The 54,064-nt window shown below is 71.9% G+C and carries 47 protein-coding genes (1 of these 47 cut by a window edge); 21 read left to right on the top strand and 26 right to left on the bottom strand.

Annotated features, from left to right (window positions below):
- Positions 1 to 830: 830 nt before the first annotated feature.
- The 4 genes from DJ010_RS21830 to DJ010_RS13360 form a co-directional block, all read right to left on the bottom strand.
- Positions 831 to 1,406, bottom strand: coding sequence for a hypothetical protein (locus DJ010_RS21830; RefSeq protein WP_146207346.1), 576 nt, complete (start codon positions 1,404 to 1,406; stop codon positions 831 to 833).
- A gap of 141 nt (positions 1,407 to 1,547) precedes the next feature.
- Positions 1,548 to 2,825 (bottom strand): anthranilate synthase component I family protein, encoded by a 1,278-nt coding sequence (locus DJ010_RS13370; protein WP_109694461.1) that lies wholly within the window; start codon positions 2,823 to 2,825, stop codon positions 1,548 to 1,550.
- The gene (locus tag DJ010_RS13365) at positions 2,822 to 3,379 is read right to left on the bottom strand and encodes an anthranilate synthase component II (protein WP_245927533.1); all 558 of its coding nucleotides are present in this window, start codon (positions 3,377 to 3,379) and stop codon (positions 2,822 to 2,824) included. Before DJ010_RS13365 ends, DJ010_RS13370 begins: the two co-directional genes overlap by 4 nt.
- A gap of 2 nt (positions 3,380 to 3,381) precedes the next feature.
- Positions 3,382 to 5,319 (bottom strand): anthranilate synthase family protein, encoded by a 1,938-nt coding sequence (locus DJ010_RS13360; RefSeq protein ID WP_109694456.1) that lies wholly within the window; start codon positions 5,317 to 5,319, stop codon positions 3,382 to 3,384.
- A 195-nt stretch (positions 5,320 to 5,514) separates the two neighbouring features.
- Here DJ010_RS13360 and DJ010_RS13355 point away from each other — a divergent pair, with 195 nt between their 5' ends.
- Genes DJ010_RS13355 through DJ010_RS13345 form a run of 3 tightly spaced genes read left to right on the top strand, consistent with a single transcriptional unit; the run spans position 5,515 to position 9,893 of the window.
- Entirely contained in the window at positions 5,515 to 8,283 is a 2,769-nt protein-coding gene (locus tag DJ010_RS13355) for a PA14 domain-containing protein (protein ID WP_109694453.1), read from the top strand.
- Between the two features lie 42 nt (positions 8,284 to 8,325).
- Positions 8,326 to 9,447 (top strand): carboxylate-amine ligase, encoded by a 1,122-nt coding sequence (locus DJ010_RS13350; RefSeq protein WP_109694451.1) that lies wholly within the window; start codon positions 8,326 to 8,328, stop codon positions 9,445 to 9,447.
- Positions 9,448 to 9,461: 14 nt separating this feature from the next.
- Positions 9,462 to 9,893 carry a hypothetical protein gene (locus DJ010_RS13345; RefSeq protein ID WP_109694449.1) on the top strand — a complete coding sequence of 144 codons (432 nt, stop codon included), beginning with the start codon at positions 9,462 to 9,464 and terminating at the stop codon, positions 9,891 to 9,893.
- Here the strand turns inward: DJ010_RS13345 and DJ010_RS13340 are convergent.
- On the bottom strand, positions 9,890 to 12,424 hold the full coding sequence (locus DJ010_RS13340; RefSeq protein ID WP_109694447.1) for a CHAT domain-containing protein: 2,535 nt from the start codon (positions 12,422 to 12,424) through the stop codon (positions 9,890 to 9,892). The genes DJ010_RS13345 and DJ010_RS13340 overlap by 4 nt on opposite strands.
- Before the next feature lie 120 nt (positions 12,425 to 12,544).
- On the opposite strand from DJ010_RS13340, the gene DJ010_RS13335 reads away from it, so the two are divergent.
- Positions 12,545 to 13,978, top strand: a complete 1,434-nt coding sequence (locus tag DJ010_RS13335; RefSeq protein ID WP_109694445.1) for a S8 family peptidase — start codon at positions 12,545 to 12,547, stop codon at positions 13,976 to 13,978.
- A 75-nt stretch (positions 13,979 to 14,053) separates the two neighbouring features.
- Here the strand turns inward: DJ010_RS13335 and DJ010_RS13330 are convergent, their stop codons facing one another.
- Together DJ010_RS13330 and DJ010_RS13325 are read right to left on the bottom strand one after the other, a co-directional pair.
- Positions 14,054 to 14,521: a carboxypeptidase-like regulatory domain-containing protein gene (locus DJ010_RS13330; protein ID WP_109694443.1), complete on the bottom strand. Its 468-nt coding sequence runs from the start codon at positions 14,519 to 14,521 to the stop codon at positions 14,054 to 14,056.
- Entirely contained in the window at positions 14,518 to 15,111 is a 594-nt protein-coding gene (locus DJ010_RS13325; RefSeq protein ID WP_109694441.1) for an RNA polymerase sigma factor, read from the bottom strand. The genes DJ010_RS13330 and DJ010_RS13325 overlap by 4 nt, the downstream gene beginning before the upstream one ends.
- Positions 15,112 to 15,260: 149 nt before the next feature.
- Between DJ010_RS13325 and DJ010_RS13320 the strand changes: the two genes are divergently transcribed.
- A complete protein-coding gene (locus DJ010_RS13320) occupies positions 15,261 to 15,656 on the top strand; it encodes a hypothetical protein (RefSeq protein ID WP_109694440.1) in 396 nt (131 codons plus the stop codon).
- A complete protein-coding gene (locus DJ010_RS13315) occupies positions 15,653 to 15,913 on the top strand; it encodes a response regulator transcription factor (protein ID WP_245927531.1) in 261 nt (86 codons plus the stop codon). The genes DJ010_RS13320 and DJ010_RS13315 overlap by 4 nt, the downstream gene beginning before the upstream one ends.
- A gap of 7 nt (positions 15,914 to 15,920) precedes the next feature.
- Here DJ010_RS13315 and DJ010_RS13310 read toward each other — a convergent pair whose 3' ends face one another.
- Together DJ010_RS13310 and DJ010_RS13305 are read right to left on the bottom strand one after the other, a co-directional pair.
- A complete protein-coding gene (locus DJ010_RS13310; protein WP_109694438.1) occupies positions 15,921 to 18,146 on the bottom strand; it encodes a HelD family protein in 2,226 nt (741 codons plus the stop codon).
- Between the two features lie 82 nt (positions 18,147 to 18,228).
- Positions 18,229 to 18,813, bottom strand: a complete 585-nt coding sequence (locus DJ010_RS13305; RefSeq protein ID WP_211318779.1) for a TetR/AcrR family transcriptional regulator — start codon at positions 18,811 to 18,813, stop codon at positions 18,229 to 18,231.
- Positions 18,814 to 18,878: 65 nt separating this feature from the next.
- Here DJ010_RS13305 and DJ010_RS13300 point away from each other — a divergent pair, with 65 nt between their 5' ends.
- On the top strand, positions 18,879 to 20,423 hold the full coding sequence (locus DJ010_RS13300; RefSeq protein WP_211318778.1) for an MFS transporter: 1,545 nt from the start codon (positions 18,879 to 18,881) through the stop codon (positions 20,421 to 20,423).
- 61 nt (positions 20,424 to 20,484) lie between these two features.
- On the opposite strand, the gene DJ010_RS13295 is transcribed toward DJ010_RS13300, so the two are convergent.
- A complete protein-coding gene (locus DJ010_RS13295) occupies positions 20,485 to 21,255 on the bottom strand; it encodes an enoyl-CoA hydratase-related protein (protein WP_109694433.1) in 771 nt (256 codons plus the stop codon).
- Positions 21,256 to 21,305: 50 nt separating this feature from the next.
- Between DJ010_RS13295 and DJ010_RS13290 the strand changes: the two genes are divergently transcribed.
- From DJ010_RS13290 to DJ010_RS13250, 9 genes are all read left to right on the top strand, one after another.
- Positions 21,306 to 22,814 (top strand): molybdopterin-dependent oxidoreductase, encoded by a 1,509-nt coding sequence (locus DJ010_RS13290; RefSeq protein WP_109694431.1) that lies wholly within the window; start codon positions 21,306 to 21,308, stop codon positions 22,812 to 22,814.
- Positions 22,815 to 22,911: 97 nt separating this feature from the next.
- Positions 22,912 to 23,625 (top strand): fasciclin domain-containing protein, encoded by a 714-nt coding sequence (locus DJ010_RS13285; protein ID WP_109694429.1) that lies wholly within the window; start codon positions 22,912 to 22,914, stop codon positions 23,623 to 23,625.
- Between the two features lie 38 nt (positions 23,626 to 23,663).
- Entirely contained in the window at positions 23,664 to 24,269 is a 606-nt protein-coding gene (gene sigK / locus DJ010_RS13280; protein WP_109694427.1) for an ECF RNA polymerase sigma factor SigK, read from the top strand.
- The gene (locus DJ010_RS13275) at positions 24,266 to 25,015 is read left to right on the top strand and encodes an anti-sigma factor (protein ID WP_109694425.1); all 750 of its coding nucleotides are present in this window, start codon (positions 24,266 to 24,268) and stop codon (positions 25,013 to 25,015) included. Before sigK ends, DJ010_RS13275 begins: the two co-directional genes overlap by 4 nt.
- 9 nt (positions 25,016 to 25,024) lie before the next feature.
- Positions 25,025 to 27,046, top strand: coding sequence for an FAD-dependent oxidoreductase (locus DJ010_RS13270; RefSeq protein ID WP_109694423.1), 2,022 nt, complete (start codon positions 25,025 to 25,027; stop codon positions 27,044 to 27,046).
- Positions 27,043 to 28,341: an SAM-dependent methyltransferase gene (locus DJ010_RS13265; protein ID WP_109694421.1), complete on the top strand. Its 1,299-nt coding sequence runs from the start codon at positions 27,043 to 27,045 to the stop codon at positions 28,339 to 28,341. The genes DJ010_RS13270 and DJ010_RS13265 overlap by 4 nt, the downstream gene beginning before the upstream one ends.
- Entirely contained in the window at positions 28,338 to 29,600 is a 1,263-nt protein-coding gene (locus DJ010_RS13260) for a class I SAM-dependent methyltransferase (protein ID WP_109694419.1), read from the top strand. The genes DJ010_RS13265 and DJ010_RS13260 overlap by 4 nt, the downstream gene beginning before the upstream one ends.
- Complete coding sequence (locus DJ010_RS13255; RefSeq protein ID WP_245927528.1) at positions 29,594 to 30,403, top strand: DUF1295 domain-containing protein; 810 nt, start codon at positions 29,594 to 29,596, stop codon at positions 30,401 to 30,403. Before DJ010_RS13260 ends, DJ010_RS13255 begins: the two co-directional genes overlap by 7 nt.
- Before the next feature lie 18 nt (positions 30,404 to 30,421).
- On the top strand, positions 30,422 to 31,237 hold the full coding sequence (locus DJ010_RS13250) for a tyrosine-protein phosphatase (protein WP_109694417.1): 816 nt from the start codon (positions 30,422 to 30,424) through the stop codon (positions 31,235 to 31,237).
- 19 nt (positions 31,238 to 31,256) lie between these two features.
- On the opposite strand, the gene DJ010_RS13245 is transcribed toward DJ010_RS13250, so the two are convergent.
- The 3 genes from DJ010_RS13245 to DJ010_RS13235 form a co-directional block, all read right to left on the bottom strand.
- Complete coding sequence (locus DJ010_RS13245) at positions 31,257 to 32,867, bottom strand: GMC oxidoreductase (protein WP_109694415.1); 1,611 nt, start codon at positions 32,865 to 32,867, stop codon at positions 31,257 to 31,259.
- 71 nt (positions 32,868 to 32,938) lie between these two features.
- Positions 32,939 to 34,042, bottom strand: coding sequence for a YihY/virulence factor BrkB family protein (locus tag DJ010_RS13240; RefSeq protein WP_109694413.1), 1,104 nt, complete (start codon positions 34,040 to 34,042; stop codon positions 32,939 to 32,941).
- Between the two features lie 49 nt (positions 34,043 to 34,091).
- Entirely contained in the window at positions 34,092 to 34,766 is a 675-nt protein-coding gene (locus DJ010_RS13235; protein ID WP_109694411.1) for a TetR/AcrR family transcriptional regulator, read from the bottom strand.
- A gap of 41 nt (positions 34,767 to 34,807) precedes the next feature.
- On the opposite strand from DJ010_RS13235, the gene DJ010_RS13230 reads away from it, so the two are divergent.
- Positions 34,808 to 35,983, top strand: coding sequence for an acyl-CoA dehydrogenase family protein (locus DJ010_RS13230; RefSeq protein WP_109694409.1), 1,176 nt, complete (start codon positions 34,808 to 34,810; stop codon positions 35,981 to 35,983).
- A gap of 5 nt (positions 35,984 to 35,988) precedes the next feature.
- On the opposite strand, the gene DJ010_RS13225 is transcribed toward DJ010_RS13230, so the two are convergent.
- Entirely contained in the window at positions 35,989 to 38,763 is a 2,775-nt protein-coding gene (locus DJ010_RS13225; protein WP_158283016.1) for an AfsR/SARP family transcriptional regulator, read from the bottom strand.
- Between the two features lie 110 nt (positions 38,764 to 38,873).
- Between DJ010_RS13225 and DJ010_RS23065 the strand changes: the two genes are divergently transcribed.
- Positions 38,874 to 39,254: a response regulator transcription factor gene (locus tag DJ010_RS23065; RefSeq protein ID WP_170124644.1), complete on the top strand. Its 381-nt coding sequence runs from the start codon at positions 38,874 to 38,876 to the stop codon at positions 39,252 to 39,254.
- Between the two features lie 40 nt (positions 39,255 to 39,294).
- On the opposite strand, the gene DJ010_RS13215 is transcribed toward DJ010_RS23065, so the two are convergent.
- Positions 39,295 to 39,717, bottom strand: a complete 423-nt coding sequence (locus DJ010_RS13215; RefSeq protein ID WP_109694558.1) for a pyridoxamine 5'-phosphate oxidase family protein — start codon at positions 39,715 to 39,717, stop codon at positions 39,295 to 39,297.
- A gap of 135 nt (positions 39,718 to 39,852) precedes the next feature.
- Here DJ010_RS13215 and DJ010_RS13210 point away from each other — a divergent pair, with 135 nt between their 5' ends.
- Together DJ010_RS13210 and DJ010_RS13205 are read left to right on the top strand one after the other, a co-directional pair.
- Positions 39,853 to 40,215, top strand: coding sequence for a hypothetical protein (locus DJ010_RS13210; RefSeq protein WP_109694405.1), 363 nt, complete (start codon positions 39,853 to 39,855; stop codon positions 40,213 to 40,215).
- A 13-nt stretch (positions 40,216 to 40,228) separates the two neighbouring features.
- On the top strand, positions 40,229 to 41,215 hold the full coding sequence (locus DJ010_RS13205; RefSeq protein WP_109694403.1) for an NAD-dependent epimerase/dehydratase family protein: 987 nt from the start codon (positions 40,229 to 40,231) through the stop codon (positions 41,213 to 41,215).
- Between the two features lie 98 nt (positions 41,216 to 41,313).
- Here DJ010_RS13205 and DJ010_RS13200 read toward each other — a convergent pair whose 3' ends face one another.
- The 9 genes from DJ010_RS13200 to DJ010_RS21825 form a co-directional block, all read right to left on the bottom strand.
- Positions 41,314 to 42,480, bottom strand: coding sequence for an acyl-CoA dehydrogenase family protein (locus DJ010_RS13200; protein WP_109694401.1), 1,167 nt, complete (start codon positions 42,478 to 42,480; stop codon positions 41,314 to 41,316).
- Complete coding sequence (locus DJ010_RS13195) at positions 42,480 to 44,423, bottom strand: acetyl/propionyl/methylcrotonyl-CoA carboxylase subunit alpha (RefSeq protein ID WP_109694399.1); 1,944 nt, start codon at positions 44,421 to 44,423, stop codon at positions 42,480 to 42,482. Before DJ010_RS13195 ends, DJ010_RS13200 begins: the two co-directional genes overlap by 1 nt.
- Before the next feature lie 124 nt (positions 44,424 to 44,547).
- Complete coding sequence (locus tag DJ010_RS13190) at positions 44,548 to 46,140, bottom strand: acyl-CoA carboxylase subunit beta (RefSeq protein ID WP_109694397.1); 1,593 nt, start codon at positions 46,138 to 46,140, stop codon at positions 44,548 to 44,550.
- Positions 46,137 to 46,619 carry an SRPBCC family protein gene (locus DJ010_RS13185; RefSeq protein WP_109694395.1) on the bottom strand — a complete coding sequence of 161 codons (483 nt, stop codon included), beginning with the start codon at positions 46,617 to 46,619 and terminating at the stop codon, positions 46,137 to 46,139. Before DJ010_RS13185 ends, DJ010_RS13190 begins: the two co-directional genes overlap by 4 nt.
- Positions 46,616 to 47,770, bottom strand: coding sequence for an acyl-CoA dehydrogenase family protein (locus DJ010_RS13180; protein WP_109694393.1), 1,155 nt, complete (start codon positions 47,768 to 47,770; stop codon positions 46,616 to 46,618). Before DJ010_RS13180 ends, DJ010_RS13185 begins: the two co-directional genes overlap by 4 nt.
- Complete coding sequence (locus DJ010_RS13175; protein WP_109694391.1) at positions 47,770 to 49,533, bottom strand: acyclic terpene utilization AtuA family protein; 1,764 nt, start codon at positions 49,531 to 49,533, stop codon at positions 47,770 to 47,772. The genes DJ010_RS13180 and DJ010_RS13175 overlap by 1 nt, the downstream gene beginning before the upstream one ends.
- A complete protein-coding gene (locus DJ010_RS22715; protein WP_109694390.1) occupies positions 49,530 to 50,438 on the bottom strand; it encodes a maleylpyruvate isomerase family mycothiol-dependent enzyme in 909 nt (302 codons plus the stop codon). Before DJ010_RS22715 ends, DJ010_RS13175 begins: the two co-directional genes overlap by 4 nt.
- Positions 50,435 to 51,055 carry a TetR/AcrR family transcriptional regulator gene (locus tag DJ010_RS13165; RefSeq protein WP_342769496.1) on the bottom strand — a complete coding sequence of 207 codons (621 nt, stop codon included), beginning with the start codon at positions 51,053 to 51,055 and terminating at the stop codon, positions 50,435 to 50,437. Before DJ010_RS13165 ends, DJ010_RS22715 begins: the two co-directional genes overlap by 4 nt.
- Before the next feature lie 48 nt (positions 51,056 to 51,103).
- A complete protein-coding gene (locus DJ010_RS21825; RefSeq protein WP_146207345.1) occupies positions 51,104 to 51,316 on the bottom strand; it encodes a hypothetical protein in 213 nt (70 codons plus the stop codon).
- Positions 51,317 to 51,452: 136 nt separating this feature from the next.
- On the opposite strand from DJ010_RS21825, the gene DJ010_RS13155 reads away from it, so the two are divergent.
- Positions 51,453 to 52,373, top strand: a complete 921-nt coding sequence (locus DJ010_RS13155; protein WP_146207344.1) for a COG1470 family protein — start codon at positions 51,453 to 51,455, stop codon at positions 52,371 to 52,373.
- A 2-nt stretch (positions 52,374 to 52,375) separates the two neighbouring features.
- On the opposite strand, the gene DJ010_RS13150 is transcribed toward DJ010_RS13155, so the two are convergent.
- The gene (locus tag DJ010_RS13150; RefSeq protein ID WP_109694382.1) at positions 52,376 to 53,869 is read right to left on the bottom strand and encodes a CoA-acylating methylmalonate-semialdehyde dehydrogenase; all 1,494 of its coding nucleotides are present in this window, start codon (positions 53,867 to 53,869) and stop codon (positions 52,376 to 52,378) included.
- Positions 53,870 to 53,923: 54 nt separating this feature from the next.
- Positions 53,924 to 54,064, bottom strand: partial view of an aspartate aminotransferase family protein gene (locus tag DJ010_RS13145; protein WP_109694380.1) — the 3' end only. Its footprint extends 1,188 nt past the window's final position; only the last 141 of its 1,329 coding nucleotides appear in the window; its start codon lies beyond the right edge, outside the window — the gene reads right to left on this strand; the stop codon is at positions 53,924 to 53,926.

Here is a 54,064-nt window from a genome sequence, read left to right as displayed (position 1 = left end):
CGACTCTGAATCCAGCGCGACCGGCTCACAACCCCATACCGGCTCTTCGGACAAGCCACTTCCCGGACCCGCCAGACCCGAGCCTAAGCCAGTTCTTCCAGCCGCGTCTTGACACAGAGGGGCGCCATTAGCGTGCTGCTCCGCGAGCACGCCGTGCGGCATTAGCGTGCTGCTCCGCGAGCACGCCGTGCGGCATTAGCGTGCTGCTCCGCGAGCACACCGTGCGGCATTAGCGTGCTGCTCCGCGAGCACACCGTGCGGCATTAGCGTGCTGCTCCGCGAGCACACCGTGCGGCATTAGCGTGCTGCTCCGCGAGCACGCCGTGCGGCATTAGCGTGCTGCTCCGCGAGCACGCCGTGCGGCATTAGCGTGCTGCTCCGCGAGCACGCCGTGCGGCATTAGCGTGCTGCTCCGACCGTGCGGCATTAGCGTGCTGCTCCGCGAGCACGCCGTGCGGCATTAGCGTGCTGCTCCGCGAGCACGCCGTGCGGCATTAGCGTGCTGCTCCGCGAGCACGCCGTGCGGCATTAGCGTGCTGCTCCGCGAGCACGCCGTGCGGCATTAGCGTGCTGCTCCGCGAGCACGCCGTGCGGCATTAGCGGGCGCTTAGGTCAGCCTCGGCCAGTCGTGCCAGCACCGGTCGCAACCGGTTGCTTGGCAGTGCATCCAGCCATCGCCGGTCGAATCCGGTGGCCACAGGGTGTGCTCGGAGATCGGATGCGGACACTGATCGCACTCGGTGGGCGGAACCCATGCAGAGGCGATGTCGGTCATGTGCTCACGCTATCCACGAACCGACCACGCATGGCGGCAGTAACGGGCGGTTCGCTTAGGGCTCGTCAGGTCGCCACACGAGCCCGGCTTCAGCCTCAATGTCGTCTTCGCCCATCCATTCGTGGCCGCGCCGTTCGACGATCGCGTAGCCAAAGACCTGGACAGGATTCGTCCAGCCGCATCCCACTGGAACTCGGACTGTCAGCGTCCGGCCGCGGTTTGACAAGCGAGTTCGTACCGGACCGCCGCAGTAGATGGCTGAGCCGTCGGGCTGGTACACCAGCGGAAGCGACCGTTTGCGGCCGATATCGACTCGCAGGCCCCAGAAGTCGTCAGCGTCCTCGATGAGCGTGACTGCCCCCGTCCACTTCTCAACACGCGCAGCATCGGGACGTCCCCGGAGCGTGAGCGCCACCCAAGGAACCTGTCCGTCCTGCCAAACCCGGACGCGCTGAACATCTGCAGCACGACGTTCCGCACGGGATGCAATGCGAGCGGTGACCTGGTCACCGAGGTCGTCTCGGACCTTGAGCAGCACATCGGTCGATGTGACCACGGTTCCTTGGCCTCCAGCGTGTACCGGGGCCGCCGCCGCGACGGTCGCAAGAAGCCCTGCCAGGAGCAGCCTCACGTTCCGAGTACGAATCACGGACACATTGTCACCGCGAGAGGAAGTCCCCGTGACTAAAGGGTCACAATCGCCCGCTACTCGGCAATTTCGGGCGGCCGACGGCACCACCAGCGGGCACCGGGCCCCGTCACCGCCGCAGGGCTAGGAGTCCCGACCGAGTGCCCGTAGCAGCCGCTCGGCCTTCCACCGCGTCTCGGCGTACTCCTCGCTCACCTCGGAGTCGACGGTGATGCCGCCGCCGGTGCCGAGCAGGTAGCCGTGGCCGGCGGTGAGGAGGGTGCGGATGACGACCCCGAGGTCGGCGCGACCGTCGCCGGAGACCCAGCCGAACGCGCCGGCGTAGGCACCGCGGGGCGTCCTCTCGACCGCGTCGATGATCTCCATCGTCCGCAGCTTCGGAGCGCCGGTCATGGAGCCGGCGGGGAAGAGCGCGCGCAGGGCGCCGACGGTGGTGACGTCGTCGCGCAGCCGACCGCGGACCGTCGAGACGAGCTGGTGGACCGAGCTGTAGGACTCGACGTCCATCAACACCGGCACCTCGACGCTCCCGACCTTGCAGACCTGGGAGAGGTCGTTGCGGAGCAGGTCGACGATCATCAGGTTCTCTGCGCGGAACTTCGGGTCCGTCGCCAGCCGCTCCCGCGCCGCGTCGTCCTCGGCCGGGGTCGCGCCGCGCGGCGTCGTGCCCTTGATCGGCTTGGTCTCGAGCACCCGGTCCTCGGTGACCAGGGCGTACCGCTCCGGCGACGAGCTCAGCAGCCAGCCGCTCGCGGCCGGCCGGCCGGGCACCGTGTGCTGCAGGAAACCCGCGTACGGCGCGGGGTTGACGCTGCGCAGCCGGAGGTACGCCGACGCCGGGTCGATCTGGCTCGGCACCCGGATCCGGTGGGTCAGGTTGACCTCGTAGGAGTTGCCGGCGTGCAGGTGCTCCTGGACGGCGGCGAAGGCCTCGGCGTACTCGGCCGGCGGCGCACTGGAGGTCGAGCCCGTCGAGACCTCGACCGGAGCGGTCTCGACAGGCGCGACCGACGACGGCTCGTCGTGGTCGAAGAGGCGGATCGCCGACGGGCGCATCCAGATCGCGTCGGGGAGGTCGGGGTCGGGACGGGCGGGGAGGTCGGGCCGGGCCGCGTAGCCGAAGTAGCCGAACCACTGGTCGGAGGGAGAACCGGCGGCCAGCTCCTCCTCGAGCACGACGAACGGGTCGTCGCCGACCACGACACTGGCACCGCCCGCGTGGCGGGTGACCTCGCGGTGGGCGGCGTCGTAGGTCAACGAGACGTCGTCGTCCTCCAGCCACCCGATGATCGAGCGCTGCCGCGACCACTCGCGGGCGCCGCCGCCGTCGAGCCAGACGCAGCGGCGGTGCTCGGCGGCGATCTCGGTGAACGCCTCGACGACGTCGACCCGGGTGCTCACACCAGCTCCAGGAAGTTGGCGACCAGCCGTGCGCCGTGCTGGGTGAGGATCGACTCGGGGTGGAACTGCACGCCGACGACCGGCAACGCCCGGTGGGCGACGGCCATGGTGAGGCCGGTCCGTTCGTCGACCGCCGTCCGCTCCAGCTCCGGCGGCAGGGAGACCGCCGCGAGCGAGTGGTAGCGGATCGCGCGGAAGGGGTCGGGCACTCCGTCGAACAGCCCGGTCCCGTCGTGGCGGACGACCGCCTCCACGCCGTGGCCTGGCCGCGCGCGGTCGACGACCCCGCCGTACGCCGTCACCATCGCCTGCATCCCGAGGCACACCCCGAGCACCGGCAGTCCCAGCGAGAACAGCGACCAGTCGTGCTCGTCCGGGTGGCCCGGTCCGGGAGAGAGCACGATCGCGTCGTACGACGCCAGCTGGTCGGTGGTGATCTCGCCGTGCTGCACCAGCGTCGGCAGCACGCCGGTGACGCCGGCGACCAGGTGGACCAGGTTGTGGGTGTAGGAGTCGTGGTGGTCGACCACGACGACGTCAGGCGCCGCGGCCAATCTCAGCCATCCAGCAGGACCGCCGACACCAGGTCGTGCACGATGTCCCATCCGCGCTCGGTCAGGATCGACTCCGCGTGGAACTGGACGCCGCGGTAGTGCGGGCCCGTCAGCGCGTTGACGTCACCCGAGCCAGGGTCGGCCTCGACGACGACGCCCTCCGGAAGGGAGCTGTCCTCCTCGGTGGTCGAGCCTGTCGAAACCCGGCCGACGAACGTGTTGTAGAACCCGACCCGTTCCCGCCGCCCGTGGACGACCACCTCGGACTGGGTGCCCTGGAAGACGATGTCCTTGTAGGCCAGCGGGATGCCGAGCTCGTGGCACAGCGCCTGGTGACCGAGGCAGACGGCCAGGAACGGCCGCTCCTCCGCGAGCAGCGAGGCGACCGCGTGCCGCAGGTTCACCATCTTCTGGTCGCTGTCGTCGCGGGGGTCGCCCGGGCCGGGACCGACGATGACGAGGTCGTAGCCGTCGAGGCAGCCGGGCGTGTAGTCCTCGTGCCGGACGACGGCCGACGTCATGCCCATCACCGCCAGCAGGTGCCGCAGCATGTTCACGAAGTCGTCCTCGCCGTCGAGGATCACCACGCTCTTGCCAGCCAGTCGCGGGTCGGGCGGGGTGCCCGCCTGGTCGGTCAGCCAGAAGCCGCTGAGCCTCCGGTTGCGGGAGTTGAGCGCGATCAGCACGTCCTCGTCGGCGGCCAGGGCTGCGAGGTCGACCCCGTGCTCGGGCGCCGGTGGCACCAGGCCGAACGCGGACAGGATGCCGCCCGCCTTGGCGTGGGTCTCGGCCACCTCGTAGGCGGGGTCGGAGTCGCGCACCAACGTCGCGCCCGCGGTCACCTTCAGCCGCCCCTCGAGGTCCACGTCGGCGGTGCGGATGACGATGGGGCTGTCGATGACCGGGAGCCCGCGGTCGTCGCGACCGATCACCGCGAGCGCGGCGCCGTAGTAGCCGCGGCCCTCGGGCTCGTACTGCTTGATCAGCCGGCACGCGTTCTCCACGGGCGACCCGGTGACCGTGGCGGCGTACATCGTGTCCCTCAGGATCTCGCGCACGTCGCGACGGCTGCGGCCGGCGAGGAGGTACTCGGTGTGGATCAGGTGCGTCATCGGCTTGAGGAACGGCCCGAGCACCTGGCCACCCTCGTGACAGATGTCGCACATCATCTTGAGCTCCTCGTCGACGACCATGAAGAGCTCGTAAATCTCCTTCTCGTCCTGGAGGAACTCCGCCAGGCGGGTCTCGATCCGGCGGTCGTCGCCCTCGGGTGGCCGGACGCGGAAGGTGCCCGAGATCGGGTTCATCCGCACGTCGCCGCCGTGCACGCTCACGTGCCGCTCGGGGCTGGCGCCGACGAGGTAGCGGTCTCCGGTGAAGAACAGGAAGGTCCAGTAGGCGCCGCGCTCGCGCTCGAGCAACCGGCGGAAGACCGTGAGCGCCTTGTCGGCGCCCCAGTCGGCGACGACCGCGCGGTAGTGGCGCCCGACGACCAGGTTGGCGCCCTCGCCCTGCCCGATCTCGTCCTTGATGATCGCCTCGACGATCTTGGCGTAGTCGGTGTCCTCGACGTCGAAGCCACCGCGGTCGGCGAACTCGATGCCGCCGTCGTCGATCGCGTCGATGACGTCGCCGACGGAGTACTCGCGCTCGGTCTCCACGTCGACGACCACCAACGGGGTGCCGTCGTCGTGGGCCTCGAAGCCCCGCTCGGTGACCTGGCGGAAGGGTACGGCGACCAGCCGGTCGCACTGCCGGCCCGGAGCCGGCGGCCCCTCCTCCAGCGGGATGTCCATGATCGAGCCGGCGACCCAGCGGCGACCGCCGAGGACGCCGACGGTGTCGCGGTCGCCCGCCCGGGTGGAGCGCCGGATGATGGCCCACGCCTCGTGCCCCTGGATGGCCGCGATGGCTTCCCTGGGCGTGAGGTCCTGAGTCATGGCAGGAGCCTACGGCGCCGGCCGGCCACGGCCGACCGGATATCGCTCGGCGGATGTGTCCAGATCTGGCAACCGAAACCGTGCCTTGCCCGGCCGCGACCTGTTGCACTTTGCGAGAACAATCGGGCCGGCTCCAATTCAACGGCCCGGAGCACGCCCGGGTTGGGGAACCCGGGTGCACCGAGAGGTAGAACCGTGTCCTGGGGGACCTTACGCCGCGCCGTCGCTGGCCCGATCGTCATCGCGATCGCTTCCTTGCTGGCCATCTCCGTCACCACGCCGTCGCAGGCCGATCAGGACGTGATCGTGTCGCCTGTCTTCGACGCCAAGCAGCCGCGCGTCATGGACGGCCGCGTCTACAGCATCACGAGCTCCGGCCCGGACGTCGTCGTCGGCGGCACCTTCACCAAGGTGCGGGTCGGCGACTCCAGCCAGCCGGCGTGGGTGCAGCCGAAGCTCTTCCGCTTCAGCTCCGCGACCGGCGCGATCGACGGCTCGTTCACGCCCGCGATCAACGGCAACGTCGAGGCGGTGACCTACACCGCCGACAAGTCGCAGCTGTTGATCGCCGGTGCCTTCACCGAGGTCAACGGGCAGCCGGCGCAACGGGTCGCGCGGCTCAACCTCGACGGCACGCTGGACACCTCCTTCAAGGCGTCCGCAGGGTCGACCGTGAAGGACTTCGCGCTGCTCGGTGACCGGCTGATCCTCGGTGGGGAGTTCGGCAAGGTGAGCGGCAAGCCGGTCCGCGGCCTGGCCGCGATCAACGCCACCACCGGCCAGATCGACCCCACGTTCGACCTGCCGATCAGCGAGTCGCGCGACCAGTACTCGCCGTACGTCCAGGAGCTCGACGTCTCCGCGGACGGCCGGTGGCTGGTGGTCGGCGGCAACTTCAAGAAGGTCGCCGGCGCCGCCCGCCAGCAGGTGGCGGTCATCGACCTCGCCGGCGCCCGGCCCAAGGTCGCGCCGTGGTCGACGGACCGCTACGAGATGCAGTGCTCGGGCTCCTACCCCGACACCTACATCCGCGGCGTCGACATCGCGCCGGACAGCTCCTACTTCGTCGTCAACACGACCGGAGCGTTCTTCGGCAACGCCAGCCTCTGCGACTCCACCGCGCGCTGGGAGCTGCCGCTGACCTCGGCCACGTCCGGCGGCGGCCTGCAGCCGTCGTGGGTCGACCACACCGGCGGTGACACGTTCTGGGCGGTCGAGGTGACCGAGACGGCCGTGTACGTCGGCGGGCACCAGCGCTGGACCAACAACCCGCACCCGTCCCCCGGTGGTGACAACGACGGGCCGGGGGCGCTCGCCCGCCCGGGCATCGCGGCACTCGACCCGTACTCAGGCGTCCCGCTCTCCTGGAACCCGACCCGCGACCGCGGTCGCGGCGTCGAGGCGCTCTACGCGACCGACGAGTTCCTGATGGTCGGCCACGACACCACCCAGTTCGGCGGCAAGCTGCGCCAGCGGCTCGCGCTGCTGCCGACCAGCGGCGGCACCGCCAACCCGGCACCCGAGGACGTGCAGCTGCCGGTGCGGTTCGCCTACACGACCTCCGGCGACAGCCTCAGCTCGATGGCGTTCGACGGCTCGGCCTTCGGACCGATCACCACGATCAGCAGCCCCAGCCAGGGCGGCGTCAGCTGGGCCGGCACCCGCGACGGGTTCGTGCAGCACGACCGGTTGAGCTACTTCGGCCCGTCCCAGGCCTTCTACGCGAGGTCCTTCGACGGCAGCACGGTGGGGTCGACCGTGACGAACCTGTCGACCTCGGTCGGCTACGTCGACACCACCCACAACCTGACGCCCTACGACCAGCCGTACGGCGTCGCCGAGACCCGCACCGCGGCCTTCGAGGACGGCAAGGTCCTCTACACGAAGACCAACGACAGCCGCCTCTTCTACCGCGGCCACTCCCTGGAGAGCGGCGTTCTCGAGGGCTACGAGTGGGTCGCGTCCTCCAAGGACTGGAGCGGCGCGCGGGCGATGGAGCTCGTCGGCGACTTCCTCTACGTCGCCTGGAGCGACAACCGGCTCTACCGCTTCCACGCGCCGGACGGACTGCCGCGCTGGGGCACATCGACGGTCGTCAACAGCGGCAGCAGCTCGGGCATCCCGTGGTCGTCGATGACGAGCCTGTTCGCCACGCCGACCAGCGGTGGGTCGGTGCCGCCGACACCGCCGGCCGACCCCACCTGCACCGGCGCCACGCCGTGGACCGCCAGCTACTTCGCCAACCGCACCCTCGCCGGCTCCCCCGCCGTCGTCGGCTGCGACGCCACGATCGACGAGAACTGGGGCTCCGGCTCGCCGAGCAGCGCGATCCCCGGCGACGACTTCTCGGCTCGCTTCACCCAGCAGCTGGACCTGGCGAGCCCGGCGCAGGTCAAGGTGACGATCCCGAGCTCAGACGACGGCGTCCGGGTGTGGGTCGACGGCGAGAAGGTCGTGAACAACTGGAGCGACGCCGCGTGGACCAACCTGTCCGGCACGTCGGGCACCCTCGACGCCGGCACCCACAAGGTGACGGTCGAGTACTACGAGCGCGGCGGCAGCGCCCGCCTCACGCTGAACCTCCAGGTCCTGCCCACCGCACCGCCGCCCACCCCCGACACCGCGGCGCCCGACTCCGTGATCACCGCGCCCGCGAACAAGGCCACGGTCCCCGCCGGCGTCGTGACCGCCACCGGCACCGCGACCGACGACAAGGGCGTGGCGGAGGTGCGCGTCGCCGTACGCAACCGCGACAACAACCTGTGGCTGCAGGCCGACGGCTCGTGGGGCACGGCGTACGCCTTCCGGCTCGCGACGCTCGCGAACCCCGGGGCGACGTCGACGGGCTGGACGATCGGTGTGAACCTCCCGGCTGCCGGCAGCTACGCGTTCGACTCCCGGGCCCGCGACGCGGCCGGGAACCTCGACGGCACGGCGGCCTGGCGTCCGTTCAGCGTGTCCTAGCGCCCACGTGGTAGCAACGGGCGGCCGGGGTACCTGCCCCCCGTGCAGCCACGGACCGTCGGGATCGAGGAGGAGCTCCTGCTCGTGGACCCCGAGACCCGGGAGCTGGCGCCGCGGGCGCAGGACGCGTTGAGCCGGCAGGTCGACGACGCGTCGCTGGCACCCGACGAGGCCCTGGAGAAGGAGCTGTTCCGGCACCAGCTCGAGACCCGGACCGCCCCGCTGGTCGATCTCGGCGAGGTGCGTGAGCACCTGGTGCGGCAGCGGCGGGCGGCGGCCGCTGCCGCGGAGGGCGTCGGCGTGCTCACCGCCGCCACGGGCACGACGCCCGTGCAGAGCGGCGAGCCGAAGGTGTCCCGCGACGACCGCTACCTCACGATGCTGCAGCGGTACGGCGAGATCGCGCGCGGCGGCGGGATCTGTGCGATGCACGTGCACGTCGGGATCGACTCCGACGAGCAGGGCGTGACGCTGGTCGACGAGCTGGCGCCGTGGCTGCCCCTGCTGCTCGCGATCAGCGCGAACTCGCCGTACGCCCGGGGCCGGGACACCGGCTACCACTCGTGGCGCTCGCAGGAGTGGGCGCGGTGGCCCAGCGCCGGGCCGACCGAGCGGTTCGGCTCCGTCGAGCGCTACCGGGAGGTCTGCCAGTGGCTGATCGAGTCGGGCGCGGCGCTCGACCCGGCGATGCTCTACTTCGACGCGCGGCTGTCGGAGGGCAACCCGACCGTCGAGGTTCGGATCACCGACGTGTGCGCCGACCCCGACGACGCGCTGCTCGTCACCGCGCTGGTGCGGGCGCTGGTGATGTGGGTCGCCGACCTCGGCGGAGACGGCGCCGAGCTGCCGGTCTGGCGGGCCGAGATGCTGCAGGCCGCGAAGTGGCGGGCCGCGCGGCACGGCCTGTCCGGCGCGCTGGTATCGCCCATCACGGGACAGCTCGCCCCGGTGCGTGACGTGCTGGCCACGCTGGTCCGCACCGTGCGCGACCCGCTGGAGGCCTGCGGAGACCTCGCGCTCGTGGAGGACGGGCTCGACCGGGTCCTGGCCGGCGGCGGTGCGAGCCGGCAGCGGGCGGCGTACGAACGCAGCGACGGCGACCTGCGCGCGGTGGTCGACGACCTGGTGGCGCGCACCAATGCTTGCTGGCAGACGAGGAACTAGGGGAAGGAAAAGCGATGGGACCCGACGAGGAGCACACCCGGCCGGAAGGCGTCGACGACCTGACGGTCGAGGCGCTCGGCGACATCTCGGAGGCGCTGGAGGCGATCGAGATCGCGCGCGGCCACCTCTACACCTTCCACCGGCTCTCCGGCACCGCCGACCTCACGCTCGGCAAGGGCGTCGAGAAGCTGCGGGAGGCCGGGCACAAGGCACTCGCCGACAAGTTCGAGCGCGAGCTCGTCGGCCGCAACGTGCTCGAGGGACGGTGGACGTTCCAGATCATGGAGGAGTACGACGACGGCTACTACGCCACCTTCAAGCGGCTCGAGCAGGAGGGCCGCGATGCGCTCGTCGGCGGCCGGCGGCACCTCTACGAGGCGGAGATGAAGGAGGACCGGCGCACGCACGGGCGGCGCGGGCACGAGGCACGGCCCGACGACAACTAGACGCCGAGCGCGACGAACGCGGCGGCGGTCCCGGCGGCGACCGGGTCTTTGGCCGCTGCCCGCCGGACCGCGAGCAGCGCGGCCGCCGGGTCGTCGCCGCGGGCCAGGCCGTCGTGCAGGCCGACCATCAGGTCAGCGGTGGCGGCGTCGTTGACCTCGGCCACGCTGCTGACCAGGCCGGCCGTGCCGATCGAGAAGAGCGCGGCGGCCAGGCCGAGCAGCTCCTGGGCGCCGACCGGTGCGAGCACGCCGGACTCGCACGCGGAGAGCACGACGCGGTACGGCGCCCGGCGCAGTCGCTCCAGGTCGTGCACGGTGAGCGGACCGTCGGCCAGGTCGAGGCTGGAGAACAACGGGCTGTCCGCGCGGAACCGCCCGTGCGTCGCGAGGTGGGCGAGGTCGGCGCCGTCGAGGTGCGCCAGAACGTCGGTGAGGGTCGCGGCCCTGCCGTCGAGCAGCACGGCGTCGGGGTGGCGCTCCTTGAGGATCGGCACCTCGGCTCCCCCCGACGCGAGGTCGGGCCCGGCGACGAGGAGGGTGCGACGCGGGCGCGGGCGTCGTACCTCCTTGGCGCGGAGCCACTGACCCGCCGAGGGCACGATCCCGAATGGCCGGTCGTGCAGCACGGGGAGCAGCGACCAGGCCAGCCCGTGCAGGCGGGCGGTCGGGGCGAGGACGAGCGGGCCGTCGGGTAGCAGGCGCACGGCATCACCGAGGATCGCCGCCTGCAGCCGCCGCCCGAGGTCGGCGGTGCTGGTCGCGCGGCCCCGCGACGCCCGGCGCAGCAGCATGGCCGTCGGGCCCAGCAGCTCGGCGACCTCCGCGGTGGTGCCGGCGATCTTCCGGCGGACTCTCCCGTTGTGGACGACGAGGACGTGGAGGACGCCGTCGACGTCGACCAGCTCGACCAGGCACCCGTCCCCGACTCCCGCAACGATCTCCTCGACCGGAGCGGGCCGCTGCGGGTCGGTGTCCGCCGCGGACTGAATGTGCGCCTCCGCCCGCACCGCCCGCTCCAGCCGGAGCCGCTCCCTCTCCAGCTCCTCGGTCGGCTCCGCTGCTAGACGCGCCTCAGCCAGCCGCCGACCGTTGTCGCGCAGAGCGGCGAGAGCTGCCGGGATCGTTGCTGCATCGGAGGTTGCCGCCGGTTGGGCGAGGGCTGTTGCGCGGGTTCGCTCGCTCCACCGCAGCAGGGTCCGCGGGTCGTGCGCCGCGTGCCGGAGTGCGATCTCCGTCAGCTCGCGACCGTGCGTCGTCGCCAGCGCCCGCAGCTCCGAGCTGCCCATCAGCCTTCTGTGCTCGTCGATCGCGTCGAGGCCGGAAGCGCAGGCGCGGAGGACTCCTGCGCGGTCGGCAACCTCCGCGCGCTCCAACGCTCCGGCGAGATGCGCACTGGCACGCACCAACCCGTTCGCTCGTGTCCTGTACGTCGCGCCTTGCTGCAGCAATCTGCGCCGCTCATCACCGGCGGTGAGGCGGGCGGCGATCATCAAGGCGAGCGGCGCCTCGTCGGCCCCCTCATCGTCCAGCAGCATCGCCACCTGCCGGGTCTCACCAACAGGTGCGGTCCCGCCGGACTCGAGCCGCGCGCGGAGCGAGACCAGCCGGGCCCGCAGCTCGAACCACGGACGGTCCTGAGCCCTGCACATCCGACGTGCCAGGTCGGCGTCCGCGATCGCTCCGTCCACGTCTCCGGCCGCAAGACGAGCGCCCGACCGGTGGTAGTGGAGCTCGGCCCTGCGAACGTCGGGCAGTGCACCCAGGTCGACGTGGTCGCTGTAGATCCGTTCCGCCTCGGCTGGCAACCCGGCAGCGAGGTAGGCATTCGCTCGAGCGCACACCAGGAGGAACCGGGGCGGTCGGCCGACGGCCTCGTAGCCGGACGCAGCATGAGCTAGATGGCGCAGGCCATCGGCCACCGCCCCGCGGGCGATCGCGGCCTCGCCGAGGTTCTCGACCGCCTCCAACCGCTCCAACGTTGCCGACTCGGCACGCAGGATCCGCTCGGCGGCGAGGAACTCCTGTTCGGCCGCCTCCACCCGGCCGCTCATCAGCTCCTCCCAGCCGAGCCCGTTCCGTGCTCGGCCCTCCCAGTTGCGGTCACCAAGGCGGACGATCTCCTCGACCGCACGGCGGGTCTCGACGATCGCTTCCTCACGGCGGCCGAGGATCCCGAGCACGATGGCGAGCCGGGACCGCACCGTGGCCGCGACCTCCGGACGTGCTCCCTCCGCAGCACGTCTCAGCTGGGCCAGACCGTCACCGGTCCGTCCGGCGAAGACGAGCGCGCCGCCGTACGTCGCGCGGACGTCGCGCACGCGGTCGTCCGATCCAGAGTCCTCAGCAGCACGGATCGCTGATCGGAGGTGGGACAGCGCAGCCTTCGACTCGCCCGACTCCCGGAAGACGATCCCCAGCGCTTGGTGGGCGTAGGAACGAGAGACCGCATCCGCGTTCCGGGCGAGCACCTCCGCCGCGACCCGCACCGTCTCCGGTGGGTCGTCGAAGGCGAGGGTCAGCAGTTCCTGCATCGCCGCCTCGAGAGTTCAGAGGGTTTCCCCTGTTTACGGCCGTCTCCGGGCGGCACTACGTTAGCGGCGCTGCGGGACTCGGCTCGCGAGTTTCCCGCCCCGCTCTCCCCGAGGTGCGTCATGACCGAGACACCACGTCCGAGCTTCTCTGTCCGCGACATCCTGGCGCAGATCCGTCGACGGTTTCCGTGGCCGGGGAAGCCACCCGTCCTGGACCCGCACCCGGAGGACGACAACGCGGAGCGGGTGCGGGTCCAGGTCGCCGTCGTCAGGAAGTACCTGGACGGCGAGGTCGCGGCAGCGTCCGTCGACGGTCCACGGCGTGCGCGAGACGACGCCGACACCAAGTACCTGTATCGCCCCAGCCACGTGCTGGTCCGCGACGGCGATGACTTCGCCCTGCTTGAGCGGTTCTTCCGCGAGCCCGAACGTCGACGTCGCTTCCGCGGCGAGCTGGAACGCGCGGACCTACCGACAATGCCTGGACTGGTGGTCGCGAGGATGCCGTCGCGCACGGACAGCGAGGACGACGTACTGATGACCTTGGAGGAGCTCGACGAGGTCCATCGGGACCGGGCCGAGCGTCAGGATCCGGTGGCCACCCCCGACCACATCCTCTACGTCACCGGTCCTCCACGTCTGTGCCCGTTCACCGAACCGGAGGAGCCCCCCTCGGCCGACCCGGTCCCACCGGTCGCCGCGAACTCGGAGGCCGGAGCCGACGTCCGGGTAGCGGTCGTCGACACGGGGTGGTGGAAGAAGGCCGGCAAGACCATCGGCTGGCTCGGCGGTGTCACCGCCGACCCGGCGGACGAGGAGCAGGTCGACGAGAACAAGATCCACGAGTACGCCGGCCACGGCACCTTCATCGCCGGCGTCGTCCGCTGCCTGGCTCCGAAGGCCAGGGTCGAGCTCGAGGGGTTCGCACCCAAGGGAGGCGGAGCGGTCTATGAGTCGCACATCTGCCAGCAGCTGAGCGAGGCGCTGCTCGACAATGACATGCCGCAGATCATCAGCGTCTCGGCAGGCACTCACACCCGGAACAGCTGGCCGCTGATCGCCTTCCAGCTGCTGGCGCTCGCCAAGGGCATCCTCGACCCGAAGAACAAGGTGCTGGTCGTCGCGGCGGCCGGCAACGAGGGCAGCACCGAGAAGTTCTACCCGGCCGCGTTCGACTGGGTGGTCGGCGTCGGCTCGGTGGGTGCGAACGGGAAGATCTCCGAGTTCTCCAACACCAGCGACCCCAAGGGGGACGACTGGGTCAACGTCTACGCCCGGGGCGAGAACCTGGTGAACGCCTTTCCCGAGGGCCGCTACGTCTGCTACGAGCCCGAGAACATCCACAACGGCGTTCCGGACGAGCGCCACTTCCGCGGGATGGCCCAGTGGAGCGGCACCTCGTTCTCCACGCCGATCGTCAGCGGCGCCATCGCCGCGAAGATGAGCGAGCTGAGGACCGATGACCCGCGGGTGGCCTACGACGCCCTGATGATGACCGCGCAGCCGAGCACGAGCTCCACGGTCGGCGCTTACCGCATCATCGGCCCCCTCTGATCGCAGCGGACGTCATACGGCTCGCACCTCCTGCGGTGCGAGCCGTATGGCGTTACGGGCAATTCGAGGGAGGGATCAGATCGTCGCCCAGGGGGTGGTGAGCGACCACCCGGCCCGGCTGACGACGAACCGCACCGAGCCCGGGCCGACGTCGGAGAACCGGAAGAAGCCGGAGGCGTTGGTCTCCACCGTCCGGTCGTCGGCGCCGGGACGCTGGAGGGTGACGGTCGCGGGCCCGGTCTCGGAACCACCGTCCTCGACCACCTCGCCGAGCACCTCGTCGCCGTCGACCTCCACCTCGAGGGTGACCGCGGAGCGACGGAAGGACAGCATCCGAGGCCCGCCCGCGTCACCCGGGCCCGAGCGGACGGCGGCGCCGGCGTCGAGCGCCGAGTCGTGGAGCAGCTCGGCCAGCTCGGCGTCGACGGTGCGCCAGGTGAAGGCGGCCCTCGCGGCGGCCCGGCGACGGTCGGAGACCGCGGTCTCCTCCTCGACGGCAGCGGTGAGCTCGGCCATCAGCTCCTCGTCGTTCCACTCAGTCATCGAGCACCTCCCACCGGGTCGGGGCCGGCATCACGCAGGCCGCGGAGAGCGCTGGTCCGGCGCAGCTGGTCGAGGGCGCGGGCGCGGGTCGGTCCGATCGAGCCGATCGGGATGCCGAGTCGTTCACTGATGACCTCGTAGGGGACGGGTGGGTCGGCCATGAGCAGAAGGAGCAGCTCGCGCCGAGCGGCCGGCAGCTCCAGGAGCGCTTCGCGCAGCGCTTGGCGGCGTTCCGCGGCGAGCAGGTCGGTGTCCGAGGCGTCCGGGGCCACGGCGTCGAGCCCGGCACCCTCCTGCGGGTCGACCGGACGCACCCGGCCGCGGGCGGCGATGACACGGAGGCACTCGTTGCGCGTCGTGGTACGGATCCAGCCCGGGAGGGCGTCCGGCTCGCGCAGCGCGTCGAGGTGCTCGACGAGCCGCAGCCACACGGTCTGGCTGACGTCGTCACCGTCGGCCTCCGAGAGCCGGTGCCGACGGATGATCGCTCCCACCAACGGGAGGAAGCGGTCGACGATCGCATCCCAGGCACTGCTGTCCCCTCCCCGCGCCGCGGGGACGAGGGTCGCGAGCGGATCTGTCGTGTCCATTGGAAGACATCGTCCCGCATGGAGGAGCGTCGAGCGAGCACCGTGATACGTCGAAACTTTCCTGTATCAGGGCCGCCCCCCGTCCCCTCCTCCTTCCGTGAACCGCAGCGGTGACCCCCACCGCACCAGCTCCCGGAAGGAACAAGACGATGACCTGGACCGAGACCCACGCCCGGACCGCCATCATCCGCGAGGTCGAGGAGACCTCCGCCCGCGACATGACCGGGGCGCTGCCCTGGCGCGAGGAGTGGACGCAGTACTTCGGCAGCCCCGAGGGCCTGCTCACGGCGCTCCGCGCCCGCTGGAACCGCATGTGCGAGGCCCAGCTCGACATCCGCACCGGCGAGGACGTCCTGCAGGACACCTACGCCCAGCTGCGCCGCAGCCAGGCCGGCATCCTGGCGATCCTGCGCAAGGCGGCGGAGGCCACCGAGCACGGCGTCGAGTCCGGCGCCAAGGTGCTGGCGCTGACCGGCGCCGCCGTCGCGGTCGCCCCCCGCAAGGCTCGGGGCGCCCGGCTCTGGGGCGGACCGGTCTTCAAGTGACGCTGACCCTCTCCGAGACGGTCCAGTCGCCGGCCGGGCGGCGGCTGGGCCGGCTCTCGCCGCGCGAGATGGAGGTGCTCCGCCTCATCGCCGAAGGCCGGTCCAACGCGGCGATCGCGGGCGAGCTGTTCCTCGCCGCCAAGACGGTCGAGACGGTCTGCACCAGCATCTTCCGCAAGCTCGAGCTGCACCCCTCCGACCACGTGAACCGGCGGGTGCTGGCCGTGCTGACCCTGCTGCGGGCCGAAGGAATCTAGCCGAGGGTCAGCTCAGCGTGGTCAGCAGCTGCGTCGCCCGGGTGAGTACGACGTACAACGTCGCCCGGCCGGTCGCCGACTCGGCCTCGATCTCCTCCGGCGACACCACGACGATGCCGTCGAACTCCAGCCCCTTGGTGTCGAGGCCGGTGAGCACCACCACCCGGTCGTCGCCCGACGGCGGCACCGAGGAGTCGATGGCGGCCCGGGCCCCGCGCGCGTCCTCCGCGAGCTCGGGCCAGGACGCCAGCCAGGCGTTGACGTCCGAGCGGCGTGCGGCGGGGACGACGATCCCGACCGTACCGGCCACCTCGCGGGCCATCGCGACGACTGCATCGCGGGTGGCGGCCTCGAGGTCGGCCACGCCGGCGATCTCCGTCGGCGCGACGCCGGTGCGGCGCACCGCGTCCGGCAGGTCGGCCGGGAGGCCGACCCGCTCGGCGTAGGCCGCGGCGAACTCGTAGATCTCCGCGGAGTTGCGGTAGTTCGTCGACAGGTGGAACTCGTGGTTCGGCTTGCCCTCCAGCACCGACGCCCGCGCGGCCGCCGCCTCCTCCGGCGCCGGCCACGACGACTGCGCCAGGTCGCCGACGATCGTCCACGACGCGGTGCGGCCGCGCCGACCGACCATCCGCCACTGCATCGGCGTCAGGTCCTGGGCCTCGTCGATGAGCACGTGGGCGTAGGCGTCGTCCTCGATGCTGTGGGTCGGCGGCGCCCACGCCCGACCGGACGGGGCGTACTCCCGGTCCGAGGCCGTCATCAGCTCCTGGATGTCGACGGCGCCCTCGATCAACGCCATCGGGTCGTCGCGCTCGTCGTCAGCCTTCTGTGGCACGTCACCGAGCAGGTAGCGCAGCTCGTCGACCAAGGGGATGTCCTCGATGGACAGGTCGGGGGCGCCGCCGGGGGACCCGGCCGGACCGTTCGACACCCACGACTTGAGCAGCAGCCGCTGCTCCTCGGTGGAGAGCACGCCGTCGGCGACCCGGGAGAGGAAGTCGGGCTCGCGCAGCCACGACAGCACGGTCGGGGCGTCGAGCGGCGGCCACCAGGCGAGTGCGAACTCCAGGAAGTCGTCGCGGGAGAGCATCTCGTCGTCGAACTTCTCGCGCCCCTGCTCACGGCCGCGCTCGCCGCGCACCTGGCGCCACATCGCGTCGAGCAGCGCGGCGGACACCCGCGGCAGCTGCTTGTTGCGGCGCCCCTGCGACATCAGGTTGCGGCGCACCCGGCCGAGAGCGCCGCGGTCGAGGACGATCCGGTCGTCGCGCCAGAAGACGCGGTACTCGGTCGGGCTGCCCGGCGCCTGCTGGCGGGCGGCGCGCCGCAGCAGCTCGGCCATCCGCTCCGAGCCCTTCACGTCGGCCACGGCCGGCTCGTCGTGCCGGGTGGCGCGGAACCCGTCGACGACCTCGCCGAGCGACCGCAGCGCGACCGCGGTCTCGCCGAGCGACGGCAGCACCCGCTCGATGTAGCGCATGAACACGCCCGAGGGGCCCACGATGAGCACCCCACCGGACTCGTAACGGCGGCGGTCGTTGTAGAGGAGGTACGCCGCGCGGTGCAGCGCCACCACCGTCTTGCCGGTGCCCGGGCCGCCGGAGATCGACACGACGCCCTTGCCGGGCGCGCGGATCGCCTTGTCCTGCTCGGCCTGGATGGTCGCGACGATCGAGTGCATCGACCGGTCGCGCGCGCGGGAGAGCTGCGCCATCAGCGCCCCCTCGCCGACGATGGGCAGCTCACGGCCCTCGGCCTCCGCGGCCGCGAGCGCCTCGGCGTCGAGCAGCTCGTCCTCGACACCGACCACCCTGGGGCCGCTGGAGCGCAGCACCCGGCGCCGGATCACGTCCTGGGGCTCGGCCGCGGTCGCCTGGTAGAAGACCGCGGCGGCCGGCGCCCGCCAGTCGATGAGCAGGGAGTCTCGGTTGTCGTCACGCAGTCCGATGCGGCCGACGTACCGCGGCTGCTCGTCGACGCTCGCCGCGAGGTCGAGCCGGCCGAAGACCAGGCCCTCGTGGGCGGCGTCCAGCTGCGCGATCCGCTTGGCCGCCTGGAACACCATGGCGTCACGCTCGACGAGACCGCCCTCGTGCCCGAGCCTGCCGCGCGAGTGCCCCTCAGTGGCGAGCTGCTGCGCAGCCGCACCGGCTCGCTCCAGCTGCTGGTACACCCGGTCCACGAACGCCTGCTCCGAGGCCACCTCGCGATCGGCCAGCTGATCTGCCAACGCTGCTCCCGCTGTCTTCACGTGTCCGTTGCCCTACGTCGTTGCCCCCCTGAGCAACTTCCCAACTCTACACAGTTCGGGGTCAGCCGCTGAGTCCGTCGTCGATCCGGTCGAGCAGCCGCTCGAGGTCGGCGTCGCGCTGCTTGCGCGGCGCGTCGCTCATCGGCCCGGTGCTGTAGAGCATCGCGAACCCGTGGACACCGGCCCAGCAGCTCAGCTCGGCGCCCTCGCGCTTCGAAGACGGGAGGTAGCCGGCCTCGACGCAGTCGTCGAGGGCCGCGCCCAGCAGCTCGTAGGGGCCGCTCAGGTCGCCGAGGGAGACGTGGCTGAACGCGACGGCGAAGAGTCCCGGCTCGGCCAGCGCGTACTCGACGTACGCCTTGCCCACCTCGCGCAACCGCCGGCGGGCACGCTCGACGGGGTCCGTGACCCGCACCCGCTTCACGCGCGACCGCATCGTCCCGGCCAGCTCGTCGTGCCCCACCTTCGCGACCTCGCGCAGCAGGTCGTCGCGGTCGGCGAAGTGGCGGTAGGCGGCGTTGTGCGAGACGCCGGTACGACGCGCCACCTCGCGGATCACGATGCCGTCGGGACCCTTCTCGCGGCCGAGCCCCACCGCCGCCTGCACCAGCGCCTCGCGCAGGTTGCCGTGGTGGTAGCTGGTCACGCGGCGCATGCTACCTCGATGTTGACACCGTCCACATCAGCGTGCACCATGGAGGTATGTTGACAGTGTCCACATCGCAGGCGGCCAGCAGGAGCCGCAAGGCGGGGATCCTCGTCGCCGTCTACGTCGCGGCGCTCGCGATCAACCTCGACATCACGATCGTCAACGTCGCGCTCCCCAGCATCGCGACCGAGCTCGACGCCGGCACCCGGGGTCTGCAGTGGGTCGTCGACGGCTACAACCTCGCGTTCACCGCGCTGGTGCTGGCCGCCGGCAGCCTCTCGGACCGCTACGGTCGCCGGCCCGCGCTGATCATCGGACTGCTCGGGTTCGCCGTCGCCAGCGTGGTCGGCGCGGTGGTCACCAGCACCGGCGCGCTCATCGCCGCCCGGTTCGGGATGGGCGCGTTCGCGGCGCTGATCTTCCCGACGACGCTGTCGATCATCTCCAACACGTTCACCGACCGCCGCCAGCGCGCGGCCGCCCTCGGGGGCTGGGGCGCGATCGTCGGCGTCGGTGTCGCCTCCGGGCCGGTCACCGGTGGGCTCCTGCTCGAGCACTTCTACTGGGGCAGCATCTTCCTGGCCCTGGTGCCGCTGGCGCTCGTCGCCGCCGGGCTGGCCTTCGCGCTCGTGCCCGAGTCGCGCGACCCCGCCGTACCGGCACTCGACAAGCGCGGCCTGCTCATCTCGACGGCGATGCTCGGCACCCTCGTCTACACCGTGATCGAGGCGCCGGAGCACGGCTGGGGCAGCACCTTCACCCTGCTCGGGTTCACCCTGTCAGCAGTCCTCGTGGCGGTCTTCGTCGCGGTCGAGCGCGCGGTCGAGCACCCGATGCTCGACGTCCGGCTGTTCACCGACCGCCGGTTCAGCGCGGCGAGCGGAGCGGTCACCGTCACGTTCTTCGCCCTGTCCGGCTTCATCTTCCTCATCACCCAGTACTTCCAGGTGATCCGCGACTTCGGTCCGCTGTCGACCGGCGCGCGCATCCTGCCGGTCGCGATCTCGATCGCGATCGCCTCGGTGGTGGGCGGGATCCTGGCCCCCCGGGTCGGCACCCGCGTGGTGGTCGTGACCGGGCTGGTCCTCTTCGGCTCGGCGATGGCGTGGATCGCGGCGAGCGTCGCCGTCGACACGTCCTACTGGGCCACGATCGTGCCGCAGATGGTGCTGATGGGCCTGGGGATGGGCCTCATCTCCACTCCGGCCACCGAGTCGATCATGCTGGTCCTCCCACCGGCCCGCGCCGGCGTGGGCTCGGCCGTCAACGACGCCACGCGCGAGCTCGGCGCGACCCTCGGTGTCGCGGTGATCGGCTCGGTGTTCTCCTCGGTCTTCGGTGCCCGCCTCGTCGACAGCGCGTTCAGCGCGACCGGCCAGGCCGACACCGCTGCCGATTCCGTGCCGGTCGCGGTCGCCATGGCCGGCGCGGACCCCACGCTGCTGGACGCCGTGCAGGAGTCGTTCCTGTCCGGGCTGTCCGTCGGCTGCGTCGTCGTCGCGGGACTGTGCTTCGCCGCGGCGGTCGCCGGGCTGGCCGCACTGCCCGGGCGGAGGTTCCACGCGGCCAAGGCGGAGGAGGCGGAGGCCGAGCCCGCCCCTGTCTGACCCACGCAACGGGGCGAATTGCTCTGGTTCGGCAGGAACGAGAGCAGATTGCCCCGTTGCGTCAACCCTTCTTGCGACTGAGGAACGCGACCATCGCCTCGCGCGCCTCGTCGGAGCCGAAGAGGCGGGCACTGAGCGTCACCATCGCGTCCGCGCCGGCGTCGATGCGCTCGAGCAACGGCTCACTGAGCAGCGCCTTGGTCTCGCGGAGCCCCTGCGCCGCACCGGTGGTGAGCTGACCGCACAGCTCGGCGACGGCGGCGTCCAGCTGGTCGGCGGGAACCGCCTTCGTGACCAGGCCCATGCCGACCGCCTCGGCGCCGGTGAAGACCTCGCCGCCGAGAGCGGTCAGCGCCGCGGCGCGCGGGGTGAGCCGGGCCATGACGGTCAGCGAGATGACGGCCGGGGCGAGCCCGAGCTTGACCTCGGTCAGCGCGAAGGTCGCGTCCTCGGCGGCGAGCACGAGGTCGGAGGCGGCGACGATCCCGATGCCGCCCGCGCGGGCCGCGCCCACCACGACGGTGACCACCGGCTTGCCGAGCGCGACGATGGTGCGCTGCATCTCCACCATCGCCCGCGCGCCCTCCTCCATCGGCGTCGTCGATGCCTCGGAGAGGTCCGCACCGGAGCAGAACACCCGGCCCGACGACCGCAGCACCACCGCGAGCACCTCGGGGTCCCCGTCGGCCCGCGCCAGCCGGTCCAGCAGCTCGGTCACGAGCTGGCGCGAGAGGGCGTTGCGGTTGTGCGGGGAGTCCAGGGTGATCGTCGCGACCCGGTCGGCGACGTCGTAGTGCACGAGCTCGGTCACGGGGTCAGCAGCATCGGCCATGGCCCTATCCAATACCCCATCCAGCACGCCCGCCGCACCGAACCACCCCTATGAGAACCCGACTTCCCTGGCTGGCCTTCGGCGTCCTCGCCACGCTCACGGGGCTCGGGCTCGCGCACGCCGTCGCCGCGCTCACCGATGCGGACACCTCGCCGGTGCTCGCCGTCGGCGCCGCGGTCATCGACCTGACGCCCACTCCCGTCAAGGAGTGGGCGATCCGCACGTTCGGGTCGGCCGACAAGCCGATCCTGGTCGGGTCGGTCATGGCCGGCGTGCTCGTCCTCGCCGCGGCGGCCGGGCTGCTGGCCCGCCGCCGCCCCCTGTACGGCGCCGGCCTGCTCGTCGCGCTCGTGGTGATCGCTGCGGTCGCGGTGGTGACCAGGCCTGAGGCGACGGTCCTCGACCTGGGGCCGAGCCTGGTCGCTGCAGTCGGTGCCGTCGCTGCACTGACGTGGCTCGCCCGTGAGCAGGCCGGCGCTCCCGACGGAGAGCCCGACAACGGCCGGCGGGGTGTGCTCATCGCTGCCGCCGTCCTCGGCGGACTCGCCGTCGCCGGCGGCGTCGGCGGCCAGGTCATCACCCGCCTTCGGCTCCGTCCCGAGGACGTCGCGCTCCCTGACCCCGCGGATCCGGCGCAGCCGCTCCCCCGCGGGCTGGACGACCAGGTCCCCGGCATCACGCCGTTCCGGACCGACAACGACGACTTCTACCGCGTCGACACCCGCCTCGACACACCGGTCGTGAGCAGCGACGACTGGACGCTGACGATCGACGGCGACGTCGACCAGGAGGTCACCCTGACCTTCGACGAGCTGCTCGACATGCCGATGATCGAGCGCGACATCACCCTCACCTGCGTCTCCAACAGCGTCGGCGGCGAGTACGTCGGCAGTGCCCGCTGGCTCGGCGTGCCCCTGAAGGACGTCCTCGACCTGGCCGGCATCGGCAGCACGGGCGCCGACCAGATCCTGTCGACCGACTTCGACGGGATGACGATCAGCACACCCCTCGACCTCGCGACCGACGGTCGTGACGCGATGATCTGCGTCGGCATGAACGGCGAGCCGCTGCCCCGGGAGCACGGTTTCCCGGTGCGGATGGTGATTCCCGGGCTCTACGGGTTCGTGAGCGCGACCAAGTGGCTCACCCGGCTCACCCTGACGACGTACGACGACCAGAAGGCGTACTGGACCCAGCGGGAGTGGGCCACCGACGCCCCCATCAAGCTCTCGGCCCGCATCGACACCCCCAAGGCCCTGGCCGAGGTCGACGCCGGCGACGTGGTGATCGGCGGTGTGGCCTGGGCCCAGCAGCGCGGCGGGGTCGGCAAGGTGCAGGTCCGGATCGACGACGAACCGTGGCAGGACGCCAACCTCGGGCCGGACGGGGGCGACGACTACTGGCGCCAGTGGTTCTTCCGCTGGGACGCACCCAGCGGGTCCCACAACATCGCCGTCCGTGCGGTCTCCGGCGACGGCGACGAGCAGGTCACCGAGCGGGCCGAGCCTTTCCCCGACGGCGCCAGCGGTCTCCACGAGCTCATCGTCCAGGTCGCCTGAGATCCGCGTCGATCCGCACCCATCCGTTCCGGCGACCGCGACGAATCCCTGACATCACCCAAGGCACCACCCCCCTGACACGGAAGGCACCACGATCATGAGGATCAACACCCTGCGCCGCCGGGCCGGCGTCGCCGTCACCGCGCTCGCCCTGTCCGTCACCCTCGCCGCGTGCGGCGACGACAGCGACTCCGGCGACGACAACAGCAGCAGCGGCGACACCAGCTCCGAGACCTCGGAGGACACCGGCGCCTCGGAGGACATGGGCTCCGACGACATGAGCGAGGACGCGGGTTCCGACCCCGCCGCCCAGACGTTCGGTGACGCCTGCAACCAGGTGCCCACCGACGGCGCCGGCTCCTTCGACGGCATGGTCCAGGACCCGGTCGCCACCGCGGCCAGCAACAACCCGCTGCTCTCCACCCTCGTCGCCGCGGTCGGCGCGGTCGAGGGCCTGGGCGACACCCTCAACGGCGCCGAGGCGCTGACGGTGTTCGCGCCCTTCAACGGCGCCTTCGAGGAGATCCCGCCGAAGGACCTCAACGGCCTGCTCAAGGAGGCCGGCCAGAAGGGCCAGGACAGCACCCTCTACACGATCCTCGCCCACCACGTGCTCGGTGAGAACGCCGACGTGACCGCGGTGGCCGGCGACAAGGACACCCTCGCGGGCGACACGCTCACCATCGAGGGCGACGAGAACGGCATGACCGTCACCGACGGCACCGTGACCGCCAACGTCCTCTGCGGCAACATCCCGACCGCGAACGCGACCGTGTACGTGATCGACAAGGTGCTCACCGGGGTCCAGTGACCCTCGCCTGATCGCGAAGAACACGGAAGGATCACCTCATGGAACCCGGTGTTCCCGCACCGGCCGGCGACCCCCACGCGGGGTCGCCGGCCGGCGCCGGTCCCGACCTGGCCGCGCTGCTGCAGCGCTCGGCCCGGGGCGACCGCGCCGCGTTCGCCGAGCTGTACGACGCCAGCGCCGCCCGCGTCCACGGCCTCGCTCTCCGCGTCGTCCGTGACCCGGCCCAGGCCGAGGAGGTCACCCAGGAGGCCTTCCTCGAGATCTGGCGCACCGCCAGCAGGTACGACCCGTCCCGCGGCAGCGCGGTCTCGTGGTTGCTGACGATCGCGCACCGCAAGGCGGTCGACCGGGTCCGCAGCGCCGAGGCGGCGGGGCGGCGCGAGTCGACGTACCACCACCAGAACCAGACGGTCGAGGTCGACACCACCGTGGAGGCCGCGACCGCCTCGCTCGAGGCCCGCCGGGTACGGGCCGCGTTGCAGGCGCTGACACCCGTCCAGCGCGAGGCGATCGAGCTCGCCTACTTCGGCGGCTACACGCACACCGAGGTGGCCTCGCTCCTCGACCTGCCGGTAGGGACGGCAAAGACCAGGATTCGCGACGGCCTCATCCGGCTCCGCGACACAATCGGAGTAGGACGATGAACGATCACCTCACCCAGCCCGACTGGGAGAACGCCCACGCGCTCTCCGGCGCGTACGCCGTCGACGCCCTCGACGACGTCGAGCGGGCGCGCTTCGAGGCCCACCTCCGGTCCTGCCCCGACTGCCAGGTCGAGGTCGAGACGCTGCGCGAGACCGCCGCCGCGCTCGCGGTCGACCCGGTCGAGCCGCCGGCCCGGCTGCGGGCGGAGGTGCTCGCCGGCATCGAGTCGATCCGGCCGCTGCCGCCGCTCATCGACCGCGACCAGCCGGCTGCCCCACGACGCCGTCCCTGGTACACCACCACCGGTCCGCTGCTCGTCGCCGCCGCCCTGGTCCTGGTCGCCCTGGTCACCACGGTGGCGCTGCGTCCGTGGGCCGACGACACGGAGCCGGCGCCCGAGCTCACGGCCACCGAGCGCGTCCTGGAAGCCCCCGACGCGGAGAAGGTCGCGCAGGAGTTTCCCGACGGGTCCGTCGCCACCGTGGTCGTCTCCCGGTCCGAGGGCCGCGCGGTGATCCTCACCGAGGACATGGCGCTCGCGCCCGAGGGCAAGGTCTACGAGCTGTGGCTCTCGACGGACGGCGTGGACATGATCCCCGCCGGCCTGATGCCCGACGACGGCGACGCGACCGTCCTCCTCGAGGGCGACGCGAGCGACGCCGTCGCCGTCGGGATCACCCTCGAGCCGGACGGCGGCTCCCCCGAGCCGCGGGGTCCGGTGGTGCACGTCTTCGAGCTGACCTGAGAAGCCACCATGACTCCCCGACGGCTCGCCGTCGTCGGGTCCGGCGTTGCTGGGCTCACGGCGGCCTACGTGGCGTCCCGTACGGCGTCGGTGACCCTCTACGAGGCGGACACCCGGCTCGGCGGTCATGCCGACACCCACGACGTGCACGACCCGGCCACCGGCCGGGACCTCGCGATCGACACCGGGTTCATCGTGCACAACCGGCGGACCTACCCGACCCTCCTGCGGCTCTTCGCCGAGCTCGGCGTCGAGACCCAGGAGTCCGAGATGTCGTTGTCGACCAGCGACGAGGCGACCGGCCTCGAGTGGGCCGGCGCGCTGGGACCCAGCGGCCTGTTCCCGGCCGCTGCCAACCTCCGCAACCCGCGCTACCTGCGGATGCTCACCGAGGTTCCGCGGTTCCACCGGGAGGCGCGGAGACTGCTGGCGCAGAACGGAGATGGCTCCAACATCGCCGACCTGACGCTGCGGCAGTTCCTCGACGGCGGCGGCTTCACGCCGTACTTCCGCCGGCACTTCGTCGAGCCGTTGGTCGCGGCCGTCTGGTCCTGTGACCCGACGGTCGCGACCGACTACCCGGCCGCCTACCTGTTCACGTTCCTGCAGCACCACGGGATGCTCGGCGTCTTCGGGTCGCCGACCTGGCGCACGGTCAGCGGCGGCTCGCGGACCTACGTCGACCGGGTCGCGGCCGCGATCGAGGCCGCCGGCGGGAGCATCCGCACCGGGACGGCCGTCACCGGGGTGGCGGAGGGCGACACCTCGGTGACGGTCCACACCGCCTCCGGCACGGAGGTCTACGACGCCGTCGTCGTCGCCACCCACCCGGCGCAGGCGCTGGCCGTGCTGACCGACCCGACCCCGGTGCAGCGCAAGCTGCTCGGGTCGATCCCGTACTCCCGCAACACCGCGCTGCTCCACACCGACACCCGGCTGCTGCCGCGGTCCCAGCGCGCCCACGCGTCGTGGAACTTCCGGCGCCCCGCGATCAACCAGGGCTCGGTGCAGGTCACCTACGACCTGACCCGGCTCCAGCGGCTGCCCACGCCGACGCACTACCTGGTGACCCTCGGCGGGGAGCACCTCGTCGACCCGTCGACGGTGATCGCGCGCCGCGACTACGAGCACCCGCTCTACGACCCGACGTCGGTCGCCGCCCGCGACCGCCTCGACGAGGCCGACACGTCCCGCATCCGGTTCGCCGGGGCCTACCACGGCTGGGGCTTCCACGAGGACGGCGCACGGTCCGGGCTCGAGGCCGTCCAGGGCCTCGGGCTCCCCTGGTCCCCGACCCGGCGCGGGTCCACGCCGACGGCCTACGACACGACGATCACGCACACCCGGCGCGCACCGTTCCGCCGCACCTTCCGGCACCGCTCGCACCTGTGGGTGGTCGACCTCGACCGGCTGCCGCAGCGGCGCCCGGGCTGGCTGCGCGGCAGCTTCGAGGCCCGCGACCACTTCGACGGACGCGGCGCCACGATCCGCGGGGGCCTGGACTCCTTCCTCGCCCAGCACGGCCACACCGACCGCTACGAGCGGGCCGTGATGGCCGCGCACCCACGGGCGCTCGGCCACTGCTTCAACCCGATCACCGTGTTCTGGTGCTGGCGGGACGGGGAGGCCACCGGTCCGGCGGACGCGACCGTCGTCGAGGTGCACAACACCTACGGCGGCCGCCACACCTACCTCGTGCCCACCGACGCCCGCGGCGCCGGGCGGGTCGACAAGGCGCTGTACGTCTCTCCGTTCCACGGCACCGACGGGTGGTACGACGTGGTCGCGCCCCCGCCCGGCGACCGCGGCCGCCTCGCCGTCGCCGTCACCCTCCACACCGAGGACGGCGTGCGGTTCTCCGCCGCGGTCACCGGTGCGCCCTCCCGGCGACCACCGCGGGTCGCCCTCGCCGCCCTGCGCGGCGCCGCCCTCATCCGGATGCACGGCATCGTTCTCTGGCTCCGCCGCCTCCCGGTCCGCCCCCGCCCCGACCAGCCCGACCAGCCCGTTCAGCCAGAAGGTGCCCGATGACCATCACCCATGACCGGAACCCCGTCCGCAGCTGGCCCGACCTCCAGCCGACGCCCGAGGCCGGGCCGGCCGCGCGCATCGCCCGTCGCCTGTTCCGCTCGGCGGTCTCCCGGCTCGACGTCACGGTGCACGTCGCGGCGGGCGCGTCCTACCCCGCCGAGACGATCGGCCGCGGCGGCCGCGGTGCACCGGCCATCCACGTCAACCGCCCGGAGGAGTTCTTCGCCCGGATCGCGCGGGACCAGCTGATCGGCTTCGGCGAGGCCTACCTGACCGGCGCCTGGGACGAGGGCGTCGACGGCCCGCCGACCGCCCTCGGCGACTTCCTCACCGTCCTCGCGCGCGACATGGCGACCCTGGTCCCGCGGCCGCTGCAGGCGCTGCGCTCGGCCGTCGTCACCCGGGTCCCGCGCTCCCACGAAGGCAGCCGCGGCAACACCCGCGCCAACGTGGCCCACCACTACGACCTCTCCAACGAGCTGTTCGCGCTGTTCCTCGACCCGACGCTGACCTACTCCGCCGCGCTCTTCGCGGACCCGGCAGCGGCGACCGCCGCGGACCTGCCGGGCGCGCAGCACCGCAAGATCGACCGCCTGCTCGACCAGGCCGGCGTCGGCGAGGGCACCCGGTTGCTGGAGATCGGCACCGGCTGGGGCGAGCTCGCCGTCCGGGCCGCCGCGCGCGGAGCGTCGGTGCACACGATCACGCTGTCGGTGGAGCAGCAGGCGCTGGCCCGGCAGCGGGTCGCGGCTGCCGGCTACGCCGACCGGGTCGAGGTCGAGCTGTGCGACTACCGTGCACTGCTCGACACGGCCTTCACCCGCGAGGCGTACGACGCCGTCGTGTCGGTCGAGATGATCGAGGCGGTCGGCTGGCAGTACTGGCCGGCGTACTTCCGCACCCTCGACCACGTGCTCGCGCCCGGCGGCCGGGCCGCGCTGCAGGCGATCACGATGCCGCACGACCGGATGCTCGCGACCCGCGACACCCACACCTTCATCACCAAGTACATCTTCCCCGGGGGCGCCCTGCCGTCGGTGCGGGCGATCGAGGAGACGGCCGCCCGCCAGACCTCGCTCCGCGTCGCCGACACGCTGTCTTTGGGGCGGCACTACGCCCGCACGCTCCAGCTGTGGGACGCCACCTTCACGGCGGCCGCACCCGAGGTCCGGGCCCTCGGGTTCGACGACACGTTCCGCCGGATGTGGCACTTCTACCTGGAGTACAGCCGCGCGGGGTTCGCGTCCGGCTACCTCGACGTCCAGCAGCTGACGCTCGCGAAGGACCCGCGATGACCGCCGTCGCGGAGCGCCTCGCCGACGCGCTGACCCCGTTCGTCGGCGGCGACCTGCCGGTGCGCCTCGTCGCGTGGGACGGGTCTGCCGCGGGCCCGGACGACGCCCCCCGCGTCGAGATCCGCTCTCCCGACGCGCTCCGCCGGCTGCTCTGGCAGCCGGGTGAGCTCGGGGCGGCCCAGGCCTACGTGACCGGCGAGCTCGACGTGCCCGGCGACCTCGACACCGCCCTGACCCACGCCTTCACCGTCGCCCGCGAGCGCGGCCTCGGCGGGCGCCGGTTGTCGGTCCCCGCGCTGGCGCGTGCGGTCCGGACCGCAGTCGGCCTGCGAGTCGTCGGCCCGCCCCCGGCGGCGCCGGAGACCCAGGCCAAGGTGCGCGGCCGGCTGCACAGCAAGGACCGCGACCGGCGCGCGATCAGCCACCACTACGACTTGACCGCCGACTTCTACTCGCTGGTCCTCGACCCGTCGATGGCCTACTCGTGCGGGTACCACACCGGCCACTGGGTCTCCCTCGAGGAGGCGCAGCACGCCAAGCTCTCCCTGGTCTGCCGCAAGCTCGGGCTCGAGCCCGGCATGCGGCTGCTCGACGTCGGTTGCGGCTGGGGGTCGCTGTCGCTGCACGCCGCCGAGCACTTCGGTGCGCAGGTCGTCGGCGTCACGATCTCCCGGGAGCAGCAGCGCTTCGCGCAGGCCGCCGCCCGTCGGCGCGGCGTCGACCACCTCGTCGACTTCCGGCTCTGCGACTACCGCGACGCCGTGCCCGCACCCCGCGCGGAGTACGACGCCGTCGCCTCGATCGAGATGGGCGAGCACGTCGGGGAGCGGAACTACCCGACCTACGCCTCCGTGCTCCACGCCGCGGTGCGGCCGGGCGGGCGCGTGCTCGTGCAGCAGATGTCGCGTTCCGGCCGGTGGCCGGGCGGCGGCCCGTTCATCGAGTCGTTCATCGCGCCCGACATGCACATGCGGCCGGTCGGGGCGACGGTCGGCCTGCTCGAGGCCGCGGGCCTCGAGGTCCGCGACGTGCACGCCCTGCGCGAGCACTACGTCCTCACGGTCGCCGGCTGGCTCGAGCGCTTCGAGCAGAACATCGAGGAGATCACCGCGCTCGTCGGGGAGGAGATGGTCCGCGTGTGGCGGCTCTACCTCGTCGGCGGCTCGATGGCCTTCCGGGACGGCCGGATGGGCGTCGACCAGATCCTGATGGTGCGGCCCGACGGCGGCCACGACCTGCCGCTGGAGCGAACGTGGTGACCGCCGTCCTCACCTCGCTGGCCGTGGTCGCGGTGGTGGCGGGCGCCGTGATGACGGTGACCGCACTGGTCGCCCGCCGGCAGGGCCGCGTCGTCGTCGTCGACGTGGCGTGGGGCCTGGCGCTGGCCCTCGCGGCCATCGCCGCCGCGGTCGTCGCGACGGTGCTCGACGAGGGCACCGCGTGGCGGGCGTGGGTGCTGGCCACGGCAGTCGGGGTCTGGGGGCTCCGACTGTCGTGGCACATCCACGGCCGCAGCAGCGGCGGAGAGGACCCGCGCTACGAGCTCCTGCTCGGCGGACCGCTCGACGACGTCGGGATGGGCGTCGCCGTCCGGAAGGTGTTCCTCGTGCAGGGGGCGGCCGCCTGGCTGGTGGCGCTGCCCGTCACGATCGGCGCCGTCAGCGAGGTCGCGTGGCCGGCACTGGTCGTCGTCGGGGGCGTGCTCTGGCTGGTCGGGATCCTCTTCGAAGCCGTCGGCGACGCCCAGCTTGCGGCCTACCGGCGGCGGCCCCGCGACGAGCGGCCACCGGTGCTTGCCACCGGCCTGTGGCGCTTCACGCGCCACCCGAACTACTTCGGCGACGCCTGCGTCTGGTGGGGCGCCTGGCTTGCCGGCGCGCTGGCGACCGGTTGGGGCGTCGGGCTGGTGACCCTGGTGGCTCCGGTGATGATGACCTACTTCCTGGTCTTCGCCACCGGCGCGCGGCTGCTCGAGAGGACGATGATGCAGCGCCCGGCGTACCGCGACTACGCGGCGCGCACCTCGATGTTCGTCCCGCTGCCACCTCGCCGTTCGGCCTAGCCCCCTACGCTCGGGCGGGTGACCAGCCCATCGACCCCTTCGAGCCCGAGCACTCCGAGCACCCCGAGCCCTGCGAGCGCCGGCGAGGAGATCCTCCGGCTCGCCTCGGCCGACAACTTCCGCGACGTGGCGGGCCCGGGCTACCCGACGGCCGACGGGGGCCGGGTGCGCCGCGGCGTGTTCTACCGCTCCAACGCGCTGCGGCTGACCGAGGCCGACCACGGCACGGTCAACGGGCTCGGGCTGCGCGCAGTGCTCGACCTGCGGTCGAGGGCGGAGATCGACCATCACCCCGACGTCGAGGTCCCCGGCGCACCGTGGCAGAACTTCGACGTCTCCGGCATCCCGATGGACAAGGTCGCCGAGCTGCGCGACCGGGCGACCGCCGTCGCGCTGATGGACGACGTCTACCGGGGGTTCGTCGAGGACGAGCGGGTGCGCGGCGAGTTCGGCGGGCTGTTCCGTCAGCTCGCCACCGGCGGACCGCAGCTGTTCCACTGCACGGCCGGCAAGGACCGCACCGGCTGGGTGGCGGCGCTGCTGCTCCACGTCGCCGGCGTCGACGACGCCACGATCGAGGCCGACTACCTGCTGAGCAACGAGCTCTCCGCGGGCAGCCGCGCCGCGATCGAGGCCGAGATCGCCCAGCACGCCGGACCGGAGCACGTCGCCGCGTTCGAGCCGACGCTGGTGGTGGACGCGGAGTACCTCCGGTCGGGCTACGACGCCCTCGAGGCGAGGTACGGCGACCGCGCGACCTACCTGCGCGAGGGACTCGGGCTCGACGAGACCACGGTCGCGACGCTGCGCGACCTGCTCCGCGAGCCCGAGTAGCCCTCCGGCAGGACTCCGCTCAGAAGTCCGTCGCCCGGATCTTCTCGATGTTGCGCTCGGCGAGCGCAGTGATGGTGACGAACGGGTTCACCGTCGCGGCCCCCGGGATCAACGCACCGTCGACGACGTAGAGCCCCGGGTAGCCGTGCAGCCGCCCGTAGTTGTCGGTAGCCTTGCCCAGCACCGCGCCGCCGAGGGGGTGGTAGGTCAGGGTGTCGTTCCAGATCTTGTAGCCGCCGAACAGGTCGGTGCGGTAGATCGTCCCCTCCTTGCTGTTGATCTTGTCGAAGATCGACTTCGCGGCGGTGATCGACGTCTGCTTCCAGCTGGTCTGCCAGCTCAGGTCGACCTTGCCGGTCGAGGGGTTCCAGCTGAAGCTGGCCCGCTGGTTGGTCCGCGTGATCGAGAGGTACATCGAGGCGTAGGTCTCGATGCCCACCGGCAGCGGCGCGACCTCGGCGAACGCACCGCCCGCGTCCCAGTTGTCGATGCCGATCGTCGGGATCGTCGACTGGAGCGAGCCGGTCGGGTCCCACATGTGGTTGGCGCGGCCGCACATCACGTTGCCGTTGTCGCCCCACCCCTTGCCGATCTCGCCGTTGAGCGCCGGCAGCACACCGGTCGCCTTCAGCTTGGTCAGCAGCTTGCTGGTGCCGACGCTGCCGCCGGCGAAGAACACCTTGTCGGCGGTGACCTCCTTGGTGGCGGTCACCGTGCCCGAGGTGTTGAGCACCTCGAGCACGACGGCGTAGCGCCCGCCGGAGACCGGCCGCACGGAGGTCACCCGGTGCAGGGTGGAGATGTTGACTCGACCGGTCGCGGCTGCCTGGGCCAGGTAGGTCTTCTGCAGCGACAGCTTGCCGTGGTTGTTGCCGTAGAGCACCTCACCGGCGAGCGCCGACTTCGTCGCGGTGCCGGCCGCCTCGGCCTTCATGTAGTCCCAGTCGTAGACGGTCGGGACGAAGCGCCACGGGAAGCCGGACCGCTCCGCGTGCTTCTTGCCGACCCGGCTGTACTGGTAGGCCGGGGTGCTCCCCCACCAGGCCGGGTCGACGAGCTTCGCACCGAGCGCCGCGTTGGCGCGTGGGTAGTAGACGTCGTACATCTCGTTGGCGTCGACCGTCGGGAGGACCTGGTTGAACAGGTCGCGCCGCGGGGTGACCGCCATGCCGCCGTTGACGAGCGAGCCGCCGCCGACGCCGCGGCCCTGGTAGACGGTGATGCCGGCGAACTCCTCGGCGTCGAGCACCCCGGTGTAGCGCGGGATGTCCTTGTCGATCGGGAAGCCGAAGAAATTGCTGACCGGCTGCTTGGTGCGGGTGCGCAGCCAGTAGGAGCGCTGGTCGGGCGCGGAGGAGGTCGGGAAGATCTTCCCGTCCGAGCCCGGGGTGTCCCAGGCCATGCCCATCTCGACCAGCTGGACGTCGATGCCGGCCTGGGCGAGCCGGAGTGCGGTGACGGCGCCGCCGTAGCCGGTGCCGATGACGAGGACGGGAACGGACGCGCCGTTCGGGATGGCAGCGGCCGTGGCCGTTCCGGGAAGTCCGAGAGCAGTGGCGCCGAGGGCGGCGCCGGCTCCGGCCAGGAACGTACGACGGCTCACGTCGGGCAGGGATGAGCGAGGACTCATGGGAGGTCCCTTCCTGAGAAAGTAGAACTCGTTATAGCGCCGCCGTGTGGCGCATGTCACTACTTTCCAGGTCAAATGTCCCGCTGGGCGCGCTCCGGCTCCTCGCCGGGCAGCGGCGGCGAGGCCGGGATCCGCTGTCGGATGATCTCCTCGGTCCGCGGGTCGAGGACGATCTCGTGGCTGTCACCGTCCCGCCCGTCGAAGCGCACCGACACGGTCTCGAAGCCCTTGTGCCGCTGGCTCTGGGCATACATCGCGTAGGCCTTGCGGTCGGCCTCGGTGAGGTCGACGTTGTCGGTGAACGGGGTCAGCAGCGCGCGCGGCCAGAGCCGCTCGGCCAGCACGACGTTGACCTCGATGCCGAGGACGCCGATGATCGCGGCGACGTACAGCAGCACCATCAGCCCGAGGACCAGGCCGAACGTCGCGTTCATGTTGTTGCTCTTGGTGGTGTCGAGCACCTGGGTGACGTACGACGTCCCGAAGTGCTGCAGCACCTGCCAGAGGATCGCGATCGTGAAGCCGCCCGGCGCGGCGCGCGAGATGTCGTGGCTGATCGCCTTCGCCGCCGCCATCCGCAGCAGGATCGTGAGGACGGTGCCGAGGATGAGCACCGTGACCAGCCGCACCAGCCAGCGGAACCAGGCGTCGTCGCGGATCACGCCGAGCAGCTCGGTGCCGGTCACGACCGCGGAGAGCACCGAGACGGCGAGGATGACCGACCCGGCAGTGGCCAGCAGGAACAGGCTGTTGATGCGCGTGATCACCGGGTGGGTGCGCCGGTTGCGCGGCACCGCCCAGGCCGTCGCCTGGACGTTCTGCAGGCCGAGTCCGAGACCGAGCGCACCGTAGAGGGCACCGAGCGAACCGACGACGATCGCTCCGACCGAGCCCTGGAGCCCCTCCGGCCGCCCGAGCTCGGTGCCGATGATCGGGAACTGCGCGAGCGCGGAGTTGAGCACCTCGTCCTTGAGCTCGGGGTAGCCCTGGAGGATGAAACCGAGGATCGAGGAGGCCAGCAGCAGCAGCGGGAAGATCGCCAGGAACGCGTAGAACGTCAGCACCGCCGCCAGGTAGTTGCCCTGGTCGTCGAAGTACTTGTAGACAACGGCCAGCGGGATCCCGAGGATCGGGACCCGACGTTGCGTCTGGTCGAAGCCGGCTGCGGCCCCCATGGTGGAAGCGTATCCGTGCCGCGGCGCGAGCCCCGCACATCGGCCCGAGTCAGGCCCCCGGGCCGAACACCATCTCGTCGGGGACGTCGTACCCCAGCTGCACGAGCATGTCCTCGAGGACCAGCGTCACCTGGCGGCTGAGCCGGTCGACGACCTCCTGCTGGGTCTCGTCCTCGTGGTCGAGCCACCAGATCACGCCGGCGTCGACCATGCCGATCACGCCGGCGAGCACGCCGTCCGGCGCCTTCGGGGCCGCCGCGGTCGGCTCGAGATAGGCCGCCATCGCGGCGATCAGCTCGTCGAGGAAGCGGCTGCGGCCCATCCGCACCTGGTGCAGCGCTCGGGTCTGCTTCTGGGCGGCGATGAAGCGGTAGAGGTTCGGGTGCTCTGCCGCCCAGGCGGTGATCACCTCGACGATGCCGTGCACGATCTCGTACGGCGTGCCGCTGCGGCTCAGCCGCGGGCGGATCGCCGCCAGCAGGTCCGCCGAGGCCCCGCGCGCGACGTCGAGGTCGAGCTGCTTCTTGCTCTCGACGTAGCGGTAGGCGTGCGGTCGCGGGATGCCCGCGCGCTCGGCGATCTGGGCCATCCCGACGCCGGGGCCCTCCTCGTCGATCGCGGCGGTCGCCGCGGCGATGAGCAGGCTGCGCCGGCCCGGGTCGTCGCCCACCTTCCGGATCCGGCGCGCGACGGTCGAGTCGACCCACTTCGCGACGTCCACCATGTCCGTCACCCTAACCGGGTACACCCTGTACCCTGACGCCCATGACCAAGCGCCGCTCACCCTGGATGGACCCCGCCGGCTCGACCGACAGCGAGCTCGACGACCTGCGGGACCTCGCCCGCAGCTTCTGCGAGAAGGAGATCAAGCCCCACTCCGAGACCTTCATCGCCAACAAGCAGGTGGACCGCGAGCTGTGGAACAAGGCCGGCGAGCTCGGCCTGCTCTGCCTCTCCGTCCCCGAGGAGTACGGCGGCGGAGGCGGCACGTTCGCGCACGAGGCGATCGTCATCGAGGAGCAGGCCTATGCCGGCGACAGCTCGTGGGGCGCCTCGCTGCACAGCGGGATCGTCGCCCACTACATCCTCGCCTACGGCACCGAGGAGCAGAAGCAGGCGTGGCTGCCCAAGCTCGCCAGCGGTGAGGCGGTCGGCGCGATCGCGATGACCGAGCCCGGCACCGGGTCGGACCTGCAGAGCGTGAAGACCAAGGCGATCCGCGAGGGCGACGAGTACGTCATCAACGGCTCGAAGACCTTCATCACCAACGGCGCCCAGGCCGACGTCGTCATCACGGTCGCGAAGACCAATCCCGAGGAGGCCGCCTCCGGCATCTCGCTGATCATCGTGCCCGCGGACACTCCCGGCTTCTCGCGCGGGCGGGTGCTCGACAAGATCGGCATGAAGGGTCAGGACACCGCCGAGCTCTCCTACGAGGACGTGCGGGTCCCCGTCGCCAACCTGCTCGGCCCCGAGGAGGGCCAGGGCTTCGTCCAGCTGATGCAGCAGCTGCCCCAGGAGCGGCTCATCGTGGCGGTCGCCAACGTGGCCGCGATGGAGGTCATGCTCGAGGAGACGCTGCGCTACGTGCACGACCGCGAGGCGTTCGGCCGCCCGATCTGGGGCTTCCAGAACACCAAGTTCAAGCTGGCCGAGGTGGCCACCGAGGCGCGGGTCGCCCGGTCGTTCGTCGACGAGTGCATCGGCCTGCACATCGAGGGCGAGCTGGACATCCCGACCGTCGCCATGGCCAAGCTGTGGTGCTCGGAGCGGGCGCAGAAGGTGGCCGACATGTGCCTGCAGCTGCACGGCGGCTACGGCTACATGAACGAGTACCCGATCGCCCGTGCCTGGGCCGACCTCCGGGTCTCCCAGATCTACGCCGGCACCTCGGAGATCATGAAGGAGATCATCAGCCGGTCGCTGCCGAAGCCGGCCTGATCGGTTCAGGCGGGGCCGACCAGCTCGGCCCGCGCCAGCTGCACCGCGGCCTGGAGGCCGAGGGACGCGCCGCGTTCCTCGGCCGCCCGCCGCTCGGCGTCGGGCAGCGCCGCGATGGCGGCGCCGGTGCGCTCCGCCCGCTGCATGACGTCGGCGGGCACCATGACCGACCCCTCGTCGACGTAGGCCCGGTCGGCGGCGGCGATCAGCGTCGCGGCGAGCGCTGCCCGCCCCCGTCGTACGGCGAGGGCGGCGAAGGTCTCCAACGCCTCCATCAGCCGGAACGCGTGGTGCTGGAGCTCGAGCAGCGCGTCGGTCGCGCGGGTGACCCGGTCGACGGTCTCCGCCTCGTCGCCGTCGGCCAACGCGGCGTCGGCCAGCAGCAGCTCGGCGACCGCGACCTCGAGCGCGTCGTCGGCGGCGATCTCCAGGACCTCCGCCAGGCACTCGCGGGCCTTGGCCGTGTCGCCCAGCTGGATGGCGTTCCGCGCGCGGTTGGACAGCGGGATCGCCATCGACAGCTCCGGGAGCCCGCGGCGCAGCGCGATGCTCTCGTCCATCAGCGGCGCCGCCTCGGCGACCCGGCCGTCGTCGTGCACGATCCCGGCGAGCGAGTTGAGGGCGCGCGCGCCCCACAGCGAGTCACCGGTGCTCATCAGCAGGTCGTAGGCCGTGCGGCAGTGCCGGATCGCCTCGTCGGTGAGCCCCTGCTCGGCACGGCAGATGGCCAGGGCGTACGACGTCTGGCCGCGCGTGTGCGGGTCCGCGTCCGGCGCCAGCTCGAGCGCGCGGAGCAGCCACTCGACGTCCTCGCTCCCGGGACCCGCGTGGTAGAGGTAGCGGCCCAACGACGGGGACATCCGCAGCAGTCGCGAGCCCCGCGGGTCGTCCCGGTCGGCGGTCGCCGCGAGCCGGGCCGCCGCCACCCGCAGGTTGGCGCGGTCGGGGTGGACCAGCGCGACCCAGGCGTGCACGGTGCCCTGGTTGCCCTCGGTCCCGACGAGGAAGTCGAGGAACCAGGTCGCGTGCCGGTCGGCGACCTCGTCGGTGTCCGGCCCGAGCTGCTCGACCGCGTACTCGCGGATCGTCTCGAGCACCCGGTAGCGGTCCTCCGTCCGCACGACCAGGCTGGCCCGGACCAACGTGACCAGGTCGCTCGCGGAGACGCCGGCCACCGCCTCGGCCGCGTCCGCGCTGAAGCCGCCGTCGAAGATCCCGAGCCGCGCGAACCCCTGCGCCAGCGCGTCGGGCAGCAGTGCCACGCTCCACGCGATCGCGTCGCGCAAGGTGCGCTGGCGCGAGGTGCGGTCGCGGGGGCCGTCGGCCGCCAGGTCGAGCGCCTGCCGGTTGGCGAGCTGCTTCTGGAGCACCTCGAGCGGCAGCTCGTCGGTGCGCGCCGCCACCAGCTCGATCGCGAGCGGGATCCGGTCGAGCTGCTCGCACAGCTCGGCCACCACGTCGGGATCGGCGTCGAAGCGGTGGTCCACCGCCCGCGCCCGCTCGACGAAGAGCGGCACCGCGTCGGTCGGCGCCAGCGGCTCGATCGGCATCACCCGCTCGCCGTACACCCGCAGCGGGACGCGGCTGGTCACGAGCACCCGCAGCCCGGGCGCGGCAGCCAGCAGCTCGGCCACCAACGGCGCGGCGTCGTCGACCTGCTCGAAGTTGTCGAGGACGAGGAGCAGCCGGCGGTCGCGGAGGTACGACGACAGCGCGCCGGTCATGTCGCTGCCCGCTACCTCGACGCCGAGGGTGTCGGCGACCGCGCCGGCGACCAGGCGGTGGTCGTGGAGCGCGTCGAGCGCGACGAACCAGACGCCGTCGGGGTGGTCCGCCGCCAGCGCGTGGGCCGAGGCGATGCCGAGCCGGGTCTTGCCGATGCCGCCGGGCCCGGTGAGGGTGAGGAGCCGGTGGGCGGGGTCGCGGAGCATCGCGGTCAGCGTCGCGATCTCCGGCTCGCGGCCGACGAGCGCGGTGACCGGCGCGGGGAGGTGGCGGCGGGAGCGGAGCTCGACGTCCTCGACCCGGAGCGCCGGGTCGTCGCCGAGGATCGCGGCCTGGAGCCGCTGCAGGTCCTCGCCGGGATCGAGGCCGGTCTCGTCGGCCTTGGTCTCGCGTCCCGCGGCGTAGACCGCGAGCGCGTCGGCCTGGCGGTCGCTGCGGTGGAGGGCGAGCATCAGGTGGCCGCGGAGCTCCTCGTGGAGCGGGTGCTGCTCGACCAGCGGCTCCAGCCACGGCACCAGCTCGCGGTGGCGGCCGAGCGCGAGCAGGCTGCGGGCGCGGACGGCGGCCGCGGCCAGCCGCTCCGCCTCGAGCGCCACCACGACCGGGCCGATCACCGGGAGGTCGCGCAGGTCCTGCCACGCCTCGTCCCCGCACCACAGCGCGAGAGCCTGCTCGGCCTGCTCGGCAGCCCGCGCGGGGTCCGGCTCGGCCGCGGCCTCGGCCACGAGCCGGCTAAAGGTCTCCGCGTCGACCTCGACCCCGTGCTCCTCACCGACCAGCAGCCGGTAGGCGCGGCCCTCGGTGACGAGGCGGTCGCCGTACTCCCCCAGGGCGGAGCGCAGCGACGACACGTAGACCTGCAGGCTGCGCAGCGGGTTGGCCGGACCGCCGTCACCCCAGATCTCGTCGACGAGCCGCTCGACCGAGACCGGTGCCGGCGCCAGCGCAGCCAGGACGCCCAGCACGGCGCGCTGCTTCTTGGGCCCGAGGTCGACCGCGACGCCGTCGACGGTCACGTCGAGCGGGCCGAGAACGGCGATCCGGAGGCTGGGCACCCACGGAGTCTGCATCAGCTCGAGAGCGAATTGAGCGGAATTTGAGCACTGCTGGGGAGTCTTCTCTCACAGCCCGCCCCGAGGGCTCCGGACCGAGAGGAAACACCCCGATGACCGCCCCCGTTCACGCCCGACGGACCCGGCTCGAGCCGCCGCCCGCCTCCCGACCCGTCGGAGCGCCCCGCACCCCCACCCCGGGTCGTCGGGTCGAGCTGCGGTCGGTCCCGATGCCTCCGCCGGAGCGCCCGACCAAGGTGTCCCAGCGCGAGGCCGAGGTGCTCCGGCTGATCGCCCGCGGCCTCTCCAACGCCGAGATCGCCGGCGAGCTGTTCATCTCCCTCCCGACGGTGAAGTCGCACGTCGCCAGCCTGCTCGCGAAGCTCGGGGCCCGCGACCGGGTGCAGCTCGTCGTCGCCGCCTACGAGACCGGCTTCGTCGTCCCGGGCCACGCCCGTGGCGCGGCCCGGAACGCAGCGCGGCCCGTCGCCTGACCTGACCACCCTGGCGCCCTGGCGCCCTGAGGCTGACTCCTCAGGGCGCCAGCGTGCTCGACAGGAGGAACCGGTCGACCTCGATCCGGATCGCGACCCGGTCTGGGTTCTCGCGTGGGACGCGGTAGCGGTTCGCGTAGCAGTGCTCGGCGCGTCGTACGGCGTCGGCGTCGGTGAGCACCCGCGCCCGCCCCTCGAGCGTCGACCAGCGCCGCCCGTCGACCTGGCACGCCGCGACCGGCAACCCGTCCGCAGGCCCGGCCTGGATGTTGCGCACCTTCCGCGCGCTCCTGCTGGTGATCACCCAGGCGCACTGCTGCTCGTGGTCGAGCGCCACCCCGACCGGCACCGCGTGCGGCCGGCCGTCCGGGCGCACGCTGCTGATCGAGCAGAGGTGCCGCTCGGTCCAGAACTCGAGCAGGGCTGCCGGGAACGCGTCCCAGCCGGGTGTCCACGAGGTCATGCCCCGATCCTCCCGGATGGTGGCGGACAGCACACCGGCACCGCTGCCGCCGACGCGTGTCGGCGGCGGGATCGGGTACAGCCCGGTCCCGTCACCGGGCGACCTGCCCGGTTCGACAGACATCGGAGGAACACTGTGGCCATCAAGAACCCCATCGGCATGATCAAGTCCGTAGCTGTCGGATCGCTGAAGACGCCCGTGGCGATCGGCAGGTCGACCGTGGGCGCGGCCGCAGGAGCAGTGACGTCTCTGCTCGGCAACCGCTCCGCTGAGGAAGCTCCGGCAGCGCAGCCCGAGCCGGTGAACGTCACCGAGGAGGCCGGCATCGACCCCGCGCCGGTCGCGAAGCCCAAGGCGAAGCGCACGAAGAAGGCCACGAGCAAGCCGATCACCGGGATCGACGCTGCGGCCGACCCCAGCAGCGTCACCGTCACGCCGGCCGACGTGGCCGAGGTCGTGAGCGCCGACGGACCCGCCGCGTCCGGACCCGGGAAGTAGGACCGGCCCGCCCATGGTTGCCGGCGACGGGCTCAGCGTCGCGGTCACGGGACCGACCGGCACGTTCGGCTCGGCGTTGATGCCGTTGCTGGAGGAGGACGACCGGGTCGGGCGCGTCGTCGGGATCGCGCGGCGGCCGTTCGACCCCGGGGCCCGTGGGTGGTCGAAGATGGAGTACCGCCAGGGCGACGTGCGCGACCCGGACGCCCTCCGTGCCGCGTTCGAGGGCGCCGACGTGGTCGTCCACCTCGCGTTCCTGATCGTCGGCGGCAACAAGCAGACGACCGGGGCGATCAACGTCGAGGGCACCCTCAACGCCTTTCGGGCGGCCGCGGAGGCAGGCGCACGGCGGTTCGTCTACGCCTCGTCGATCGCCGCCTACGGCTTCCACCGCGACAACCCGATCGGGATCCCGGAGGACTGGGCGACCCGGCCCGCCGAGAAGCTCTTCTACGCGCAGGAGAAGGCCGAGCTCGAGCACCTCCTCGGCGAGGCGGCCGCCGATCACCCGGACGTGGAGCTCTACCTCCTCCGGCCGCCGATCGTCCTCGGCCCGGACGCCGTCGGAGCGAAGGTCCAGCTCCCGCAGGCGCTGGCCTGGATCGCCGGTGGCCTGCAGAAGGGCGTACGACGCCTGCCGGCCCTCCCCGCCCTCGTCCCCGACCTGCCGGTCCAGCTCATCCACCAGGACGACGTGGCGAGCGCGCTGCTCCGGTGCACGGTCGGAGCGGGCCCTGCAGGCGCCTACAACATCGCCGCCGACGACGTCCTGAGCCTCGTGGACCTGGCGCGCGAGGCCGGCCTCCGTCCCGTCCCGATCCCCGGTGGACCCGTCGCCGCGGCTGCCCGGGCCGCGGCGAAGCTGCCGCTGCCTCCGACGGCACAGTGGGTGGAGGCGCTGAGCCACCCGGCGATCATGGACACCACCAAGGCGAAGACCGAGCTGGGGTGGACGCCGCAGCACTCGGCGCTGGACGCCCTGCGCGCCACCCTCGACTGAGCCCGACCCGCCCCCCGTGCGAGCTTGCGACGGGTCGGCGCTCTTCATGTGCGAGCTTGCGCCGGGTCGGCGACTGAAGGTGGCTCGCGCAATCCAGGTCAGTACGACTTGGGCAGCCCCAGCGTGTGCATGGCGACGAAGTTGAGGATCATCTCGCGGCTCACCGGGGCGATCCGGCCGAGTCGCGAGGCGACGAGCAGGTTGCCGAGGCCGTACTCGACGGTGAGGCCGTTGCCGCCGTGGGTGTGGACGGCGACGTCGGCGGCGTTGCAGGAGACCTCGCCGCCGGCGTACTTGGCCATGTTGGCGTACTCGCCGGCGCCGAAGTCGTCGCCGGCGTCGTAGAGGGCGGCAGCCTTCTGCCAGAGCAGGCGGGCCTGCTCGAGCTCGATCTTGACCTTGGCGATCGGGTGCTGGATGCCCTGGTGGGCGCCGATCGGCTGGTCCTTCCAGACGCTGCGGGTCTTCGCGTAGTCGACGGCCTTGTCGATGCAATAGCGCGCCATGCCGCAGGACAGGGCGGCGCCCATGATGCGCTCGGGGTTGAGGCCGGCGAACAGCTGCCAGAGGCCGCCGTCCTCGTCCCCGACGAGGGCGTCGACGGGGAGGCGGACGTCGTCGAGGAAGAGAGTGAACTGCTTCTCGGGCGCCTCCCACGACATCGGGATCGGCTGCTTGGTGAAGCCGGCGGCGTCGGTGGGGACGACGAACAGCGCGGGCTTGAGCTTGCCGGTCTTGGCGTCCTGGGTGCGGGCGACGATCAGCACCGACTGGGCCTCGTCGACGCCGGAGATGAAGATCTTCTGCCCGTTGAGGACCCACTCGTCGCCGTCGCGGGTGGCGGTGGTCGTGATGTTGTGGGCGTTGGAGCCGGCGTCGGCCTCGGTGATGCCGAAGGCCATCAGCAGGGTGCCGTCGGCGATGCCGGGCAACCAGCGGGCCTTCTGCTCCTCGGTGCCGCAGCGGGTGATGATCGAGCCGCAGATCGCCGGCGAGACGACCATCATCAGCAGCGGAGCGCCGGCGGCCGAGGCCTCCTCCAGCACCGCGGCGAGGTCGGCCATGCCGCCACCGCCACCGCCGTGCTCCTCGGGGATGTTGACGCCGAGGAACCCCGCCTGGCCCATCTCGAGCCACATCTCGGTCATCTTGCCGCCCTCGCGGGCCTGCTTCTCGACGAACTCGCGCCCGTACTTGCTGGCCAGCTTCTTGACCGCCTCGCGCAGGGCGACGCGCTCCTCGGGCTCGGTGAAGTTGATCGTCATCAGTCGGTTCCTTCGATTTCGTTTCCGGCGGGAGTCACGACGGCGAGCACGGTGCCCGCCTCCACCTGCTGGCCGGTGGTGGCGGCGAGCTCGGTGACCGCGCCGGCGTACGGCGCGGAGATGGTGTGCTGCATCTTCATGGCCTCCATCACGAGGATGGGCTGGCCCTCGGCGACCTCGTCGCCGACCTGGGCGTGGATCGCGACCACGCTGCCGGGCATCGGGGCGAGCAGGGAGCCGGCGGCCACCTGCGTCGCGGGGTCGACGAACCGCGGCTTGCGCTCCAGCGCGACGTGGCCGTCCGGACCGTCGACATCGATCCGGTTGCCGTTGATCGCGACCTCGTAGCGGCGGCGCACGCCGTCGACGTCGAGCACGACCTCGCAGCCGGTGGTCGAGCCTGTCGAGACCGACACCACGACCGCGCCGTCCACCCGGTAGCCGGTGCGCTCTCCCCACCACTCCGCGACGGTGTCGTCGGCGAACTCCACCCGCTGCGGTTGGCTGACCACGTTGCGGAAGCCGGCGGGGATCCGCTGCTGCACCCGGGCGCCGGCGCGCCGCGCCTCGGTCCACGCCAGCGCGGCGACGACCCGCGAGAGGTCCGCGTCGCGCGGGGGCTGCTCCTCGACCAACGGGCCGGAGGCGAGCAGCGCCGTGGAGACGTCGCCGGAGAGGAACCGCTCGTCGGTGAGTACGGCGACCAGCTGGTCGCGGTTGGTCCGCAGCCCGTGCAGGCGGGCCCGGCGCAGCACCGAGACAAGCCGCCGGGCAGCGTCGTCGCGGGTCGGGGCCGCGACGACCAGCTTGGCCAGCATCGCGTCGTAGAACGGCGAGACCACCGAGCCGCTGGCGAACCCGGCCTCGACGCGCAGCCCCTCGACCTCGGGGAACTCGAACCGGTCGAGGGTGCCGACCTGCGGCGCGTAGTCGGCCGCCGGGTCCTCGGCATAGAGGCGGACCTCGATGGCGTGGCCCTCCGGTGCGCCCCGCACCTCGACCACCGGCTGGGCAGGGACGACCCCGGCGCACTCGAGCTGCAGCTGGACCAGGTCGACGTCGTACACCTCCTCGGTGACGGGGTGCTCGACCTGGAGGCGCGTGTTCATCTCCAGGAACCAGAAGCCGTCCCGCGCCGGGTCGTAGAGGAACTCCACCGTGCCGGCGCCGCGGTAGTCGATCGCCTCGGCGGCCGCCTTCGCCGCGGAGTGCAGGGCGGCGCGGGTCTCCTCGGGCAGGGCGGGGGCCGGGGCCTCCTCGACCACCTTCTGGTGGCGACGCTGGACCGAGCAGTCGCGCTCGCCGAGGACGAGGACGCCGGACGGGTGGCCGACGACCTGGACCTCGACGTGGCGACCGTTCTCGACGTACGGCTCGACGAACACCGTGCCGTCGCCGAACGCCGAGAGCGCCTCTGCCTCGGCCTTCTCGATCTCGCCCGCCAGCGCGTCCAGCGAGCGGACGACGCGCATGCCGCGGCCGCCGCCTCCGGCGGAGGCCTTCACCAGCAGCGGGAGGTCGCCCTCGGTCGGCGACGACGGCGCCGAGAGCACCGGCACCCCGGCCGCCTCCATCAGCTTCTTGCTCTCGATCTTCGAGCCCATCTGCTCGATCGAGGCGGGGTCGGGTCCGATCCACAGCAGCCCGGCGTCGACGACTTGACGGGCGAAGTCGGCGTTCTCCGAGAGGAACCCGTAGCCCGGGTGGATCGCGGTCGCCCCGGTCCGCTCCGCCGCGGCGATGACGAGGTCGGCGCGCAGGTAGGTGTCGGAGGGGGCGGTGCCGGGGAGGTGGACGGCGAGGTCGGCCTCGGCCACGTAGGGCAGGTCGGCATCGGCGTCGGAGAAGACCGCGACGGTGTCGATGCCGAGGCGACGGCAGGTGCGAAAGACGCGGGAGGCGATCTCCGCGCGGTTGGCGACGAGGACCCGCTGAGTCGTCACGATGTTCCTCCAAGGTCGGTGATGTCTCGACGCGGCCGGTGCGACCTCGTTCCTCGGTCGCAGGCCTTGCTCGACCTGGCGTCGCGCACGCGCTCCGCTCGTTCCTCGCGAACCACTGCGCCGCTCACATCCTGAAGACGCCGAAGCTGAGGGCGCCCTCGATCGGCTGGTTGTCGATGACGGACAGGCAGATGCCCAGGACGGTGCGGGTGTCGCGCGGGTCGATGACGCCGTCGTCGTAGACCATCCCGGACAGCACGTAGGGCAGCGACTGCTCCTCGATCTGGGCCTCGACCATCTCCTTGATCGCCTTGAAGCCCTCGGCGTCGAACACCTCGCCCTTCTTCTCGGCCGACTCGCGCGCCACGATCTCCAGCACGCCGGCGAGCTGCTGCGGCCCCATCACCGACGACTTCGCGGACGGCCAGGTGAAGAGGAACCGCGGGTCGTAGGCGCGGCCGTTCATGCCGTAGTTGCCGGCGCCGTACGACGCGCCCATGATCACCGTCAGGTGCGGCACGGTGGAGTTCGAGACCGCGTTGATCATCAGCGCGCCGTGCTTGATGATCCCGCCCTGCTCGTAGTCGGTGCCGACCATGTAGCCGGTGGTGTTGTGCAGGAACAGCAGCGGCGTGTCCTTCTGGTTGGCCAGTTGGATGAACTGCGCGGCCTTCTGCGCCTCCTCCGACATCAGGACCCCGCGCGCGTTGGCGAGGATGCCGATCTCGTGGCCGTGCAGCCGGGCCCAGCCGACGCAGAGGGAGGTGCCGTAGAGCGGCTTGAACTCGTCGAACGCGACCAGGTTGTCGGGCCCGGTGGTCGAGCCTGTCGAGACCCCGTCGACGATCCGCAGGATCGCCTCGCGCGGGTCGAAGGGCTCCTTGAGGTCGGTGGGGATGAGGTCGAGCAGCTCCTCGGGGTCGAGGTCCGGCTCGGCGTACGACGCGGGGTCGGGCGCCGCGCCCCTCTTGCGCCAGTTGAGGCGGGCGACGACGCGGCGCGCCTGCCGGATCGCGTCGTGCTCGTCGGCGGCGAGGAAGTCCGAGGAGCCCGAGATCCGCGAGTGCATCTCGGCGCCGCCGAGCGACTCGTCGTCGGTCTCCTCGCCGGTGGCCATCTTCACCAACGGCGGGCCGGCGAGGAACACCTTGGCCCGTTCCTTGACCATGATCACGTAGTCGCTCATGCCGGGCACGTAGGCGCCGCCGGCGGTGGAGTTGCCGAAGACGACCGAGATCGTCGGCTGCTTGCGCGCCGAGGCGCGCGTGAGGTCGCGGAACCCGCGACCGCCCGGGATGAAGATCTCCTTCTGCGTCGGGAGGTCGGCGCCGCCGGACTCGGTGAGGTTGATCGTCGGCAGGCCGTTCTTCTCGGCGATCTCGCTCGCCCGGAAGGACTTGCGCAGCGACCACGGGTTGAGGGCCCCGCCCTTCACCGTCGGGTCGTTGGCGACGATCAGGCACTCCACGCCCTCGACCACGCCGATGCCGGTGACCATGCTCGCGCCGACGGGGAAGTCGCTGCCCCACCCGGCGAGCGGCATCAGCTCGAGGAACGCCGAGCCCTCGTCGACGAGCAGCTCGATCCGCTCGCGGGCGGTGAGCTTGCCGCGCTCCTTGTGGCGGGCGATGTACTTGCCGCCGGCCTCGACCGCCTTGGCCTGCTCGGCGTGGAGCGACTCGATCTTCTCGAGCATCGCTGTCCTGCGGTCGGTCATCCCTCCAGCACCGCCTTCATCCGCTCCAGGGTGGTGCGCATGCCGCGCTCGTTGGTGCGGCCGCGGAGCGCGCCCAGCACCAACCAGTAGCCGCGGAGGAACCACTTCGGCTCGAGCCGGAAGTACTCCGTCACTCGCGTGCTGCCGGCGCTCGGGCCAGGCTCGAGCCGGTAGCCCCAGTTCGTCCACGCGCTGCCCTCGAGGCCGACGGCGAACTCGAACACGCCGGTGCCGTCCGGCCCCGGTTCGACGCACTTGGTCACCGTGCAGGGCGACCAGTAGGTCGGGCCGACGCCGTTGCGCTTCACGTGGCCCTTGAACCGAGCGCCCACCACAGGACCCGTGGCGCCGTGGGTCCACCGCGCCTCGAACGTCTCGGGCGAGAACTCGCCGATCCGCGTCACGTCGCTCACCAGGTCCCAGACCTCCGCCGGAGGCGCGGCGATCGTCAGCGTGACCTCGCGCTCGAGGCCGCTCATGCGCCGTACCCCAGCAGCTTGGCGGCGAGGTCGGTGAGGACCTCGGTGGAGCCGCCGCCGATCGGCAGCAGCCGCACGTCGCGGTAGTGGCGCTCGACCTCGGACTCGCGCATGTAGCCCATGCCCCCGTGCAGCTGCACGGCCTGGTCGGCGACCCAGACCGCCGTGTCGACGGCGGTCTGCTTGGCCAGGCAGGCCTCGGCGATGCAGTCCTCGCCGGCGTCGTACCGACGCGCGACCTCGAGGGTGTAGCTGCGCGCGACCGCGACCTGGCGGTGCATCTCGGTGAGCTTGGCGCGCACGACCTGGTGGGCGACGAGCGGCTCACCGAACGTCTCGCGGTCCTTGCAGTACCGCGCGGCCAGGTTGAGGCACCGCAGCGCGTGGCCGTAGCCCATCAGCGCGAGGAAGATCCGCTCGGTGACGAAGTTCTGGGCGATGTAGTAGAAGCCGTGGTTCTCCTGCCCCACCAGGTTGCCGACGGGGACTCGCACGTCCTCGTACGACAGCTCGCCGGTGTCGGAGGCCAGCCAGCCCATCTTGTCGAGCTTGCGGGAGACGGTGAAGCCGGGTGTGCCCCGGGGGACGACGATCATCGAGATGCCGTGGGCGCCTGCCTCGCCGGTGCGCACCGCGGTGGTGACGAAGTCGCCGCGCACCGAGGAGGTGATGAAGGTCTTGGCCCCGTTGATGATCCAGTGGTCGCCGTCGCGCACCGCGCGGGTGGTGATGTTGGCGACGTCCGAGCCGGTGCCGGGCTCGGTGACCGCCATCGAGCCGATCAGGTCGCCGGCGAGCGTCGGGCGCACGTAGGTGTCGATGAGCTCCTTCGAGCCGTTCTGCACGATGTGCGGGATCGCGATGCCGTGCGTGAAGGCCGAGGCCATCAGGCCGCCCGACCAGCCGGCCTCCATGAAGCCCTGCTGCAGCGCACAGATGTCGAGCAGGGTGCCGCCGTCACCGCCGACCTCTTCGGGGACGCCGATGCCGAGGAAGCCGGCGTGGGCGAGCTTCTTCTGGAACTCGCGCGGGATCTCGCCGTCCTTCTCCCACTGGTCGAGGTAGGGCGTCACCTCGCGCTTGGTGAACTCGATGGCCGAGTCCCGCAGCGCGACCTGCTCCTCGTTGAAGCCATAGGTGAAAGTCGTCATTAGAGGACGTTCCCTTCGATGTTGACGAGCCGGGAGCGGATCCACTCCGCGAGGCCCTTGGCCTGGGGGTCGAACCGGGCGGTGGCTGCGACGCCCTCGTCGAGCAGCCCGTGGATGAGGATGTTGACGCCGCCGAGGTTGGGCAGCACGTAGACCTCGATGTCGAGGTCGGCCGCCTCCGGGATCAGCTCGCGGACCCGGCGCCGCGACATGAACTTGGTGAGCCAGGTGACGCGCTCGGCGTACTTCGGATGGCCGTCGTTCCTCACCCAGAGCCCGATGTTGGCGTCGCCGCCCTTGTCGCCCGAACGGCCGTGGACGAACGTGCCGAGCGGCATCCGACGGGTGAGCTTGTCCTGCGGGGCGGGGTACGGCGAGGGCCGCTGGCCCTCGGTCGGGTCGAGCGGCGACTCAGCCGTCCGGGGGTCGGGCACGATCTCGGTCGTGCCGTCGTGGTGCACGACCGTGTGCTCGACGGCGGTGCGCGGGACGTAGGCGGGGCGGTAGACGCCGTACGCCGTGCCGGGGCCGGGCACCCGGGTGACGCTGAAGCCGGGGTACGACGCCAGCGCCAGCTCGATGATCGGCGCGGTGAGCCCCTTGCCGACCTTGTCGGCGCTGGGGTCGAACGCGGTGACCCGCAGCAGCATCGACGCGCCCTCCTCGGTGTCGGCATCGGGCTGCACCGTGCGGACGCCGGACCACACGACCTTGGCCGGGCGGCCAGCGGAGCCCTCGGGACCGAGCGCGGCGTCGACCTGGGCCTTGATCCACTCGACCTTCGCGTCGGCCTCGAGGCCGGTGACCACGAACTCGGCGGAGTTGCGGAAGCCGGCGAAGTAGTTGAGGCAGACCTTGAGCCGTTCCGGCGGGGCGGAGCCCGCGACGCCGGTGACGGCGACCCGGTCCTCCCCCACCTGCTCGAGTCGCAGCGACGTGAGGTCGACGGTGACGTCGGGGTTGAGGTACTTGGTCGACTGGATCTCGTAGACCAGCTGGGCAGTGACGGTGTCGACGGTGACCGCGCCGCCGGTGCCGTCGTGCTTGGTGATCACCATCGAGCCGTCCTCGGCCAGCTCCGCGATCGGGAAGCCGAGCGGCTCGCCGCTCTTGATCGAGCCTTTCGAGATCAGGTCGGTGAAGCCACTGAAGTTGCCGCCGGTCGCCTGGGTGCCGCACTCGATGATGTGGCCGGCGACGACGGCGCCGGCGAGGGCGTCGTACGACTCCGGCGACCAGCCGAAGTGCGCGATCGCCGGGCCGACGACGACCGAGGCGTCGGTGACGCGGCCGGTGACGACGACGTCGGCGCCGCGGCCCAGCGCGGAGGCGATGCCGAACGCGCCGAGGTAGGCGTTGGCGGTCAGCGGGTCGCCGTAGGCCTCGTGCACGAGGCCGAGGTCGGCGACCTTGCCGCGGAGGTCGTCGCCCTCGACGTGGGCGATCCGCGGGTCGAGGCCGAGGGCGGTGGCGACCTCGCGGAGCTTGTCGGCGAGGCCGCGGGGGTTCACGCCGCCGGCGTTGACCACGACCTTGACACCCTGCTCGAGCGCGAGGCCGAGGGCGTCCTCGGCCTGCTTCACGAACGTGCGGGCGTAGCCGGCGTTCGGGTCCTTGAACGTGTCCTTGCCGAGGATGAGCATCGTCAGCTCGGCGAGGTAGTCGCCGGTGAGGTAGTCGAGCGGACCACCCTCGAGCATCTCGCGGAACGCGGAGAGCCGGTCGCCGTAGAAGCCCGAGCAGTTGCCGATCCTGATCGTCATCCGCGCGCCTCCCGGCCGCCGCCCGCGGGACCCGCGAACGCCTGTGCGATCCTCAGCCACTGCTCGGCGTCGTCGCCGACGGCGACCAGGTCGGTGTCGTCGCGGTGGATGCGTTGGGTGACCAGCTGGCAGAAGTCGTACGCCGACCCGGTCACCGACTGCGCCGCGTCGTCCGGGCCCCACGTCCAGGTGGCACCGCTGGGCGCGGTCAGCTCGACGCGGACCTCTGCGGTCGGCGGCTCGAGCCCGTTCTGGACGTAGGAGAAGCCGCGGGTGCGCACGCCGAGGTGGGCCACGTGCTTGATCCGGTCGCTCGGTGCGGGGCGTGCGGCGATCGCGCTGCTCCCGGTGGTCGAGCCACTCCCGGTGGTCGAGCCGTTCCCGGTGGTCGAGCCTGTCCCGGTGGTCGAGCCTGTCCCGGTGGTCGAGCCTGTCGAGACCAAGCCGTCGTAGACGTCCAGCGCGTGCGCCCAGGTCTCCATGAACCGCGCCGTCGCCATCGACGTCGGCGACATCGGCGGGCCGAACCACGGCATCTTCGTGCCGTCGGGGACTTCCCGGAGCGCGCCCGTGAGCGCGGCCCGGCCGGCGTCCCACCGCGCCATCAGGTCGGCGGGCGGCAGGACCGCGATCTCGACCGCGCCGGCGTCGACGAAGCCGGTCGGGTCCGCGATCGCCTGCAGCACGACGGCGTCCCACGCCTCCTTGCCCTCGGGGGTGCCGGCGCGGGCAGCCAGGACGGCGACCTCGTCGGTCCAGAGCAGGTGGGCGATCGTCGTCGCGATCGTCCAGCGCTCGGCCGGCACGGGGGTGGCCCAGGCGGCGTCGTCGAGGCCGGCCACCGCAGTGCGCAGCTGGTCGCCCTCAGCGGCGAGATCGGACAGGACGCTCTCGAGAACGCTCATTTCCGGTTGCCTCCGTGGAGAGTGGTGTCGAGCGTCTCCGCCCACCGGTCGAGGATCCGGCGCCGGCGCGGCGTGTCGTCGCCGAGGGTGCCGGCCAGGCCGAGGCCTCGCACCAGGTCCAGGGTCGCCTGGACCAGCTCCCGCACGCCGGGCTGGGACTCGTCGGCGCCCAGCAGCCGCACCGTCATCGCATGGGTCTCGCGGCCCACGACGCGCTCGAGCGGCGCCACCGCCTCCAGGAGCGCGGCGTCGGTGCGCGCGGCGACCCAGAGCTCCAGCGCAGCGGTGAAGACCGGTCCGGCGAAGTGATCGCCGAGCATCTGGATGACGGCGCGGGTGCGCTGCGGCCCGGTGGGCAACCGGGCGGCGGCGGCCTGCAGCTCCTCGTGACGGCGCTCGGTCAGGTGGGTCACCGCGGCGACGACCAGGTCGTTCTTCGTCGGGAAGTGGTGCAGCTGGGCGCCGCGGCTGACGCCGGCGCGCTCGGAGACGAGCGTGGTCGTCGTACCGCTGAAGCCGTTCTCGACGAGCAGCTCGACCGTGGCCTCGAGCAGCCGCGCCCGCATCGCCCGGGTGCGCTCCTCCTGGGGAACGCGGGGCGTGGTCGGGGCCGTCACCCGGTCAGGATGGCAACCCACAAACAAACAGTCAAGACTGACTGTAAGTTAACTTTCGTCGGTGCTTTCCGCGCCCTGCTCGTCCGAGCCCTCGTCGCCCGAGCCCTCGGCGTCCTTGCCCGACGTGAGCAGGTCCTCGTCGGGCTCCTCACCCGGCGGCAGCCCCTCGGCGAGCGGGTTGTCCTCGCTCGGCACCAGGTCCTCGGGCAGCTGGTCGTCGGTGATGCCGGTGCCGTCGCTCTCTTCTTCGTGCTGGCTCATGGAGCGGGCGGTACCCACCACAGTTGAGGTGCACCCCAACTCCTGAAACTTTTGCGCGCGGTCGTCGCGAGTGACCCACCCTGGGACCGACGGCCGCCTGCTCCCGGCGGCCCCGGACAACCCGAGGTGCTCCCCCATGAACCATCCCGCTCGGCGGTTGCTCGCCGTCCTCGTCACGGCGGTCCTCGCCACCGCCGCCCTCGTCCTCGGCGGCGCGACGCCCGCCCACGCCTTCGGGGAGGGCAAGCTGCTTCTCAAGGGCGCCGGCCCGTACTACACGGATTCGCCGGCCGTCACCCAGGGCGTGGCCCCGGGCGGGACGAAGAGCTTCTCCGTGAAGGTGGTCAACACGGGAGCCGAGACCCAGCGGTTCGAGCTCGCCGTCATCTTCGCCTCGTTCGGCTCGAGCTGGGAGCTCTTCGCGGGCACGAAGCGGGTGACCGCCCCCTACCTGACCGCACCGATCGCGCCCGGGGAGAGCACACAGCTGAGGCTTCGGCTCTCCGTGGACCGCGGGCGGCCTCCGGGGGAGTACTACGTCAACCTCGAGCTGCGGAACCCCGGTGACCTCTTCGGGTCCGAGAGGGTCTCCGCCGTCGCGACGGCCACCCGGCAGACGGGCACGTCGCGCAACGACCTCTTCCTCAAGACCGGAGCGCAACCCTTCGTCACCGGGGGGCAGCCGACTATCTTCGGCCCGGGGGACGCCTACCTGACGGCAGCCGCCCTCAAGCCCGGCGGCACCGCCAGCTTCATCATGCAGCTGCGGAACAACGGTGCGACACCGACCTCCGCCGTCAAGGTGCTCGCCTCACCGGAAGACTGTCCGCAGGACTACGCGGTGTCCATCCGTCAGGGCGCTGCCGACGTGACGGCGGCGATGATGGGCGGGACCTACACGACGGGCGTGCTCAAGCCCGGCGCGAGGATCGAGTTCAGGATATCGATCAAGCTGGTCGCCACCCCGACGTGCGACGGCACCTACCTTCAGTTCGTCGCTGACGGGGCGGACGGCCTGAGGTCCGTGGTCGCCCACGCTGTCCCCGCCGTCGCCTGACCTTAGTCGTGCGTCGGGAAGCCCAGGTTGATGCCTCCGTGTGAGGGGTCGAGCCACCGGCTGGTGATCGCCTTCTCGCGGGTGAAGAACTCGACACCCTGCGGGCCGTAGGCCTTGGCGTCACCGAAGATCGAGGCCTTGTAGCCGCCGAAGGAGTGGTAGGCGACCGGCACCGGGATCGGCACGTTGATCCCGACCATGCCGACCTCGACCTCGCGCTCGAAGCGGCGCGCGGCACCGCCGTCGTTGGTGAAGATGGCGGTGCCGTTGCCGTAGGGGCCGGAGTTGATGAGCTCCACGCCGTCCGTGTACGACGACACCCGCACCACCGACAGCACGGGACCGAAGATCTCGTCCTGGTAGACCGGCGAGGTCGTCGGCACCTTGTCGATCAGCGTGGGACCGAGCCAGAAGCCGTCGTCCGCACCCTCGAACTTGCCCTCGCGGCCGTCGACCACGACGGTCGCGCCGTCGGAGCCGGCGACGTCGATGTAGCCCGCCACCTTGTCGCGGTGCTCGCGGGTGATGAGCGGACCCATGTCGCAGCCCTTGCGGCCGTCCCCGGTGACGAGCTTGCCCATCCGGTCCCGGATCTTCCCGATCAGCTCGTCGGCGACCGGCTCGACCGCAAGCAGGACGGAGATCGCCATGCAGCGCTCGCCGGCGGAGCCGAAGCCGGCGTTGACGGCCGAGTCGGCGACCAGGTCGAGGTCGGCGTCGGGCAGCACCAGCATGTGGTTCTTGGCGCCGCCGAGGGCCTGGACCCGCTTGCCGTGCGCGGTGCCGGTCTCGTAGACGTACTTCGCGATCGGCGTCGAGCCCACGAACGAGATCGAGGCGACGTCGGGGTGCGTCAGCAGCGCGTCGACGGCCTCCTTGTCGCCGTGGACGACGTTGAAGACGCCGTCGGGGAGACCGGCCTCCTTCAGCGCGGCGCCGATCCAGTTGGCGACGCTCGGGTCCTTCTCGCTCGGCTTCAGCACGACGGTGTTGCCGGTCGCGATCGCGATCGGGAAGAACCACATCGGGACCATCGCCGGGAAGTTGAACGGGCTGATGATGCCGACGACGCCGAGCGGCTCCTTGATGGAGTAGACGTCGACGTCGGTCGACACGTTCTGCGAGAACGCGCCCTTGGTGAGGTGGGGCATCGCGCACGCGAACTCCACGACCTCCAGGCCGCGGGCAACCTCGCCGGCCGCGTCGGAGAGCACCTTGCCGTGCTCGGAGGTGAGGATCGCGGCCAGCTCGTCCTTGCGCTGGTTGAGGATCTCGCGGAACGCGAACATCACCTGCTGGCGCTTGGTGATCGACGTGTTCCCCCAGGCTTTGGACGCCTCCTTGGCGATGCCGACGGCCCGGTCGACGTCGCCGGCGGTGGCGAAGCGGACCTCCTTGGAGACCACGCCCAGGGCGGGGTCGTAGACAGGTCCGGTGCGGGTGCCCTCGCCGGGGTCGGTGGTGCCGGAGATCCAGTGGTCGAGAGTCTCGGTCATGGGTTTCACTTCCTGGTGCAGGGGTCTCGATACGCGCTCGCCCAGCGGCTCGCGCTACTCGACCACCGATCGGTCGAGGATGGTCAGGACTTCGTCGTACGCCGTCATCGCCTGGGCCACCTCGTCGGCGGTCACGACGCAGGGGGGCACGACATGGATGCGGTTGTCGGCGGTGAAGGGGAGGACGCCGCGACC

Source organism: Nocardioides silvaticus, assembly GCF_003160695.1.
Taxonomy (GTDB): Bacteria; Actinomycetota; Actinomycetes; order Propionibacteriales; family Nocardioidaceae; genus Nocardioides; species Nocardioides silvaticus.
The sequence above is the reverse complement of the archived record's forward strand: the minus strand, read 5'-3'. Positions and strand labels throughout refer to the sequence as shown.

Bases quoted from the DNA above. Each gene is read 5' to 3' on its own strand.
- DJ010_RS13240 (WP_109694413.1), bottom strand. From the start codon at position 34,042: ATGGGGGCCGCAGCCGGCTTCGACCAGACGCAACGTCGGGTCCCGATC.
- DJ010_RS13175 (WP_109694391.1), bottom strand. From the start codon at position 49,533: ATGACGATCAGGATCGGCAACTGCTCGGGCTTCTACGGCGACCGGCTC.
- DJ010_RS13180 (WP_109694393.1), bottom strand. From the start codon at position 47,770: ATGACGACTTTCACCTATGGCTTCAACGAGGAGCAGGTCGCGCTGCGG.
- DJ010_RS13330 (WP_109694443.1), bottom strand. From the start codon at position 14,521: ATGACTGAGTGGAACGACGAGGAGCTGATGGCCGAGCTCACCGCTGCC.
- DJ010_RS13260 (WP_109694419.1), top strand. From the start codon at position 28,338: ATGACCGCCGTCGCGGAGCGCCTCGCCGACGCGCTGACCCCGTTCGTC.
- DJ010_RS13270 (WP_109694423.1), top strand. From the start codon at position 25,025: ATGACTCCCCGACGGCTCGCCGTCGTCGGGTCCGGCGTTGCTGGGCTC.
- DJ010_RS13215 (WP_109694558.1), bottom strand. From the start codon at position 39,717: ATGACCTCGTGGACACCCGGCTGGGACGCGTTCCCGGCAGCCCTGCTC.
- sigK (WP_109694427.1), top strand. From the start codon at position 23,664: ATGGAACCCGGTGTTCCCGCACCGGCCGGCGACCCCCACGCGGGGTCG.
- DJ010_RS13335 (WP_109694445.1), top strand. From the start codon at position 12,545: ATGACCGAGACACCACGTCCGAGCTTCTCTGTCCGCGACATCCTGGCG.
- DJ010_RS13155 (WP_146207344.1), top strand. From the start codon at position 51,453: ATGAACCATCCCGCTCGGCGGTTGCTCGCCGTCCTCGTCACGGCGGTC.
- DJ010_RS13295 (WP_109694433.1), bottom strand. From the start codon at position 21,255: ATGGCCGATGCTGCTGACCCCGTGACCGAGCTCGTGCACTACGACGTC.
- DJ010_RS13235 (WP_109694411.1), bottom strand. From the start codon at position 34,766: ATGGTGGACGTCGCGAAGTGGGTCGACTCGACCGTCGCGCGCCGGATC.
- DJ010_RS13200 (WP_109694401.1), bottom strand. From the start codon at position 42,480: ATGACGATCAACTTCACCGAGCCCGAGGAGCGCGTCGCCCTGCGCGAG.
- DJ010_RS13275 (WP_109694425.1), top strand. From the start codon at position 24,266: ATGAACGATCACCTCACCCAGCCCGACTGGGAGAACGCCCACGCGCTC.
- DJ010_RS22715 (WP_109694390.1), bottom strand. From the start codon at position 50,438: ATGAGCGTTCTCGAGAGCGTCCTGTCCGATCTCGCCGCTGAGGGCGAC.
- DJ010_RS13320 (WP_109694440.1), top strand. From the start codon at position 15,261: ATGACCTGGACCGAGACCCACGCCCGGACCGCCATCATCCGCGAGGTC.
- DJ010_RS13185 (WP_109694395.1), bottom strand. From the start codon at position 46,619: ATGAGCGGCCTCGAGCGCGAGGTCACGCTGACGATCGCCGCGCCTCCG.
- DJ010_RS13340 (WP_109694447.1), bottom strand. From the start codon at position 12,424: ATGCAGGAACTGCTGACCCTCGCCTTCGACGACCCACCGGAGACGGTG.
- DJ010_RS13205 (WP_109694403.1), top strand. From the start codon at position 40,229: ATGGTTGCCGGCGACGGGCTCAGCGTCGCGGTCACGGGACCGACCGGC.
- DJ010_RS23065 (WP_170124644.1), top strand. From the start codon at position 38,874: ATGACCGCCCCCGTTCACGCCCGACGGACCCGGCTCGAGCCGCCGCCC.
- DJ010_RS13265 (WP_109694421.1), top strand. From the start codon at position 27,043: ATGACCATCACCCATGACCGGAACCCCGTCCGCAGCTGGCCCGACCTC.
- DJ010_RS13360 (WP_109694456.1), bottom strand. From the start codon at position 5,319: ATGACTCAGGACCTCACGCCCAGGGAAGCCATCGCGGCCATCCAGGGG.
- DJ010_RS13190 (WP_109694397.1), bottom strand. From the start codon at position 46,140: ATGACCGACCGCAGGACAGCGATGCTCGAGAAGATCGAGTCGCTCCAC.
- DJ010_RS13325 (WP_109694441.1), bottom strand. From the start codon at position 15,111: ATGGACACGACAGATCCGCTCGCGACCCTCGTCCCCGCGGCGCGGGGA.
- DJ010_RS13230 (WP_109694409.1), top strand. From the start codon at position 34,808: ATGACCAAGCGCCGCTCACCCTGGATGGACCCCGCCGGCTCGACCGAC.
- DJ010_RS13290 (WP_109694431.1), top strand. From the start codon at position 21,306: ATGAGAACCCGACTTCCCTGGCTGGCCTTCGGCGTCCTCGCCACGCTC.
- DJ010_RS13150 (WP_109694382.1), bottom strand. From the start codon at position 53,869: ATGACCGAGACTCTCGACCACTGGATCTCCGGCACCACCGACCCCGGC.
- DJ010_RS13345 (WP_109694449.1), top strand. From the start codon at position 9,462: ATGGGACCCGACGAGGAGCACACCCGGCCGGAAGGCGTCGACGACCTG.
- DJ010_RS13285 (WP_109694429.1), top strand. From the start codon at position 22,912: ATGAGGATCAACACCCTGCGCCGCCGGGCCGGCGTCGCCGTCACCGCG.
- DJ010_RS21825 (WP_146207345.1), bottom strand. From the start codon at position 51,316: ATGAGCCAGCACGAAGAAGAGAGCGACGGCACCGGCATCACCGACGAC.
- DJ010_RS13245 (WP_109694415.1), bottom strand. From the start codon at position 32,867: ATGAGTCCTCGCTCATCCCTGCCCGACGTGAGCCGTCGTACGTTCCTG.